56 protein-coding genes and 7 pseudogenes (1 of these 63 cut by a window edge) are annotated in these 55,645 nt (G+C 69.9%); 29 read left to right on the forward strand and 34 right to left on the reverse strand.

From position 1 onward, the window contains the following. Positions 1-618: 618 nt before the first annotated feature. Positions 619-1,320, reverse strand: a pseudogene (locus tag AB0I68_RS32840) (NAD(P)H-binding protein); the annotation flags it as partial. A gap of 137 nt (positions 1,321-1,457) precedes the next feature. On the opposite strand from AB0I68_RS32840, the gene AB0I68_RS32845 reads away from it, so the two are divergent. Beyond that, the gene (locus AB0I68_RS32845; protein ID WP_363181034.1) at positions 1,458-1,775 is read left to right on the forward strand and encodes a hypothetical protein; all 318 of its coding nucleotides are present in this window, start codon (positions 1,458-1,460) and stop codon (positions 1,773-1,775) included. On the opposite strand, the pseudogene AB0I68_RS32850 reads toward AB0I68_RS32845, so the two are convergent. Beyond that, positions 1,699-2,190: pseudogene (locus AB0I68_RS32850) on the reverse strand (nucleotide disphospho-sugar-binding domain-containing protein); the annotation flags it as partial. The gene AB0I68_RS32845 and the pseudogene AB0I68_RS32850 overlap by 77 nt on opposite strands. Before the next feature lie 122 nt (positions 2,191-2,312). On the opposite strand from AB0I68_RS32850, the gene AB0I68_RS32855 reads away from it, so the two are divergent. Together AB0I68_RS32855 and AB0I68_RS32860 are read left to right on the forward strand one after the other, a co-directional pair. Continuing rightward, positions 2,313-2,951: a glyoxalase gene (locus tag AB0I68_RS32855; RefSeq protein ID WP_363181035.1), complete on the forward strand. Its 639-nt coding sequence runs from the start codon at positions 2,313-2,315 to the stop codon at positions 2,949-2,951. Between the two features lie 487 nt (positions 2,952-3,438). Further along, complete coding sequence (locus AB0I68_RS32860; protein WP_363181036.1) at positions 3,439-3,780, forward strand: HopJ type III effector protein; 342 nt, start codon at positions 3,439-3,441, stop codon at positions 3,778-3,780. A 686-nt stretch (positions 3,781-4,466) separates the two neighbouring features. On the opposite strand, the gene AB0I68_RS32865 is transcribed toward AB0I68_RS32860, so the two are convergent. Continuing rightward, positions 4,467-5,303 (reverse strand): LysR substrate-binding domain-containing protein, encoded by an 837-nt coding sequence (locus AB0I68_RS32865; RefSeq protein WP_363181037.1) that lies wholly within the window; start codon positions 5,301-5,303, stop codon positions 4,467-4,469. Positions 5,304-5,399: 96 nt separating this feature from the next. Here AB0I68_RS32865 and AB0I68_RS32870 point away from each other — a divergent pair, with 96 nt between their 5' ends. Both AB0I68_RS32870 and AB0I68_RS32875 read left to right on the forward strand, forming a co-directional pair. After that, a complete protein-coding gene (locus AB0I68_RS32870; RefSeq protein ID WP_363181038.1) occupies positions 5,400-5,894 on the forward strand; it encodes a cupin domain-containing protein in 495 nt (164 codons plus the stop codon). 176 nt (positions 5,895-6,070) lie between these two features. Continuing rightward, complete coding sequence (locus tag AB0I68_RS32875) at positions 6,071-6,412, forward strand: DoxX family protein (RefSeq protein ID WP_363181105.1); 342 nt, start codon at positions 6,071-6,073, stop codon at positions 6,410-6,412. 105 nt (positions 6,413-6,517) lie between these two features. Here AB0I68_RS32875 and AB0I68_RS32880 read toward each other — a convergent pair whose 3' ends face one another. Beyond that, positions 6,518-7,006, reverse strand: coding sequence for an NUDIX hydrolase (locus AB0I68_RS32880; RefSeq protein WP_363181039.1), 489 nt, complete (start codon positions 7,004-7,006; stop codon positions 6,518-6,520). 355 nt (positions 7,007-7,361) lie between these two features. Further along, positions 7,362-8,195 (reverse strand): PIG-L family deacetylase, encoded by an 834-nt coding sequence (locus tag AB0I68_RS32885; RefSeq protein WP_363181040.1) that lies wholly within the window; start codon positions 8,193-8,195, stop codon positions 7,362-7,364. Positions 8,196-8,945: 750 nt separating this feature from the next. Between AB0I68_RS32885 and AB0I68_RS32890 the strand changes: the two genes are divergently transcribed. After that, positions 8,946-9,962 carry a hypothetical protein gene (locus AB0I68_RS32890; protein WP_363181041.1) on the forward strand — a complete coding sequence of 339 codons (1,017 nt, stop codon included), beginning with the start codon at positions 8,946-8,948 and terminating at the stop codon, positions 9,960-9,962. 265 nt (positions 9,963-10,227) lie between these two features. On the opposite strand, the gene AB0I68_RS32895 is transcribed toward AB0I68_RS32890, so the two are convergent. Next, positions 10,228-10,563 carry a hypothetical protein gene (locus AB0I68_RS32895; RefSeq protein WP_363181042.1) on the reverse strand — a complete coding sequence of 112 codons (336 nt, stop codon included), beginning with the start codon at positions 10,561-10,563 and terminating at the stop codon, positions 10,228-10,230. Between the two features lie 372 nt (positions 10,564-10,935). On the opposite strand from AB0I68_RS32895, the gene AB0I68_RS32900 reads away from it, so the two are divergent. Beyond that, entirely contained in the window at positions 10,936-11,499 is a 564-nt protein-coding gene (locus AB0I68_RS32900) for a dihydrofolate reductase family protein (protein ID WP_363181043.1), read from the forward strand. Positions 11,500-12,037: 538 nt separating this feature from the next. On the opposite strand, the gene AB0I68_RS32905 is transcribed toward AB0I68_RS32900, so the two are convergent. The 3 genes from AB0I68_RS32905 to AB0I68_RS32915 form a co-directional block, all read right to left on the reverse strand. Then, complete coding sequence (locus AB0I68_RS32905; RefSeq protein WP_363181044.1) at positions 12,038-12,832, reverse strand: alpha/beta fold hydrolase; 795 nt, start codon at positions 12,830-12,832, stop codon at positions 12,038-12,040. A 517-nt stretch (positions 12,833-13,349) separates the two neighbouring features. Continuing rightward, entirely contained in the window at positions 13,350-14,255 is a 906-nt protein-coding gene (locus AB0I68_RS32910; protein WP_363181045.1) for an NADP-dependent oxidoreductase, read from the reverse strand. A 107-nt stretch (positions 14,256-14,362) separates the two neighbouring features. After that, positions 14,363-15,451: an alkene reductase gene (locus tag AB0I68_RS32915; RefSeq protein WP_363181046.1), complete on the reverse strand. Its 1,089-nt coding sequence runs from the start codon at positions 15,449-15,451 to the stop codon at positions 14,363-14,365. Positions 15,452-15,705: 254 nt separating this feature from the next. Here AB0I68_RS32915 and AB0I68_RS32920 point away from each other — a divergent pair, with 254 nt between their 5' ends. Then, positions 15,706-16,221: a MarR family transcriptional regulator gene (locus AB0I68_RS32920; protein ID WP_363181047.1), complete on the forward strand. Its 516-nt coding sequence runs from the start codon at positions 15,706-15,708 to the stop codon at positions 16,219-16,221. Between the two features lie 26 nt (positions 16,222-16,247). On the opposite strand, the gene AB0I68_RS32925 is transcribed toward AB0I68_RS32920, so the two are convergent. Beyond that, the gene (locus AB0I68_RS32925; protein WP_363181048.1) at positions 16,248-17,054 is read right to left on the reverse strand and encodes a Tn3 family transposase; all 807 of its coding nucleotides are present in this window, start codon (positions 17,052-17,054) and stop codon (positions 16,248-16,250) included. Between AB0I68_RS32925 and AB0I68_RS32930 the strand changes: the two genes are divergently transcribed. The 5 genes from AB0I68_RS32930 to AB0I68_RS32950 all read left to right on the forward strand — a co-directional run bounded on the left by AB0I68_RS32930 (position 16,962) and on the right by AB0I68_RS32950 (position 20,258). Further along, positions 16,962-17,330, forward strand: a complete 369-nt coding sequence (locus AB0I68_RS32930) for a hypothetical protein (RefSeq protein ID WP_363181108.1) — start codon at positions 16,962-16,964, stop codon at positions 17,328-17,330. The genes AB0I68_RS32925 and AB0I68_RS32930 overlap by 93 nt on opposite strands. A 33-nt stretch (positions 17,331-17,363) precedes the next feature. Then, positions 17,364-17,897: a transposase gene (locus AB0I68_RS32935; RefSeq protein ID WP_363181049.1), complete on the forward strand. Its 534-nt coding sequence runs from the start codon at positions 17,364-17,366 to the stop codon at positions 17,895-17,897. Between the two features lie 523 nt (positions 17,898-18,420). Beyond that, complete coding sequence (locus AB0I68_RS32940; protein WP_363181050.1) at positions 18,421-18,924, forward strand: hypothetical protein; 504 nt, start codon at positions 18,421-18,423, stop codon at positions 18,922-18,924. 454 nt (positions 18,925-19,378) lie between these two features. After that, a complete protein-coding gene (locus AB0I68_RS32945) occupies positions 19,379-19,726 on the forward strand; it encodes a hypothetical protein (RefSeq protein ID WP_363181051.1) in 348 nt (115 codons plus the stop codon). Between the two features lie 304 nt (positions 19,727-20,030). After that, positions 20,031-20,258 (forward strand): hypothetical protein, encoded by a 228-nt coding sequence (locus AB0I68_RS32950; RefSeq protein WP_363181052.1) that lies wholly within the window; start codon positions 20,031-20,033, stop codon positions 20,256-20,258. Between the two features lie 272 nt (positions 20,259-20,530). Here the strand turns inward: AB0I68_RS32950 and AB0I68_RS32955 are convergent, their stop codons facing one another. Both AB0I68_RS32955 and AB0I68_RS32960 read right to left on the reverse strand, forming a co-directional pair. Further along, on the reverse strand, positions 20,531-21,124 hold the full coding sequence (locus AB0I68_RS32955; RefSeq protein WP_363181053.1) for an isochorismatase family protein: 594 nt from the start codon (positions 21,122-21,124) through the stop codon (positions 20,531-20,533). Between the two features lie 252 nt (positions 21,125-21,376). Next, complete coding sequence (locus tag AB0I68_RS32960) at positions 21,377-22,036, reverse strand: MSMEG_1061 family FMN-dependent PPOX-type flavoprotein (protein ID WP_363181054.1); 660 nt, start codon at positions 22,034-22,036, stop codon at positions 21,377-21,379. Positions 22,037-22,080: 44 nt separating this feature from the next. Here AB0I68_RS32960 and AB0I68_RS32965 point away from each other — a divergent pair, with 44 nt between their 5' ends. Beyond that, positions 22,081-22,221, forward strand: a complete 141-nt coding sequence (locus tag AB0I68_RS32965; protein WP_363181055.1) for a hypothetical protein — start codon at positions 22,081-22,083, stop codon at positions 22,219-22,221. Positions 22,222-22,615: 394 nt separating this feature from the next. Next, positions 22,616-23,866, forward strand: a complete 1,251-nt coding sequence (locus AB0I68_RS32970; protein ID WP_363181056.1) for a hypothetical protein — start codon at positions 22,616-22,618, stop codon at positions 23,864-23,866. A 341-nt stretch (positions 23,867-24,207) separates the two neighbouring features. Here the strand turns inward: AB0I68_RS32970 and AB0I68_RS32975 are convergent, their stop codons facing one another. The 9 genes and pseudogenes from AB0I68_RS32975 to AB0I68_RS33015 all read right to left on the reverse strand — a co-directional run bounded on the left by AB0I68_RS32975 (position 24,208) and on the right by AB0I68_RS33015 (position 30,784). Next, the gene (locus tag AB0I68_RS32975) at positions 24,208-24,921 is read right to left on the reverse strand and encodes a hypothetical protein (RefSeq protein ID WP_363181057.1); all 714 of its coding nucleotides are present in this window, start codon (positions 24,919-24,921) and stop codon (positions 24,208-24,210) included. Positions 24,922-24,972: 51 nt separating this feature from the next. Continuing rightward, complete coding sequence (locus tag AB0I68_RS32980; RefSeq protein WP_363181058.1) at positions 24,973-26,241, reverse strand: HEAT repeat domain-containing protein; 1,269 nt, start codon at positions 26,239-26,241, stop codon at positions 24,973-24,975. Positions 26,242-26,309: 68 nt separating this feature from the next. Beyond that, positions 26,310-26,468, reverse strand: a pseudogene (locus AB0I68_RS32985) (HNH endonuclease); the annotation flags it as partial. Positions 26,469-26,538: 70 nt separating this feature from the next. Continuing rightward, positions 26,539-26,763 carry a hypothetical protein gene (locus AB0I68_RS32990; RefSeq protein WP_363181059.1) on the reverse strand — a complete coding sequence of 75 codons (225 nt, stop codon included), beginning with the start codon at positions 26,761-26,763 and terminating at the stop codon, positions 26,539-26,541. 78 nt (positions 26,764-26,841) lie between these two features. Continuing rightward, a complete protein-coding gene (locus tag AB0I68_RS32995; RefSeq protein WP_363181106.1) occupies positions 26,842-28,224 on the reverse strand; it encodes a chloride channel protein in 1,383 nt (460 codons plus the stop codon). A gap of 564 nt (positions 28,225-28,788) precedes the next feature. Beyond that, positions 28,789-29,370 carry a potassium channel family protein gene (locus AB0I68_RS33000; RefSeq protein WP_363181060.1) on the reverse strand — a complete coding sequence of 194 codons (582 nt, stop codon included), beginning with the start codon at positions 29,368-29,370 and terminating at the stop codon, positions 28,789-28,791. Next, entirely contained in the window at positions 29,367-29,588 is a 222-nt protein-coding gene (locus tag AB0I68_RS33005; protein ID WP_363181061.1) for a hypothetical protein, read from the reverse strand. The genes AB0I68_RS33000 and AB0I68_RS33005 overlap by 4 nt, the downstream gene beginning before the upstream one ends. Before the next feature lie 321 nt (positions 29,589-29,909). Continuing rightward, a complete protein-coding gene (locus AB0I68_RS33010) occupies positions 29,910-30,266 on the reverse strand; it encodes a hypothetical protein (RefSeq protein WP_363181062.1) in 357 nt (118 codons plus the stop codon). A gap of 299 nt (positions 30,267-30,565) precedes the next feature. Continuing rightward, positions 30,566-30,784, reverse strand: a complete 219-nt coding sequence (locus AB0I68_RS33015; protein ID WP_363181063.1) for a hypothetical protein — start codon at positions 30,782-30,784, stop codon at positions 30,566-30,568. Positions 30,785-31,107: 323 nt separating this feature from the next. Between AB0I68_RS33015 and AB0I68_RS33020 the strand changes: the two genes are divergently transcribed. After that, positions 31,108-32,778: an immunity 49 family protein gene (locus tag AB0I68_RS33020; RefSeq protein WP_363181064.1), complete on the forward strand. Its 1,671-nt coding sequence runs from the start codon at positions 31,108-31,110 to the stop codon at positions 32,776-32,778. A 254-nt stretch (positions 32,779-33,032) separates the two neighbouring features. Here AB0I68_RS33020 and AB0I68_RS33025 read toward each other — a convergent pair whose 3' ends face one another. Continuing rightward, on the reverse strand, positions 33,033-33,764 hold the full coding sequence (locus tag AB0I68_RS33025; protein WP_363181065.1) for an SDR family oxidoreductase: 732 nt from the start codon (positions 33,762-33,764) through the stop codon (positions 33,033-33,035). A 95-nt stretch (positions 33,765-33,859) separates the two neighbouring features. Between AB0I68_RS33025 and AB0I68_RS33030 the strand changes: the two genes are divergently transcribed. Then, positions 33,860-34,711, forward strand: coding sequence for a LysR family transcriptional regulator (locus AB0I68_RS33030; protein WP_363181066.1), 852 nt, complete (start codon positions 33,860-33,862; stop codon positions 34,709-34,711). Between the two features lie 335 nt (positions 34,712-35,046). Beyond that, the gene (locus AB0I68_RS33035) at positions 35,047-35,217 is read left to right on the forward strand and encodes a DUF6233 domain-containing protein (protein WP_363181107.1); all 171 of its coding nucleotides are present in this window, start codon (positions 35,047-35,049) and stop codon (positions 35,215-35,217) included. A gap of 219 nt (positions 35,218-35,436) precedes the next feature. Here the strand turns inward: AB0I68_RS33035 and AB0I68_RS33040 are convergent, their stop codons facing one another. Then, positions 35,437-37,002: a serine/threonine-protein kinase gene (locus AB0I68_RS33040; protein ID WP_363181067.1), complete on the reverse strand. Its 1,566-nt coding sequence runs from the start codon at positions 37,000-37,002 to the stop codon at positions 35,437-35,439. A 767-nt stretch (positions 37,003-37,769) separates the two neighbouring features. Between AB0I68_RS33040 and AB0I68_RS33045 the strand changes: the two are divergent. After that, a pseudogene (locus AB0I68_RS33045) lies at positions 37,770-37,936 on the forward strand (winged helix-turn-helix domain-containing protein); the annotation flags it as partial. Beyond that, a pseudogene (locus tag AB0I68_RS33050) lies at positions 37,933-38,129 on the forward strand (IS630 family transposase); the annotation flags it as partial. The pseudogenes AB0I68_RS33045 and AB0I68_RS33050, both read left to right, overlap by 4 nt. Positions 38,130-38,155: 26 nt before the next feature. Here the strand turns inward: AB0I68_RS33050 and AB0I68_RS33055 are convergent. After that, entirely contained in the window at positions 38,156-38,443 is a 288-nt protein-coding gene (locus tag AB0I68_RS33055) for a hypothetical protein (RefSeq protein ID WP_363181068.1), read from the reverse strand. Between AB0I68_RS33055 and AB0I68_RS33060 the strand changes: the two genes are divergently transcribed. After that, positions 38,433-38,849 (forward strand): hypothetical protein, encoded by a 417-nt coding sequence (locus AB0I68_RS33060; protein WP_363181069.1) that lies wholly within the window; start codon positions 38,433-38,435, stop codon positions 38,847-38,849. The genes AB0I68_RS33055 and AB0I68_RS33060 overlap by 11 nt on opposite strands. A 59-nt stretch (positions 38,850-38,908) precedes the next feature. Here AB0I68_RS33060 and AB0I68_RS33065 read toward each other — a convergent pair. From AB0I68_RS33065 to AB0I68_RS33075, 3 genes and pseudogenes are all read right to left on the reverse strand, one after another. After that, positions 38,909-39,571, reverse strand: a pseudogene (locus tag AB0I68_RS33065) (response regulator transcription factor); the annotation flags it as partial. A gap of 155 nt (positions 39,572-39,726) precedes the next feature. Beyond that, a complete protein-coding gene (locus AB0I68_RS33070) occupies positions 39,727-40,329 on the reverse strand; it encodes a histidine kinase (RefSeq protein ID WP_363181070.1) in 603 nt (200 codons plus the stop codon). Between the two features lie 56 nt (positions 40,330-40,385). After that, the gene (locus AB0I68_RS33075; protein WP_363181071.1) at positions 40,386-40,526 is read right to left on the reverse strand and encodes a hypothetical protein; all 141 of its coding nucleotides are present in this window, start codon (positions 40,524-40,526) and stop codon (positions 40,386-40,388) included. A gap of 378 nt (positions 40,527-40,904) precedes the next feature. Between AB0I68_RS33075 and AB0I68_RS33080 the strand changes: the two genes are divergently transcribed. The 3 genes from AB0I68_RS33080 (at position 40,905) to AB0I68_RS33090 (ending at position 42,314) form a co-directional block, all read left to right on the forward strand. Then, positions 40,905-41,423 carry a hypothetical protein gene (locus tag AB0I68_RS33080; protein WP_363181072.1) on the forward strand — a complete coding sequence of 173 codons (519 nt, stop codon included), beginning with the start codon at positions 40,905-40,907 and terminating at the stop codon, positions 41,421-41,423. A 322-nt stretch (positions 41,424-41,745) separates the two neighbouring features. Next, positions 41,746-41,985 (forward strand): hypothetical protein, encoded by a 240-nt coding sequence (locus AB0I68_RS33085; protein WP_363181073.1) that lies wholly within the window; start codon positions 41,746-41,748, stop codon positions 41,983-41,985. Then, the gene (locus tag AB0I68_RS33090; protein WP_363181074.1) at positions 41,985-42,314 is read left to right on the forward strand and encodes a hypothetical protein; all 330 of its coding nucleotides are present in this window, start codon (positions 41,985-41,987) and stop codon (positions 42,312-42,314) included. Before AB0I68_RS33085 ends, AB0I68_RS33090 begins: the two co-directional genes overlap by 1 nt. Before the next feature lie 376 nt (positions 42,315-42,690). Here the strand turns inward: AB0I68_RS33090 and AB0I68_RS33095 are convergent, their stop codons facing one another. Beyond that, complete coding sequence (locus tag AB0I68_RS33095) at positions 42,691-43,716, reverse strand: YncE family protein (RefSeq protein ID WP_363181075.1); 1,026 nt, start codon at positions 43,714-43,716, stop codon at positions 42,691-42,693. 205 nt (positions 43,717-43,921) lie between these two features. Here AB0I68_RS33095 and AB0I68_RS33100 point away from each other — a divergent pair. Beyond that, positions 43,922-44,134 (forward strand): annotated as a pseudogene (locus AB0I68_RS33100) (hypothetical protein); the annotation flags it as partial. Positions 44,135-44,210: 76 nt separating this feature from the next. Here the strand turns inward: AB0I68_RS33100 and AB0I68_RS33105 are convergent. The 3 genes from AB0I68_RS33105 to AB0I68_RS33115 all read right to left on the reverse strand — a co-directional run bounded on the left by AB0I68_RS33105 (position 44,211) and on the right by AB0I68_RS33115 (position 47,987). Continuing rightward, positions 44,211-44,582: a hypothetical protein gene (locus tag AB0I68_RS33105; protein ID WP_363181076.1), complete on the reverse strand. Its 372-nt coding sequence runs from the start codon at positions 44,580-44,582 to the stop codon at positions 44,211-44,213. Between the two features lie 1,439 nt (positions 44,583-46,021). Continuing rightward, positions 46,022-46,696, reverse strand: coding sequence for a hypothetical protein (locus AB0I68_RS33110; protein ID WP_363181077.1), 675 nt, complete (start codon positions 46,694-46,696; stop codon positions 46,022-46,024). An 886-nt stretch (positions 46,697-47,582) separates the two neighbouring features. Further along, complete coding sequence (locus tag AB0I68_RS33115) at positions 47,583-47,987, reverse strand: hypothetical protein (protein ID WP_363181078.1); 405 nt, start codon at positions 47,985-47,987, stop codon at positions 47,583-47,585. Positions 47,988-48,270: 283 nt separating this feature from the next. Here AB0I68_RS33115 and AB0I68_RS33120 point away from each other — a divergent pair, with 283 nt between their 5' ends. The 3 genes from AB0I68_RS33120 (at position 48,271) to AB0I68_RS33130 (ending at position 50,996) form a co-directional block, all read left to right on the forward strand. Further along, positions 48,271-49,395: a CapA family protein gene (locus AB0I68_RS33120; RefSeq protein ID WP_363181079.1), complete on the forward strand. Its 1,125-nt coding sequence runs from the start codon at positions 48,271-48,273 to the stop codon at positions 49,393-49,395. A gap of 61 nt (positions 49,396-49,456) precedes the next feature. After that, positions 49,457-50,371, forward strand: a complete 915-nt coding sequence (gene htpX / locus AB0I68_RS33125) for a zinc metalloprotease HtpX (protein WP_363181080.1) — start codon at positions 49,457-49,459, stop codon at positions 50,369-50,371. Between the two features lie 31 nt (positions 50,372-50,402). Next, on the forward strand, positions 50,403-50,996 hold the full coding sequence (locus tag AB0I68_RS33130) for a hypothetical protein (RefSeq protein ID WP_363181081.1): 594 nt from the start codon (positions 50,403-50,405) through the stop codon (positions 50,994-50,996). Between the two features lie 153 nt (positions 50,997-51,149). On the opposite strand, the gene AB0I68_RS33135 is transcribed toward AB0I68_RS33130, so the two are convergent. The 3 genes from AB0I68_RS33135 to AB0I68_RS33145 all read right to left on the reverse strand — a co-directional run bounded on the left by AB0I68_RS33135 (position 51,150) and on the right by AB0I68_RS33145 (position 53,618). Further along, positions 51,150-52,547, reverse strand: a complete 1,398-nt coding sequence (locus AB0I68_RS33135; RefSeq protein ID WP_363181082.1) for a VanZ family protein — start codon at positions 52,545-52,547, stop codon at positions 51,150-51,152. Between the two features lie 85 nt (positions 52,548-52,632). Continuing rightward, a complete protein-coding gene (locus tag AB0I68_RS33140; RefSeq protein ID WP_363181083.1) occupies positions 52,633-53,022 on the reverse strand; it encodes a hypothetical protein in 390 nt (129 codons plus the stop codon). Positions 53,023-53,096: 74 nt separating this feature from the next. Beyond that, a complete protein-coding gene (locus AB0I68_RS33145; protein WP_363181084.1) occupies positions 53,097-53,618 on the reverse strand; it encodes a hypothetical protein in 522 nt (173 codons plus the stop codon). 226 nt (positions 53,619-53,844) lie between these two features. Here AB0I68_RS33145 and AB0I68_RS33150 point away from each other — a divergent pair, with 226 nt between their 5' ends. Beyond that, positions 53,845-55,645, forward strand: the 5' portion of a protein-coding gene (locus AB0I68_RS33150) for a BTAD domain-containing putative transcriptional regulator (protein ID WP_363181085.1). The gene runs 1,262 nt beyond the window's last position; only the first 1,801 of its 3,063 coding nucleotides appear in the window; its start codon is at positions 53,845-53,847; the stop codon falls past the right edge of the window.

A 55,645-nucleotide genomic window follows, 5' to 3' on the forward strand; every position in this document is an offset into this window, starting at 1 on the left:
CAACCAGGCAGCGACCGAACCAGTGAACCTGAAACCACGTCAACCCGCCCCGACCAGCTAGTCAACACCTCCCGCGCAACGGGGGAACCTCATCGAAGGACCACAGAGTGGTCAAAGCCGGCAGGCTGATCCGTCCCCGGCACAGGGCAGTGGAAGAGGGTGCTTGTCGGCACCGGGCTCCGCCTGGTTCTGGGCCAGTGCCGTCTGCGCGTCGGCGAGGTGCCACTCGGCGGAACCCACCGTGCGTTCCAGCGCCCGAGGCGGTCTGCGGTGATGGCACAGCAGGACAAGACACACTCCCGTACGGGCGCGCAGCGCCATCAGACCGGCCAGACAGCGAGGATGCAGCAAATGGGCACTGCTCTGTTTGGCGACCAAAAGCTGCGGCTGCCCGGAGGTCCTGCTTACCGTCGCTCCGTTACGGCCAGGGCGGAAAGGAGGCGCAGGTGCAGGGTGAGGCGTTGGTGGCACTTGCCACTGCGGGTGGTCGCGGCCAGGACCGAGAGTGCCCGGGTGGCCACCCCCTCAGCCCCGGGTGCGTGGAGAGAGGGCGGCCTCCTTGGAGGCGCTCGCCGACGCCCCGCAGGGCACCGGAGTCTGTGTGGCGGGCGAGGCGGCTCAGCGGAACGCGGCGACGTTGCGGGAAGCCCAGTCGGCAAAGGGGCGTGCGGGGCGGTTCAGGACCTGCCGGACGGCGGGACTGATGCGTAGTTCCGCGTCGCTCGGGTCGCCGAGGATGTCCAGGGTGTCGTCCGCGAGCTCTGCCGGCATGTTTCGGGCCATGGCGGCCCTGGCCTCGTCGCGGGTCAGGTCGTGGAACCGCAACGGCGAGCCGAGTGCGGTGGCGATGGCCTGCGCCTGTCGGCGCGGCGTGATCACCTCCGGGCCGGTCAGCTCGTACACGCCGCCGAGGTGTCGGTCCTCCAGCAGGCAGGCCGCCGCGACCTCGGCAATGTCCCACGGGTCGACGACCGGGACGCCGACATCCGCGAACGGGGCGGCGACGACCCGCTGCGCGCGGACGGAGTGGGCCCACCACAGGGCGTTGGAGGCGAAGCCGCCCGGCCGCAGGATCGACCACTCCATACCGGACTCCTGAACCGTTTCCTCCAGTGCGCGCATCGCGATCCGTGTCGCACCGTACGGCCTGGTTGCCACGCCCTGCGTGGAGAGCAGGACGACCCGGCGAACCCCCGCGGCTGCGGCCCGGGTGATGATTTCGGCCGGGCCGGTTCCGGTACCGTGCAAGTCTCCGGACAGCAGCAGGAACAGGGCCTTCGCGCCGACGAGCGCAGACTCCAGAGCGGCCGGCTCGGCGAGATGCCGCCCGACCCTTCATCCCGACCGGCCTCCCCGGTGTCGTCCTACTCCGCCGGGCTCCGTGACAGCACCCGCAACGGGTCGGCAGCCTGGAAATCCGGCTGCCGACCGCAGGACCCTGATGGCAGAGTCTGCCCATGGTCTTCTTGTATTGCGAAGTGGTCAGATGGGTCGATGACGAACCCCAGCCCGGCCTGGTCGAGGTCCGCTTCACAGACGCCCACCACCAGCAGTGGGCCTTCATCGACAAGTGGCCCGTCTTCTCCGCAGGCGACGACCTGGCCCCCGAGGCCCGCTACCCCATTGCGGTCGGGATCCTCTGCGACATCCTGACCACCGGCAACACCGCGGTCACTTCGGACACGGTCAAGATCTCCGTCACTCCTTGGGGACTCGAATCACGCGAAGGATGCACCGAGTTCGAAGTGCGGGCTGATCAATTGACCACCAGCTGAGGTTCACCGGGCCCCGCCGACCTGACGGTCGGCGGGGCCTACGCACGCTCTCGGGCTCAGTCTTGAGGGTCTGACGTGCTCCGTTCTCGGTCACCAGATGTTTCACCGCTCTTGCGGCGGCTCGGCTGTGTGCGTGCTGCTTCACTACTTGGTCAAGTGAGTCGGCAAGCCGTTCGACGGTGAGGGACCGGAAGGGGATCGGGTCGGTGGCGGCGCCGAGGGCGGCGAGTCACCCCGCCCAGAACGGCTGGTCTGCGGCCACCGGCACGGTGACCGCGGGCACTCCGCCGCGCAGCGCGGCGGCCGAGGGGCCGGCCCCGCCATGGTGGACCACCGCAGCCGGCCGTGGAAACAGCAGGGCGTGCGGCACGTCCCCGATGGTGAGCACGTCGTCCCCGTCGGCGGCGAGCCCCGCGCCTACAAGCCGGGCTCGGCGATCAAGTTAGAGGGGATGCCGGCGTGCGTCGCGAAGCAGGTCGCGTGACCGGTCAGGAATCGAGGAGCCCCGGCCGCCGCCCACCCCCTAGCGTGTTGGTCATGGCAACCACCGCTTCCACCGCAGCCCGCACGTCCCTCGCGTCCGTCACCCTTGAGGTGGCCGACCCCGAGGCCGCCCACCGCTTCTACACCGCCTTCGGTGTGGACACGTACATACGCCTGCGGGCGTCCGAGGCCCACTCCGCCGGATTCCGCGGCTTCACCCTGGGGCTCACGGTGTCCGGCCCGGCCACCGTCGACGGCTTCGTCGCCGCCGCCGTGGACGCCGGCGCCACGGTCCTGAAGCCCGCCGCGAAGTCGCTGTGGGGCTACGGCGGCGTCGTCCAGGCCCCGGACGGCACGATCTGGAAGATCGCGACCTCGGCGAAGAAGGACACCGGCCCCGACACCCGCGCGATCGACGAACTGGTCCTGCTGCTCGGCGTCGAGGCCGTGAAGGCCACCAGGCAGTTCTACGTCGACCGGGGCCTGACCGTGGCCAAGAGCTTCGGCGGCAAGTACACCGAGTTCGCCCCCGGCACCTCCAGCCCCGTCAAACTGGCCCTGTACAAGCGCCGTGCCCTGGCCAAGGACCTTGGCGTCCCCGCCGACGGCACCGGCTCGCACCGCATCGCCCTCGGCAGCACCGCCGACGCCTTCACCGACCCGGACGGGTTCGTCTGGGAGCCTGCCGCGTAGCCCGCTCCCACGCCGCGCTGACTCCCGGCCCCGCTGATCAGGCTCGATGCGGCTGAGGCTCCCCGCCCGCCGGGCCACGGCTACACCCTTGCCTCGATCATGTTGCGAGCGCTGTACGGGTGTTCGCGCCGGACAGGACCGTGCCGAGGGCTGACGGGCGGCGATCGCTAGCTGGTGGGGAGGAAGCCGGCGCCGAGGACGGCCCCGCCTTGCCACGGCGCGCAACCGACCCGCCCTGCGACACGGGGCGGGAACGGCAACGGCCTGCTGATCAGCACCGCCCTCGCGGCCGATCGCCCGGACCGATACCGGCTCTCGGCGGGTCGCACAGTCGCACAGTCGCACAGTCGCACAGTCGCACATCGTGAACCGCGGAGATGCCGCTCGTTCGGACGCGTGGCGCGATTGTTACCAGCCGGCCATACGAGGGGTATTGTCGCCCGGTCACGGACGGCAATCGCCGTCCGTTCAGCCCAGAGGAGCCGACATGACCGATCTGAACTCGCTGCGGGCAAGCCTTGCGTCAGGTGATCACGAGTTCGCCGACACCCTGGCATTCGTCGCAGCGCATTACGAGTACCAGCCGCAGGCGTTCCGCAACGGGGCACTGGAAAATGCCGCAGGTGAGAACGAGGGTTCCTGCAAGACGCTGGGACTGGCCCTGCTGGAAGGGCTGAGCGACCAGGAGGCGCTGCTGGCATTCGGTGAGCACTATCGCAGTGTGCTGGCGACGCCGAACGAAACTGATCACGGCAACATCCGCAACCTCATGGCCCATGGCCTGGCAGGGGTGAGCTTCGCCGGGCAACCGCTGGCCCGCAAGAGTTGAACGGCGAGCAGTAGTCGAAAGCCTGGCTGAAGAAACCGAACAGATCCGGACCAGGCGAGGGCCTTCACCTCGCCGACCGCACCAGGAAACCGACGAATACCCCACCACTGCCTCGCCGCCCGGGAGCACCTCCGCGGCCGTCCGGCCATCGCCGGCCACTCGCCCGCCGAGCCCGGTTCCGTCAGCGGCAGCCACGCCGCCCTCCCTTCCCACCCTTCTGCCAACGCCCGTCACGCCAGCGCCTACGCCGACTCCGCCCTTCCCGGCCTCCACGCCGACTGAGCCGCCGGCCGCTACATCGCCGCGGCCCACAGCTCTGCCCCGCATACGCCGCAGCTGGTGGCCGTTCGGCCGACGCCGTCGAAGACCTTCACGGGTGCCGTAGGCCCTTGCCCTCCGCCCCGAGCCGGGCGGAGGGCCTGCACCCGGCCGAACCCGGTGTCGCGCCCCGGGGCGGGCGGTTCTCACAGACGGCGGAGCTGCGCACAGTCCGCTGGGAGCTGGGTGATGAGGTCGCTGCCGCTGTCCGGGAGGGCCACAGCACACCAGGCGCGGAGCAGCGTGTCCGAGGCTGGTCATCCACTGTGCAGGTCTTTGCGACGTCGGCGGGTTCCAGGATCCAGCTTCGGGTGCAGCCTGCGGCCTTCGAGTTGTGCACGTGAAGTGGCAGCGCCGGGTGCCGGTGCTCAGTGGCGATACGCGGCTGTCGCGATCTCGACGAAGGACCGGATCAACGGATTGGTGTCACCCTCGTTCCACGCCGCGACCACCCGGCTCGGCGCCATGTCGGCCAGCGGTACCACGGTGAACTCCGAGGGCAGGTCGTGTCCCAGGGGAGCGACGCCCACCGTGCCGCTCCACAGCACGGTTTGCAGGCATTCGTGGACGGCACGGACCACCGGGCCCTCGCGCGGTGTGCCGCCGTTCCAGTACGACTGCCAGATGGGGTCGGTGCCCTGCGGGAACTGGAACCAGCGGCGGTCGCTCAGCTCGTCCAGCCGCAGGCTGACGCGGCGGGCCAGCGGATCGTCGGCGCGCAGGACCACGCCGACCGGATCCGTTCGCAGCGCACGCACCGTCAGGGCGGCCTCGGCGAACGGCGCCCGGGTCAGGGCGATGTCGACCAGCCCGGCGCGCAGCCCGCACGTCGGGTCGGTCAGGTCGGTGTCGCGGATGCGGATGTCGATGCCGGGATGCCTTCGGCGGTAGGCGGCCGCCAGCCTGGACACTCCGGGGTCGGTGCCATCGCCCAGGATGCCGACGGTGATGGTCGCGACGCCGGCAGCCGCGCTCACGCGTACACGGACGCGGTCGGCATGCTCGAGCAGGGCTCGCGCCTCGTCGAGCAGCACCGTGCCCACCGAAGTGAGCGTGACGCCGGTGGGCGAGCGGGCGAAGAGCAGGGCCCCGACCTCGGACTCCAACAGCTTGATCGCCCGGCTCAGCGGCGGCTGGCTCATGTGTAGTCGGGCGGCGGCCCGGCCGAAGTGGAGGTCCTCGGCGACCGCCACGAAGTAGCGCAAGGTGCGAAGCTCCAGGCTGCGATGATACCTACGAGGTATCGGTGCCACAGGATGGGTCTTGGACAGCGGCAGGGCTCTGGCGGTGCACTCGTGAGCATGAGCGAAGAAGCCAAGAGCAGCGAGCAGCAGACATACCCCGGCGTGTCGGTGGTGGGTTCTGGAGAAGGCGAGACGATCGTTCTGGGCACCACGCGCATGCGCGTTCTGGAGGACGGCAGCCACACCGGACACCGCCTCGCGATCACCGAGTCCGTCCTTGCCCCGTACACCCAGGGCCCTCCGCAGCACCTCCATGGTCAACACGACGAGGGCTTCTACATCCTCTCCGGCACTGTGCGGTTCACCGTCGGGGACGAGGACTACGACGCCACCGCGGGCACGCTCGTGATGGTTTCGCCCGGCACCCCTCACACCTTCGCCAACCCGAGCGACCAGCCCGCCGTCATGCTCAGCACCTTCTCCCCCGGCCTGTACGTGCAGTACTTCCGGGACCTCCAGGAGGTGCTCGCCGACGGCCGGCCGCTGACGCGACAGGCCAACATCGATGCGATGAGCCGCTACGCGACCGAGCCCGCCACCGACCTCGCCTGAAGTCGACGGCCGGCACAGGCCGGCCGCCCTCCCCTCGGCCCCGGAACCGTGCCGGTGGCGCCGGTCTTCCTGCGGAGCCCACCCCTCACACAGCGGGGACTGGTCTCTCTACGAGGCTCCACGGGCTTTCGTGAACCGGTGGCCCATGAACGGAAAACATGAACATCGCCTACTAAATCGTCGTAGGACTGCTCGCCCTGTTCTACCTCTACGCCGGCACGCTGAAGGTGATCCGCAACCGCGATCAACGCCGACCGATGATGGCCTGGGTCGACCGCGTGCCCCCGCCCGCAGTGAGGGCCCTGGGGACGGTCGAAATACTCGGCGCGATCGGTCTCGTCCTGCCGCCCCTGACCGGCATCGCGCCCTCCCTGGCACGGGCCGCCGCCATCGGCTTCGTTCTCCTGCAGACCGGTGCGATCACCGTCCACCTGACCGGCGAAGACCGCCGGATCGCACTCAACCTCGGGCTCCTGGCCACCGCGGTCGTGGTCATCTGGCTGTCCACCACGCTGTGATCGAGCGCAGCCCTCGAACGGCGGAGGCGGGTCCGGAGTCCCCTTTGACGAGCAGGACGTGGCCGGCACGTACGACCAGGCCGGTCGCGGCTGTGCGGATGCGGTTCACATGGGCATCCCCTCTTGCAGGTAAGCGGCGCGGCCGGCCAGGGCTGCGGCATGAAGCGCGGTGAGCGTCCGAGGGTGCGCTGCGAGAAGATCCGGAAGGTTGTCGGGGTGGTGGAAGGCGTGCCGGTCGTGTTCGGTGCTGAGCCGGATCTGCTGTCCGGCAGCGAGCCTCGCGGCGAAGAAGTAGTCCACGACAGGGCCGGTGCCGAGGACGTTGGCTCTGTGGTCGATGCCGATGAGGCAAGGTTGCGAGCCCAACGTGATACCGGTCTCCTCGCCCATCTCCCGACGGGCCGCCGGCCACGGGTTTTCGCCCTCGTCGACCATGCCGCCCGGCAGCCACCACGTCCCGCTGGCCTCCTCCTGGCCAGGGCCGTACCGGAGTAGGAGCATTCGCTCCTGGTCGTCCAGCAGCATGACGCACGATGCCACGAGCGCCTGGGGCTGCGTCTTGACCCACTCCTCGCGGGGGATCCAGTCAGCCACTCGCGCCTCCCTTTCAGTGTCCGCGGGTCGCAGGCCCGATTGGGCAAGAACCGTTCGGCGGCTCCTCCAACGATCGCAGAACCATGACCGAAGGCGCCCCCACCGCCCCGCTGAGCGGGTCAGACCAACACAGAATGCCCGGACCGGGTGACGGACGCCAGATCGAGGCGCCCACGTTCGCTGGGTGGACGACCTCGACCAAGCCGGTTTCCCACAGCTTTCGGTCCACTGCCGGGAAACGATCTCCAGTCAGACGGGAAGCGATCTTCGCCCGCCTCGGGGGTGCCTGTCAGGGACGCTCGTGGACGGCCCTCGTGCGGCCGACAAGCTTTCTCAAGCCGGTCGGACAGGCGGTCTAGCGCAGTCCGGCGAAGAGATCGCTCTCGGGTACGGCCGTGCCGGTGGAATCCTTGACACGTACGAACGTCTCCATGCCCATCAACTCGCCGAACCTCTCCTTGCCCATCTTGAGGAAGAAGATGTTCTCGCCCTGACTGGCGTGCGCGGCCAGCGCATCGAACTTCTGGCCGCTGAACGCGGTGGTGTCCACCCACGTGGTGATCTCATCGTCGGGGAGGCCGATCTCGGCCATCGCGGCCGCCTCGGCAGGATCCGGCTCCGGCATGTCCTCATGAAACTCGCGCATGATCTCCCCGAACCGCTGCATCCCCGAGCGGGGCATCGTCGTCCAGTACACCTTCGGTGTCAGCCCGGTCATCTCCAGCGCCGCCATTGTGATGCGGTGGGCCTGGATATGGTCCGGGTGGCCGTAGAAGCCGTTCGCGTCATAGGTGACGACCACATCGGGTCGGTAGTACCGCATGAGCTCCGCGAGTCGGGCGGCGCCTTCCTCCACGGGGGTCTGCCAGAAGGATCCGGGGGCGTCGTTGCTCGGCCAGCCCATCATCCCGGAATCGGCATAGTCCAGCATCTCCAGATCGCTGACCTTCAAGACATCACAGCTCGCCTCGAGTTCCCGCCGGCGCATCAAGGCGACGGCCGCCGGATCGTGCCCGGGATCGCCCGGCTTCACACCCCCCGGTCCATCACCACAACGGCCGTCGGTACACGTCACGAGAACCGTGCGGATGCCTTCAGCCGCGTACCGCGCGAGGACCCCTCCGGTCCCGGTGGCCTCGTCGTCGGGGTGGGCGTGCACAGCCATGAGCGTCAAAGGCCGGTCAGTCATGCAGTCCTCCTGCAGAAATACGTCTTGGTCCGGGTGCACGGTGGGCGTACCGCGATCCGGGAGCCCGGATCCTGGTGGGGCAGACGACCTGGTGGTCTCCATGTTCCCCGCTGGTACGGCGCCGGTCCCTCATTCGGTGCAACCTGCCGGCCGGACCGGCTGTTCCCGGCGCGGCCACTTGGTCTCCGAGGCGTCGGTGTTCCAACGCGAACGAGGCACAGACGCGACCTTCGCATCTCAGGACCCGACTTCCTCCGGCACCAGCCGTGAGATTCCGAACAGGAAATTTGACACCCTCCACGACGGTAGGGACTCGTCGCTCGCGGTGAAGGGCGTGCACGCTGACAGGCCGTTCTTCCGTTGCTCAGACTGCTGCCGCATCTGGTCAGTCTCGATCGGCCGACTGGCCGAGCTCGCCACCGACCCACTGCACGCGACCGCCGACGCCCCCGTACCCCACGACCTGGCGGCGGCGCTGCGCCCAGGCTACTCAAACGCGCCAACCCGTCGTCGGGATGACGTTCCGTCCGGCGCCCGGACGACGCAGGGCAGCATCGTAGGCGCCGTTCACTGACCGGCAGCTTGATCAGCGCCGTGCAACGCTTGCTGCGCTCGTGGCGGCGGGCTCACCCGCACACCCGCTGGACGTGGTCCGCCAGCTCGGCCTCTGGCCGGACACCGGCACGGCCGGCAGCAGCCCCCCGGGGGTTCTTACGATCTTCTTAGGAGCACTTCCTATTCTCGCCGCCCATGACGACTCGACGACTGTCCGCCGTGTTCGGCGTTCTCCTTGCTACGGCTCTCGCACACACTGGTCTCGCGCCGACGGCCGCGGCGGCTCCCGCCGGCTCCGGGCACGCGGCCCGGACCCAGGCCCCGGCCCAGTACCTCTACTCATCGATCGGGGACTTCGACACGGAGGTCAAGCCCTTGATCGACCGGCCCGACATCGCGGGTGTGCAGGTGGTCGTGCCGTGGAAGGCCCTGGAACCGCAGAAGGACCAGTACGACTTCTCCGCGATCGAGGAAGCCCTCACCTGCCTCCAGGCACGCCACAAGAAGCTGTTCGTCCAGGTACAGGACCGTTTCTTCAGCGCTCCCACACGGCTCCCGAACTACCTGCTCACGGACCCGGCGTACGCCGGCGGCGCCGCGCCGACCACGAACGAGAACGGACTGGGCCCCGGCGAACCCGGAGCCGTCGCAGCCCAGTGGAACCCCGAGGTGCGCCAGCGCTTCCAGGGCCTGCTCAAAGCACTCGCCGACCGCTTCGACGGGCGTCTGGCGGGGGTGAACCTTCCGGAGACCGCCACCCAGGTGGATCTGGGCAAGGACCGCAGCGGCTACACCGACGAGGCGTACTTCCGGGCCGAACTCGACAACATGGCCTTCGGCGCCAAGGTCTTCAAGCGGACGCAGTTCATCCAGTACGTGAACTTCTGGCCCGGTGAGTGGAACAACGACCACGGCTACATGGAGAGGACCTTCGAGTTCGCCAAGGCCCACGGTGTGGGTCTCGGCGGACCCGACGTCCTGCCGAACCGCCAGGCACAGATGGAGAACTCCTACCCCTTCTTCGAGCGGTACCGCGGGCTGCTCCCCCTGGTGGCGATGGCGGTGCAGGAACCGGACTTCGAGTACACCAACCCCTCGACCGGCAAGCCGTACACCAAGGAGGAGTTCGTCGAGTTCGGCGGCCGGCGCCTGGGCGCGGACGTGATGTTCTGGGCGACCAGCGCACCCTGGCTCCACCAGCCCGCGACCTGACGCACCGGACGGCTCCCGCCGTGGGCGGGAGCCGCAGCGGCGTCAGGTGTGGGTCCGGCGCCGCTTGGTGCGTCCGGTTCGGACACGCTCCGCACCCGGGGGCAATCCAGCCTGGTGGCGGGGCGAGGCGGGGGATGCGGCCGGCGCTGTCAGCGCGTTCGCGGAACTCCTCCAGGATCAGCTTCGCGCCCACGGTCCGGACCACCCGGAAGCCCTCCTCACTCGACATAACCCCGCCGAATGTAGACGGGCGGCGCCTGGGTGGTCATCGGTGAGTTCCTTTGCGGGCTGCATCGCTTGGTGCGGTGCACTGCGCATGTACCTTGCGGCGGTAGCGTCCCTGGGCGGCTTGTTCGGACTCGACGCCGAGGGCGGCGGCGATCTTCTTGAAGGTCAGCAGCGGCTTGCCGGTGCGACTGCTGGTGGAACGGGCGGCCAGCAGCAGCGTGCCTTCCAGCCCGTCCAGGTCCGCGCGGGCCACCTGCAGCAGGGCGAGGGCGTCGGCTACGTCCTCGGCCCGGCCCTCCGGCTCCTCCTGCAGTTCGGTCATGTCCTTCAGCAGCCGCCGGGCCTGGTGGGCGTGGACGGCGTGCAGCGCCACCGCAACGGAGGTCTCCGGCTTGCGTTCGCGTATGCCCTCCAGCGCGTCGGCTAGCGGTCGGTGAGCCGGGCTAGCAGTGCGGCCTGCTTGGCGTCCATCACGTACGGGTCCGGCCGCGCCGACCGGGTCCGGGTTTCGTCGTGTCCGTCATGACCGTACCGTCCTGCCACAGCGCGGCACTGTCAATACCGTGCTGTCAGCATGACGTTGTGCGCGGGGTTCGGTGGGGGTGTGTGTCCGTTGGGGGATCCTCTCCGTACGGAGCATCTGCTTGGCGTGGTGGTCAACTTGCCCTCGGTGTGGCCTGACCGATGATTCTTCCGCGCCGTGCTGGTCTGTACGCCGAATACCGACTCACGGGAGGCTGACGCCATGCGCAAACTGGCTTTCGGCATGAACCAGAGCCTGGACGGCTACATTGCCGCGCCCGGCGACGACCTCGGCTGGAGCGTGCCGAGCGACGAGCTGTTCCAGTGGTGGTCCGACCGGGTGGGGGCGACGGGCCTGGCGCTGTACGGGCGCAGACTGTGGGAGACGATGAGCTCCCACTGGCCGACCGCCGACCAGCAGCCTGGCGCCACACCGGCGCAGATCGAGTTCGCCCGCCGCTGGCGGGACATGCCGAAGGTGGTGTTCTCCTCGACGACCAGCACGGTCGACTGGAACACCCGCCTGGTCACCGACGACGCGGTCACCGAGATCACCCGGCTCAAGAACCAAGACGGTGGCTCCATGGACGTCGGCGGCGCCACACTCGCCGCAGCGGCCATGCGGGCCGGGCTCATCGACGAGTACGCGATCGTCACCCATCCGGTCCTGGTGGGCGGCGGCACGCCGTTCTTCACGGCCCTGGACAACTGGGTGAAGCTGAGCCTGGTGGAGACCCGGACGTTTCCTGACGGCGTGGTGCTGACCAGGTACGAGACCAGGCGCTGAGTGCCCGACGTCGGATCAGCGCGGGCTTCGGGCCACCCAAGGATCTCGTGGCGCTGTGTTCCAAGGCGATCGTGACGTCCCTGCCGGATCCTGTTCTTCACCGCAGACGATCCGTCCGGATGGGGACCCCCTACGTACACCCGACGCCAGGACGTCCGGACCGCCTGACCTTGACCAGCGGTGTTGCAGACACCCCGTACGGTGAAAATCCCGACCGTCGGGGGCTAGACGCGGGCTAAACGACGGCTGCACCAACGGCTGGAAGCTCTGGGAGGAGATCGTGCCACTCGGCTACAAGGGCAGATACCAGCGCGTCCGCGCCTACCTGCACAAGAGGCGGACCTCACCGCGGCCGGTGACCGCCCGGCGCCCTCGCCCCGGACGGTCACCAGGTGGATTCAGCCGCCGTGATCACCCGGGGCCAGGCCGTCGGGCGCCTGCAACCCCGGGGGCAAGGTCCCCGGTTGCCGGGTGTTGGGTCGGCAACCCCATCCGCGCTTTACGAGTGGGCTGTGGTGTCCGCGGGGAAGCGGGTCATTCAGGCGCCGTGCTTGGCGAGGAAGTCGGTGATGAGCTTCTGCCACTCCTCGGGGCGCTCGACCATGGGCAGGTGGCCGGTGGGGATCTCCGCGAGCTCGGCGCCGGGGATGTTCTCGGCGAGCTCGCGGTGCAGGGCGGGGGGAGCCAGGTGGTCGGCGGTGGTGGAGATGACCAGGGTGGGGACGCGGATGCCGGCGAGGTCGTCGCGGACGTCGATCCGGCTGACGAGGTCGGCGTGCTCGGGAGTGCCGTCGGCGATGTCGGCGGCGGCGTAGGCGATGACCTCCTCGAGCTGTTCGGCGGGCATGGCCTCGATGGCCTGGGAGCTGAGGGCGTGGGGGAAGAGGAACTCGCTCACCAGGCGGCGGTCGCCGGTGGCGGCGAGCTTGCCCCAGACCCTGACGGTGAGGGCTTGCTGGTTGTTGGGACGGGCCATGGTGGCGGTCAGGACGAGGGCGGTGACGCGCTCGGGGTGGCGGGCGGCGGCGCGGATCGCGACGGGGCCGCCGAGGGAGTAGCCGTGCAGGGCGAAGGTCTCCAGGCCCTCGGCGAGGGCGGCGGCGACGAGTTGGTCGGCCACCTCGTCGATGTCGAGGGGAGCGGTGGCGCGGGGGGTGTCGCCGCTGCCGGGGTAGTCGACGCCGACGACGGTGTGCTGGGCGGCCAGGCCGTCCAGGATCGGGCCGTAGGTGTTGTTGACGCTGCTGCCGGCACCGTGGGCCAGGACGAGGCCGGGGCCGGAGCCGAGCACGGTGCGGGCGAAGGTCGCTTCGGGGAGGTTGTGTGCGGACATGAGTGATCGGTCCTTCCGGGTGGTGGTGATCAACGGGGATCGGGCGCGGCGGCCGAGGTGCGCCGCTGCTGCCAGGGGCGATCCGTTCGAGTGCGGGCAACAGGGCGCGGCCGTCGGGGGTGAGGGTGTAGGTGGCGGGGCCGGGCGGGGGCCGGACGTGGGTGACCAGGTCCGCGTCGGCTCGTTCGCGCAGCCGGTCGGCGAGCAGCCTGCTGCTGATCGAGCCGATCGGGCGCGTGGCAGTCCGGCGAACCGGGCGGGCGGGTGGCCAGGGTGTGCCGGATGATCCCGTCCCACTTCTGGCCCAGCACCGAGAGCGCGGCGGCCAGGTCCGCATCCGCCGTCATGGCGGGGAGGTCGGCGGGGCCATCGGTTCGGCCTTCCTTCTCGTGCATGCCAGTGCGGGGCATGCGTGGGTTCGGGCTTGGGGGGGGCCGCAGCCGGCCGGGGGACGCCGGCTGCGGCCCCGGGGGCCGCCTCGCCCGTTCCGGCGACGCGAGGCGGCGGCATCGGGGGGTCAGGGCAGGAGGACGGCCTTGCCCTGGTTGCGGTGGGCTTCCAGGTCGGCTTGAGCCTGCGCCGCCTCCGCCAGGGGGTAGGTGCGCCAGACCGGCACGGTGAGCTTTCCGGCGGCGGCCAGCTGCACCAGCTCGGGCAGGGATTCTCCGACCTGCTCGGAGGTACCGGCGCTGAAGCGGACGCCGTGCTGCGCGGCGGCCATGTCGGCGATGGTGATGACCTTGCCCGCATCGCCGGTCAGGGCGACGGAGTCGGCGAGCACGCCGGCGCCGGAGGCGTCGAAGACGAAGTCGACTCCGCTCGGGGCGGCGGCCTTCACCCGCTCCGTCCAGCCGTCGCCGTAGCGGACCGCGGCGGCTCCGAGGGCGGTGACGCGCTCCAGGTCACGCTCGGCGGCGGTGCCGATCACGGTGATACCGCGGGCAGCGGCCAGCTGCACCGCGATGACGCCCACGCTGCCGGCGGCGCCGTGGATAAGCAGGGTCTGGCCCGCCTGCACGCCCAGCTGGCCCAGCACCCGGGCCGCGGTCTGGCCGACCGTGACCAGCGAGGCTGCGATCTCCCACGACACGGCCTCGGGCTTGGCCACCGGCCGCTCCAGCAGGGCGTACTCGGCGTAACTGCCGCCGACGGTGGCGCCGAGGACCTCGTCCCCCACGGCCGCACCGGCCCCCTCGCCGACGGCGTCGACGACACCGGCCGCGTCCAGGCCGGGGATCACGGGGAAGTCGACCGGGGCCATGCCGGCCATCAGGCCGGATCGGATCTTCATGTCGATCGGGTTCACGGAAGCAGTCTTGACCTTGATCCGGACCTGGCCCGGGCCCGGCTCTGGCGGGGTGACCTCCGACAGCCGCAGCACCTCGGGCGCGCCGTACTCGGAGAAATAGATCGCTTTGGACATCGGAAACTCCAAGGGAGAGGACACGGATGCGAAGTGATCCGCGTCACAAGAGTGGGGTCAAAGTGGCGAAACGCCCCGGCAGCAGGCCGTAAGCCCAGGCCGCGCGGTCAGCCGACGAGAGCGGGGTAGTCGGCGAGAACGGGGTAGTCGGTGTAGCCGCGGTGGTCACCGCCGTAGAAGGTGGCCGCATCCGGGGTGTTGAACGGGCCGCCGACGGCGAGGCGGGCCGGCAGGTCGGGGTTGGCCAGGAACAGCGCCCCGTAGGCGATCATGTCCGCGCTGCCGTCCTCGATCAGCTTCAGCGCCTCGGGCCCGGTGACCTCGGGGTAGGTGAACGGGTTGAGGACGAACGTGCCGGGCCAGGCCTTGCGCAGGCGCGCGGCCAGGTCGCGGTCCGGGCCCTCCATCAGGTGCAGATAGGCCAGGTCCAGGCCGGCGAGCCGCTCGATCAGCGCTTCGTAGACCTCGGCCGGATTGTCCTCGGCCATGTCGTTGTACAGGTTCCCGGGCGAGATCCGCAGACCCACCCGGTGGCCGCCGATCGCCTCGGCCACGGCCGTGGCCACCTCGACGGCGAAGCGGATCCGGCCCTCGGTGTCGCCGCCCCAGGCGTCGGTGCGCCGGTTGGTGTTCGGCGCCAGGAACTGGTGGATCAGGTAGCCGTTGCCACCGTGGAGCTCGACCCCCTCGAAGCCGGCCTCGATCGCGTTGCGGGCCGCGTCGGCGAAGTCGTCGACCGTCTGCCGGATCTCCGCCTCGCTCAACTCCTTCGGCGTCACGAACTCCTTCGGCCCCTCGTGGGTGAACACCTGCCCCTTGGCGGCCACCGCCGACGGCCCCACCGGCACCAGGCCCCCGGGCAGCAGGCTGGGGTGGCCGATCCGGCCGGTGTGCATCAGCTGCGCGAAGATCACCCCACCCTCGCGGTGCACCGCGTCCGTCACCGTCCGCCACGCCCGCACCTGACCGGACGTGTGCAGGCCGGGGGTGTCGGGGTAGCCCTGCCCGACCACCGACGGCTGGACGCCCTCGGTGACGATCAGCCCGGCGCCGACCCGCTGCGCGTAGTACGTCGCCATCAGCTCCGTCGGGCTCGTGCCGGCACCGTAGGCGCGACTGCGGGTCATCGGCGCCATCGCGATGCGGTTGGCCAGGCGCTTGCCGCCCAGATCGATCGGATCGAATGCAGTGGTCATGATCAAGTCCTTCAAGCAATGGTTGTGCAGCAGTCGGCGGTGCCCAGCCGGGTCGTTCACGTTCCCAGCGGTTTACCTGTTCGAACAGTAAAACGTGTCGGAGGCATTCCGCAAACGGCTGTGACGCCCATCGCAGCGACCGGGAAGTTGGCAGGTTTTCGTGGGGCCAGCACGGCCGACAAAGGCACGGTCCGGACGACTCGGGGGAGGTATCCTGCTCGAACAACATCCGATGCGACAGGAGCGTTCAGACCATGGCGGAGTCCGCAGCCAGAAGTGAGGGGCGCTCTCCGGCCCCGGCGAGCGGGGCCATTCCCCTGCCCGCAGCCGCCGGCGGAGGACCCATCAGCCACGCGATCTTCCGGGTGGCCCGCACCCACCGCATGATCGCCGGACACCTCCTGCGCCGCGTCGGCCTGCACCCCGGCCAGGAGCTGGTGATGATGCAGCTGTGGGAACTCGGCCCCCAGCGGCAGGTCGACCTGGTCCGCCTGCTCGACTCCGATGCCGCCACCATGACCCGCACCGTCCGACGCCTCGAACACGCCGGCTTCGTACGCCGCTCCCCCTGCCCCGACGACAAACGCGCCTCCGTCGTCGAGGCCACCACCGCCAGTCACGTACTGCGCAAGGAAGTCGAACAGCTGTGGCGTCAGCTCGAAGACGCCACCGTCGGCGACACCACCGACGAGGAACAGGTCACCGTCCTGCGCGCCCTGGAGGACATCGAGAAGCGGCTCACCCGCACCGCCGCACAGCTCAGCACCTGACGGGGTGCACAGCGACGTGGAACCGGTCAGCCCGCCTGTTTCTCGCTCGCGTCGTCGCCGGCGGACGGTTCGCGCAGCGGTCGGCGTCCGGCCTCCCGCAGGTGGAAGAACGCGTAGCAGCCGAGGAAGTTGCTGTGGTCGAACCGCGGCGGAGACAGCCGGGCCAGCAGGTCGTCGGTGACGGGGAAGCCGTCAGCGGCGAGCCGCTCGGCCGCCCGGTCCAGGTAGAGGCTGTGCCACAGCACCACGGCGTTCAGCGCCACCGCGAGCGCGCCGAGCCGGTACTCCACGCCCTCGCGGTGGCTCTGCCTCGGCTCGCCGCGCCGGCCGAAGGAGATCTGGCGGGCCAGGCGGTGGGCCTCGTGATGTTCGGCTGCTTGCCGATCATGCGGCGGTATCCGTCGGTGCCGGTGGATCCGCGCCCCAGCAGCTCTTCTCACTGGGGGAGGCGCACGGGGTGAGGGCCGGCCGGCACGCCGCGCCAGGGTGTCCGGTACTCCCGCAACGGCAATCGCTCCAAGACCGTCGTCACGGCCGGACGGTCGTGATCGACTGATCGGTGCGACGCTTGTACTGCGAGAATCCTGCTTGCGACAAGGCCACCTTCGTCGAGCAGGTCGCGGGGCCGAATAGGCGATACCAGCGCCGCACTCCGGCTCTGCAGGCGGTGGTCGACGCGGTCGCCGTGGCCCTGGCCGGTTCAGCAGGAGCGCGGCTGCGGGGCTCCCGGGATCCGGCTGGTGTGTCGGGACGGGGCCGCTGGCTTCGCCCAGGCCGTCACCGACGCCGACCCGACGATCGTGCAGGTCACAGCCCGCTGGCACCTCTGGCACGGCCTGGTCGAGACGGTCTGGAAAGAAGCCGGCGCCCACAGCTCTTGCTGGGCCGAACACGGACCACCCCTGCGTGACGGCAAGCGAGCCGAGAGCACTCATGAGCGTCGGCAGCAGGTCCACGGGCTGCTCGGCACCGGCGTCAGCCTGCTGGAATGCGCACGCCGACTGGGCCTGTCCCTGAACACCGTCAAGCGCTACGCCCGCCACGACGAGCCCGAACGCATGATCCGAGCCCCGAACTACCGGCCCACCCTGGTCGACCCCTACCTCTAACACCTACGTCAGCGCCGGGCCGAGGAACCGGCCGTGCCCGTCACCCGTCTCCTGCACGAGATCAAGGAGACGGGATACATCGGCAGTGCCAACCTCCTGGTCCGCTACATCACCCAGGGCCGGGTCGAAGCCGACCGTGCCACCCTCTCCTCGCGCCGCGTCACCCGTCTCCTGGTCACCCGCCCTGACCGGCTTCGCGAGGACCAGCTCGTCCTGAGCGACCAGCTCGCCGGCGCCTGCCCGCAGATGACCGTCCCGGCCGCAAAGGTCAGGGCCTTCGCCGCCCTGCTGACTCCAAGCAAGGACAACACCAAAGCCCTGACCAGCTGGATCACCCAGACCAGGGACGCCGACCCAACGTTCCTGCAGTCCTTCGCGAACGGCCTCGGACGCGAACGCGCAGCCGTCGACGCCGCCCTGGCCCTTCCCCATCACAACGGCCGCATTGAAGGAGTCAACAACAAGATCAAACTGATCAGGCGGCAGACTTACGGCCGCGCCGGCCACGCCGGCCACGCCGGCCACGCCGGCCACGCCCTCCTACGCCAGCGCATCCTGCTCAGCTGACCCCGAACCCACCGATCAACGCCTACGAAAATCTTGTAGGAGCCGTTCTCTTTGCAGTCCCTACGTCTCCGGCCGGTGCGGTGATGTCGTCGGGGATTGAGAGTGTGCGGCGTGCGGGTGTTTTGTCGAGTGTGGCGAGGGCGGCGCATTGAGTCATGGACGCTGTTGGCGTATTGGGCCTTTGCTCCAGGGCGCATGCCGGTCGCCCAAGTCTCCTTGGCCTACGCATGCTTGCGCTGGCCCCGAGGCTGCTCGTCTCCTCAAGTCCGCGGTCCCGGTCGCTTTTGCCGCCGAATGGTAAGCAGGCGTCAGATGATCAGCCTAAAGGGCTAACCGTCATCAACTCCACATGATTTGCGGTCACTTGACGCTCCATTTGGCGACGCGGGGACGCTCGAGGTACCCCATTCGGCCCCCTGTGCGCGATTTCCGGCATGTCACGATACGAAAGTCATATCGGCGGTTAGTACTTTTACTCACGTGCCGGCCGCACAGCCGGTTCCTCTGAGACAGGAGAAGTCGCATGATGATCACCCGCTCCACCGCTGTCACCGCGAGCATCGCGGCCGCCGCAGCCCTGGCCGCGATGGGCATCACCTACGCCTCGGCCGCCTCCCAGCCGGAGCACTCGGCCCCGGTTGTCCAGCAGGCGGCTGCGGCTCAGGCGCCCTTCGGTGGCGACTCGGGCAAGGGCAACGGGAACAAGGGCGACGAGGGCCGAGAGCGCCACGAGGGCCGGATCAAGATCAACGAGCGGTCGTTCTCGTCCCACCCGGGCGACTGCATCACCGTCATCAGCGGCCTGGGCGCCAAGACCCTCAACGTCCGCAACGACACCCGAAGCACCGTCGAGGTCTTCGCCGGGGCGGTCTGCGACAACGGCTCTCCCATCGCCACGGTCGGTCCCCACAGCCAGAGCGACGGCGTGAACCCGGGTCACCACGAGAAGGACGGCATCGAGGTCGAAAACGGCGTCGTGGGCAGCTTCCGGGTGATCGAGCGCCACGAGGGCAAGGACTGGTCCTGATTCCGACGGCATAACAGGGAGTCCCGGCCCGCCGGAATCGGGCCGGGCTCCCAGTCCGGGCACCCGCCCGGAGCGTTCTCCGGGCGGGGGCCCGGACTGGGACCATTGTCCGACAGCCCCCGCCCGTGCGCACGCCACGCCGGAGCCGGAGAGCAGGTGCGGCAACCGCGCCCCAGCGGCCGCCCTCCCCCTCACCGGCCGGCCCGCCGGGTGATTCCCGCCAGAACACCTCGCGTTGGCGCCCGCCCAAGGGCAACGGCCGTCGGCTCCTTCCCGGCGTTCGGGCACACCCGGCCGGGTGACGAGACGCGAGCCGCGCCCCATGCACCACTGCCTCGACCCCGCCCGCAACCGAACTGGCGATCAGCCGCCGGATTAGCACGCCCAGGGGCCTTGACCCCGGATCTTGGACACTCGAGACACTCGATCTTGAGGATCCGAGAGCGGATGTCTCGTGGTCATGAAGCACTGTCCCGCTGAGTTCAAGGCGAACGCGGTCGCACCGTACACCACTCGGCCCAAAGCGACGATCAGGCAGGCCGCGGCCGAACTGGGAGCCAATCCGGAGACGCTGCAGAACTCGATACGCAACCCGGGGACCGGCCGTGGTCGGGACCGGGCCGAGCAGTCCTTACAGCCGCAGTCACCACTGGAGGCCGAACTCACGGCCACGCGCAACAAGATCCGCAAGCTGAAGGAAAAGCACGACGTCCAACGCAACGTCACCCGGTATTCCGCCAGGAAGACACGCCGGCGAACCGCTGCCGGTTCGTCACCGACCATCAGCGCCGCCGCGGCGTGAAAAAGCGGCTGTGCACCATCTTGGGGATCGCCCGCTCGAGCTTCCCCTACTGGCGCCGCACCGTGACCGCCAGGACAGCCTGACGGGCAGCCGACGCGGCCCGACGTTTGCCTGGCGGCAGGCGTCGTCGAACGCCCGGCCGCCTCGTTGGCTGCAGCGCGTCGGGACCGGGCCGAGCGGGCCCGTGCCCACCGCGGTGCGCCGCGGCTGGTGCTGACCGCGTGAGTCCCAGGGCACAGATCAGCTTTCGGAGGCGTCGCTGCTGGTTCGCCGGTTCAGTGAGCGGATCAGCAACTCAGCGCGGATGAGCACGGCGATGAAGGCGACGGCAGCCGCCGGGGTGGCTATGCATGCCAGAACGGAACTCGCGTACACGGCCAAGCTGCGTCCGCTGCTGGAGGCCGGGCGCGATGACCTCGCCGAATACGACCTCCTCACCCCGGCGGAGCGCGAGGCGATGCAGGACGTCCGGACACCGAGCATTGCGGCAGGCTCCGTTCTGGCGGCTGCAGTGACCGGCAACATCAGTTGACCAGTCAGGGGGGCATGGTGGGAGACGTGCCGCAGCCTCACGCGGTCAGTCCCGGCATGAGTAAGGCTGTGTAGGTTTGCTGGGGTGGCCGGTGCCAACAGGTCTACGGCCGGGCTACCGGCCGGACCTGTCGGGCTTCATTCCTGGTCGAGCATCCACTCCCGGGCGCCCGGCGCGGGGCCGGGAGCGCGTGCCCCCGAGGCAGCGATGGCAAGCACGAGCGCCGGCAGTGACACCCGTCCGCATCCCGTGCGTCCCGCCCGTGAGGACCATCAGGACAGGACCACCGGATCGCCGGTCAGATGCACTCCCGCGTGCCTCATCTCCTCGACGGCCGCGCGCGTGGTCTTGGGGGCGACTCCGGCGGTGTAATCGAGCAGGACACGGACGGCGAAACCGGCACGGACGCCATCCAGCGCGGTGGCCTTCACGCAGTGGTCGGTGGCGATACCCACCACGTCCACCGCTACGACCTCGCGGTCACGCAGCCAGTCGGCGAGCGGGGTTCCACCCTCGGTCGAACCTTCGAAGCCGCTCTTCGAGGCCGAGTGGGCGCCCTTGTAGAACACCTCGTCGACGCTGCCGTCCGCGGTGACGGGCGCGAAGTTGGGGTGGAAGTCGCCGCCCTCGCTTCCGACCACGCAGTGGACCGGGAACGAGGTCGAGAAGTCCGGACGGTCGGAGAAGTGCCCGCCCGGGTCGATGTGGTGGTCCCGGGTGGCGACCACATGCGTGTAGGCGCCACCCGCCGAACGCCGCACCAGGTCCGCGATGGCCGCCGCGCGGTCCGCACCACCCTTCACCGGAACGCTGCCGCCCTCGCAGAAGTCCTTCTGCACATCCACCACGATCAGCCCACGCCGCACGGCTCGTCCCTCTCTGTCGCGTCATACCGGCCAGCAGAAATCATGTCGCGACGCTGCCACCCGCCCGCTTGGTCCCGTCCATGACGCCGCCGGACGGCGACGGCAGGAACGATCCCCCGCCACCCGGACAGCCCACCACCGGGTCGAGACGGCCCACTCTGCCAAGGCCAACGGGCTGCCCGCGATTGATCTCGGGGCGGGCCGGCCTGGGGGTTCGGCGGGCTGGTGGTTCAGCCATCGCAGGACGGCTCGCTACTCGTACCGGTACTTCAGCGAGTCCGCCTCCGCCTGCTCGATGTCAGCGATCGTCAGCTCCGGCATCCGCAGCTGGGCCAGCGTCACCTCGGCCGAGGTCGGCTGTGCGTCCGCCGACAGCCACTGCTCCGGCTTCCAGGACGCGCTGCGCAGGAGCGACTTGGGGCAGTGCGGGTAGACCTCCTCGATCCCCAGCACCAGCGCACTGGCCGGCGGCTTGCCCACGGCGGTCAGCTGCGACAGCAGCTCCGGGCGGGTGGAGACGCAGGCCCGGCCGTTCACCCTGAGCGTCGTGGTACGCCCCGGGATGACGAACAGCAGCCCGGCCCGTCCGGTGGCGACGACGTTCCGCAGGGTGTCCAGACGCTTGTTGCCGGTCGCGTCCGGTATCGCCACCGTCCGTGCGTCCAGGACGGCGACGAACCCGGCGGGGCCACCGCGCGGGGAAACGTCACAGTTGCCCTCGGCGTCCGCGCTGGCGACCAGGACCAGCGATGAGCAGCCGATCAACCGCCGGGTCTGCTCGGTGAGTTCGGTCATCTGCTTGCGCACCGCCGCGTCGCTGGGGAGTTCGTAGGCCCGGCGCAGCGCCTCCTGGTCGCGCACGGCGTCGAGGCGGAGCGAGTCGAATGCACTACCGGCAAGGGATGGCGTCATGCCTGCGACCCTATATTGGGCCGACCTGCGATCGATCTTGGTCGGTGAGTGCGGGGTCATACAGACGGCTGCGCGAGTTGCCTCACCTCGCCATCGCCGCCTTGGTCTCCGACCGCGCCGCCAAGCGGCCCACCCGGCACAAACCCAGCACCGAGCTGGTGCACGTCCGCACCACGGCCTGCTAAACCACCAGCCGGCCGGACCCGCAGGCCAACACGCTTCAAGATCAGTCGCGGGTCAGCCCGACCGCTCTGCGCATCGCGGTCACCTTCTGGTCGACACACACGGCTGACCAAAATCACGGTATGCCCGTAATACCGAGGGGGGCGCTCGAAGCCGTCCCTCAGCCGTACTTCACGCCCGGCCGAATGCTCCCGCGCCTCGGGCCCGCATCATCGTTTCTTCCCTGTCAGCCCTGTGACCTGCGCGGAAAGGGCGTCGGGTTGAAAGAGTGACGTGGTGTGGATTCGCTGGCAGCGGGATCTGCGCCTCGCAATCATAGGTCCGCTTTCGCCCTGAAAGCGGCGGCCTCACGGGTGGCGCAGCCCGGCCGCACCACGAGACAGAGGAGCGGGATTCATGTCCATGCCTGTTGTGAGCATCTGGGACAACGCCATGCCGGGCGCTCAGCCCGCGTACCCGAGGACTTCCGCGTGGGACGCCACATGGCCCCTCGAAGGGGGAACCGCCTGGGTGTTCTACAGCACGCCGGGCCAGATCCGGGTCAGGAAGCCGGTGATCCTCTCCGACGGCTTCTCCGCCGGGAAGAGCGATCCCGACGCCCTGTGGAACGCCCTGGAGAACGGCGCGTACCCCTTCGTCTCCAAGCTGCGGGAGGCCGGCTTCGACCTGGTTCTCCTCGGCTTCGACGAGCGGTCCGCTTCCATCATCGACAACGCCGGCGTGGCGATCCAGTGCATCAAGAAAGCGATCGACGACCGCGAAGGGACCGCCAAGCTGACAGTCGGCGGTTTCAGCATGGGCGGGCTGGTCACGCGTTACGCCCTCGCGAAGATGCAGCACGACGGTGACGACCCCCAGACCTCGACCTACCTCTCCTACGACACCCCTCACCACGGCGCCTGGCTGCCCATCGCGGTACAGGCGTTCGCGCACTGGGTGAAGGACAACTGGGGTTCGATCCCTGGGTTCGGCGAACTCCTCAGCAGCTTCTCCGTGCTGGTCAACAGCCCGGCCGCCCGACAACTGCTGCGCTGGCACATTGGTACCGTCGGCGCCGAGGCCCGCCAGGCCCAGGCCCGCATCGACTTCCTCGCCGAACTCGAACGGGTCGGCGGCTGGCCCGAGGGCGTACGCCTGCTCGGTGTCGGAAACGGCACGGGCACCGGCGCCGGAAACAACATCCCGGCCGACGTGACGGCGATGCAAACCACCGGTCAGGAGCTGACGGGCACCCATCTGAACACGCAGAACACGGGAGAACAGATCGTCGCCGTCCTGAAGAAGGCCGGAGCCACCGAGATCCCGATCACCACCAGCGGCCTGCCCGACATCGACGGCGCTCCCGGCGGCCTGTTCCCCGAAGCGCACAACCTCCCGGGCCACCCCGGAAACTTCGGAACCGCCGCCTTCCTGGCCGGGCTCCTCGAAGGCCAGCCCGCTGAACTCACCTACAACACGAGCACGTTCGTCCCGAGCGTCAGCGCAGTGGCGGCCGGCGACATCGACGACCACGACACGCTTTACAGCAAGATCGACCCCGACGACAGCGAACTCGACGCCTTCATGTGCGCCAGTGACAACGAGGGACACACGCTGATGACCGAAGAACTCGGCGAGTGGATCCTGACCAGACTCCAGGGCGCATAACCACTGCCGTGACGTTGACCGGCTCCCGGTCCTGGCACGACCGAGGAGACCCGGGATCCGGTCACCGAGCCGTCCGGCCGCCGTCACAGCACGCGGCCGTGCGCACAAGTCCCGCGAGGGCAAGGGAGCGACTGTGCCCTGTCTGCACCCTTCACTGCAACCAGCACCGATCCGGTCAAGCGGTCAGTTCCACACCCTACGTCCAAGATGCCTGGTGCACAGACGGTCACTGACCACATACCTGCGACCACGATCGCCATGCCTGGCGGGTCCGGCCCACGATGGACGAGGTTGAGCTCCCGCGGGACGGCGCGCCCACCCGTGGTTGCCGGGTAGGCCGTTCAGGTGGGCCAAGTGCCGAGTGCGTGGGCCAGGCGGTTGCTCTGCTCTCGGGTGATGCCCTGGGCGAGGCGAGTCCCACACCGCGGACTCATGTGCCCGTCGCAGTGCAGGATTCCGAGGAAGGGCTCCTGGTTGCCTGAAAGCGGAGAGGCGGCAGGAAGCGTCCATTCAGCCGGCTCCCACGAGGCGTGGTCGGCAAGCAGCGCTTCCGCGAGATGTGGGGCCAGCGCTGTGGGTACGCCTGCCCGCACCAGCGCGTCGCCGAGGACGGCTGCGGCGTCCTCGGGCACGTCCTGGTCTCCGAGCGCGGGCAGCAGGAGGAGCAGGCGGGCGTATTCGGCCTGGACTCCCGGAGCATTGAGATCGGGGGTGCGGGCGATGTGGTGGAGCTCTCGCCATGACAAGCCCGGGCCGGGCCTGATGCCCGCTGACGGTGGCCAGGTGGCCATGCCCTCCCCACTCGGGGTGTGGGTGATGAAGTACTCCGTTTCCGGATCATCGGGGAAGTTGCGTCCGAGAATCAGCGCGGTATGGCCGTCATCAAACGGGATCCGGAAGACAGGCCAGTGACCCTCGTCGCCGAGCGCATCGCAGGCCGCGTCGGCGTCAGCCCCGTCGGCCCATTCCGGAACCGGGTCGTACTCCTCTGTCTGACTCAGCCACATCAGGTAGGCCGCCCAGAACCCCGGCAGCGCCAGCAGCTCCTCCCCCAACCCGTGTGATATTCCCGGCTGCTGAGAGCCTGACGAGCCCAGGCGGGGGCATCAGCGGCCGTCGCGGCGCCACTCGTAGCGCCATGCGGCGTCGAGGTAGTACTCCTCGGCGAGGAAGCCGGGCTGCGGCGGACCAAGCCGGCGTGCCGCTTCCACGCACCGTTCGTCGTCGTGCAGGGCGAGCCCTTGCACTGCGGCGACCTGAACCTGGCGGTCCACGTCGTCCAGCAGAGCAGCCATCGCATTGGCGAGGACGGGACCACGGTCCCCGCCCTGGCCGACCGTGAGGCAGGCGTCCCGCCGTACTGCCGTGTCCACGTCCGTCATCAACACCAGCAGCGCCTCACGAACATCATCGGAGAAGGCAGGCGACTCGGACCACGTGCCCACCCCGCGCGCCACCGCGCCCCGCACCCGAGGATCGGGGTGGCCGGCGTAAGCCAGGAGCGCCGCGTCAGCACGCGGATCGGCGTGCTCTCCGAGTGCGACCAGCACCTCGGTGAGCACCGCGAGATCCGCCTCCTTGACCGACCAGTCCGTGAAGATGTCCAGGGCGGGGCCGGCGAACGCGTCCTCGTCACTGTCATCGAACAGATGCGTCAGCCGCAGTACCTCGGCACCGAACAACCGGTAGGACGGGTCCGCATGCGTGCGCAGCGCCGCGGCCGCCGACCAGATCGCCTGGTCCCGCCGCCCGGCGAGCCGGACGGTGGCACTTCCCCATGCGGAGTGGTGCTGGTCGTGGCCCAAGGCGCGTGCCATCAGCTCCTCAAACGAAGTGTGGACGCCAAGCAGCTCCTCCAGGTGTGTGAGGATCGCCCCGTGCCCGTCCCGGACGGTCATCCGGCCGAGGGTGAACTCATCGACGCTGTAGTACTCGTCGTCCTCGACCCGGGTACGGACGAGGGCATCCTGAGAACCCGTGCGGCGCCGCAGTTCGGCTTCGACCCCCGCCTCGTGCCAGCGGCGCGCGAGATCCCGCATCTCCGAAAGCTCGGACACGGGGTACCGGTACCTGCCCTGGATCCTGTCGTCCAGGAGCGCCTCTACCAACGCGGGCGAGCCCGAATCGACCGCCTCGCGCAGCGACAGCAACTCGACCGGTCCACATCGGCCGACATCTGCACCGTACTGGAGCATCAGTTGGGCGAGGCCGCCGGCGCGCATCCGGACCGCCAGGCAAAAAGCGGCGTCCCACATATCGGGATCGCTGTCCTCACGGAGAAGGCTCTTCACCAGGGCGGTGTCTCCGGCCCGGACCGCGGAAATCAGGGCGGACTCGCCGTCCACTGCATCGCTCGTACCCATACCCGCGCCCATGACCCCGCTCCCCCTCGCGTTCCCGCAGCTCGGGAAGTCTATGGCTATCGGATCGGTGCGACCCCCTGCGGCGCCTCCACCGCCTCCGCAATCAGCACCTCGGCGCGGGTATTGCAGCCGTCGCCGGGATTCTGGCCGGCGTGCCAGTGCTTGAAGCTGGTGCGCTGGTAGCCGGTACGGTCCTCGATCGCAACCGGCAGCGCGGACACCGCAACGCCCATCGGAAGAAACTGCGGCACCGTGCGCTCTGCCAAAGCGAACTGCCGCGCGCAAACCACCGCGCACAGCCGGTTCGGATCAACCAGTGGGGCGCCGGCAATGCTTCGTCTCGGACAGGAAAGCCGAGATCCGCTTCGGCAAGGGCGGTGCGGACGATACCGAGGACGCCGAGGTGATCGTCCACGAGTACGGCCACAGGTGCACCACTCGTAGGTCCCCGGCCTCGTTATCTCCCCGGACGCGGGTGCGGTCGGCAAGGCGTTCGGCGATCACCTCGCGGTCGAGGTTGGCGCGCACGCGCACGACGTCTACGGTTGGCCGCGCAAGACTGATCCGGCGTGCGTTGGCGAGTGGGCACGCCGCCGCCGAGCGTGAGGCCGGTTACCCGGCGGGCGTTGCCGGGTGCGGTCCTTCGCCGTGCGGACCGGCAGGGCGCCGGGCGAGCCGGAGCGTGGCTACGTAGGCGACCACCACGGCGACGATCACGAGCGGCATCACGTCCAGTCCCTCACTGCCGAGGAGCAGGCTGGCCAGCAGCACGGAGGTCATCGGCAGCTTCAGCATGGCCACCGCCATGGCGCCGATGCCGATGGCGAATCCGGCGGTGGTTCCCAGGCCGGGCAGGTGGGAGAGGGCGAGGCCGCCGGCAGCGCCCGTGAACAGGGCGGGGAAGATCGGGCCGCCGCGGAAGGCGCTCATCGAGGCGCAGTAGGCCAGTACCTTGCACACCAGCAGGACGATCAGAGTGGCCGCGGTGTAGGTCGCGCTGTCGGCCAGCAGCGGGCCGAGTGCGTCCTGGCCGGAGAACAGCACGCCGGTGGCGGGCCGATCGGTGATCACTGCGTAGAGCAGAGCGATGACGCCGATGGCGGCGCCCATCAGGACGGTGAGGGGCAGCCGGTGGCGGTCGACCAGGTCTTGCAGGGCGAGCGAGGTACGGCGGATCGCCTCTCCGAGGAGGGCTGCGAGGGCGCCCGCCAGGATCGCCCAGGCGAACTCGCCGAGGGTGGGCCGGCCGGCGGGCGGTACGTGGGTCAGCGCCAGCGAGTAGGTGCCCAGGCCGGTCCAGGTGCCCAGACCGGTGAAGGTCAGCGACCCGACGCCGGCGGAGAGCAGACCGGGTACCAGTACTACGCCCATCATCGGGCCGCCCAGCCCCGTGGCTTCCATCAGCAGGAAGGCGCCGACCAGCGGGGATCCCAGCAGTTCGCTGATGGCGGCGAAGCTGCCGGCCGCGCCGATCACGGCGGCGGCGCTGGGCGGGGCATCGCGTTTGAGGAGTCTGACGGCGCAGACGGCGAGCCCGCCGCCGAGCGCGATCAGCGGGGCCTCCGGGCCGAGGACGACACCCAGGCTGAGCGATGCGATCGCGGCGATCACCACACCCGGCAGCGCGGCGACCGAGGGTGTGCCGCCGGTCTTGAACCCTTCGGCCGGCTTGTGGCCGCCGCCACCGGGCAGGTACCGGATCGTCAGGGCCACCAGCACTCCCGCGACCACGAGCAGCGGAATCGCCCACCAGTCGGGAGTGACGCGGAAACCGAGGGCTTTCGGCAGGTCGTCGTAGACCAGCGACTTGAGCTCGGAGACCAGGGCGAGGTAGCCGAACGCGGCGGCGGAGATCGGGAAACCGAGCAGGGCAGAGATCACCAGCACCGCCAGGTATCCGCGGGTGCGGACGATCGCCTGCGGGTCCTGGGGCGCGGCAGTGGTGCCGGCAGACTCGGCAGACTCGGCAGACTCGGCGGGCGGTCCGGCAGCCATGTGCATCGTCTCCTCGAAGATCCGGCCCGACCACAACATCGGTGGCACGGGGCTGAGTCTGCTGCTGGCACGGGCATCGGCGGGATCAGCCGTCCGGCGGTGACCGGGGCTGAGCCGGGAGCTGACCTGCCCGGACGGCGCCGACCAGGGCCTGGTGGTCCCGCCCCGCTACACCTGGAGGCTGCGCGGGCGGGGCCTGCACCGGACAGGGCCGAATCCTGCAGGGTGGCATGCGGTGCAGGTATACCCCTGCTCCGGTCCCGGCCACCGGCTGTCCCTCCTGCCTGGCTGGGCGGCGCCCCCGCCCGTCCGCCGGTGCGCCTGCGTCCTGCGCATCATCGCGGGCGCAGCCGATCGTGTACCGCTGCGGCGCGCTCAGACTCCGCAATCCGTGGCAGTCGCATTCGCATTCGCGGAACCCTCTGCGACACAGGTGCCCGTCGTATGCTCGCCCATGGCACCGGGCGCCGGCCACTGCGCGGTTGGCCGGACCATGGCGGGGTGCCGGCGCCCGCTCCGGGCGAGCAGGTTCTGCCCGTGGCCGGCAGTCTTCGTCCGCCCGGCTCACCGCGCCTCGCCCCCGGGCGGGGCGGCTGCCGTGGCGTGCATGCGCTCCCGGCCGCGGCGGGCCGCATCCACAATGACCTTGATGACCAGGCCGAAGACGATCAGGTCCGTGAGCATCTGCACGGTGACCGCCAGCTGGGCCGCCCCGGACTTGGCCGTGATATCGCCGAACCCGACGGTGGTGAACACGGTGACGGCGAAGTAGAGCCCACTGGTGTGGGAAAGGTTCCTGCCGAAGCTGCCGGGAGACTGCGCGGCCATGGCGACGTAGGCGGCCGCGAACAGCAACAGGAAGAACGGAATGCTGACGGCCAGCGCCTCGACGGCCCGCAGCGCCGGGTACTGGGAGCGGAGGATGGAACGGACCTGGACGGCGACCAGGACGACGAACCCCACGAGACCTGTGAGCAGGATCGCGACGGCGGTACTCATCGAGGAGTGGTCCAGGGGCCCGAGGTAATACAAGGTCACCAGCGTGGCGACCGAGGCCAGTACACGCAGCGCAGTCCAGACGAGCCGGCCGAACAGACGCCGTGCTCCGTGGTGACCTTGGAGAGCCCCGCCGGTGCCGGCGGTCATGATGCCCACCCCGGCCCGATGACTGCGGCCCGCAAGGACACGCCGCAGTCGTGCCACATCATGCCGCTTGCCACGCTCAGGATGATCACCAGCCCGATCACAATGACGAACGACGAGAGAGACGACACCGCGCGAACCGGCCCGTACTCCTGGCCGGAGCCGATAGCCCTTCCGGAGAAGACGGTGTGGAAGACCGTCACCGTGTCGATCCGGAGCACGCCGGTGGCGACGGCTCACGGGAGCTCTTGCCAGCCGAACCAGCCGACCAGCAGGAACCACATTGTGAACCAGAAGAAGCCGATGGACGCGCAAGCGGGACCGCGTTGACCCGGATGCCGCGGCTGCTGAACTCACCCGGGCGAGCTGATCGTGTCGGCGAACGGCCTCGTCACCTCCTGGCGGATGGCGCTCCGAGACGCGTGGGAGCCGTGCGGGCAGTGTGTGCCGGTGGTCCGCCCGTGCCCGGTGAAAAACTCCACGCTGCCTCCCCGCCAGCCGAGATCAAGCTGGGCGCGCGTGACGCCTGTTGGTGCTGCCAGTCAGCACTCGCGCAGCCCGGGAGCCGGGTCCTGTCCGGTGCTGACGTCGACGGCGGGCACGTTGCCCCAGGCGCCGTTGTCGAGCTGGGTCCAGTACCAGATGTCGTTGCCGCCCGGGTGCGGGTCGCCGTGGCCCCAGCACTGGAACCAGCTGAACGTGCCGACGAGCGTGCCGCGGGTCGCCGAGCGGTAGGAGCGGTCCGCGTAGCCCTTGGCTCCGGCCTTGTTGCCGCAGTACAGCCGGCCGTCGGAACGGACACCGCATTCGGCGGCGGACGCCGGGAAGCCGATCGCAGTCAGGCCGGCCGTCAGCGCGGTGGTCATGACCAGGACGGTGATCTTCCTGCGCAGGTTCACGTGTACTCCTTGAAAGTGGGGCGCCTTCGCGCCGAGGGGTCATGCGAGCATGGCGGGTGATCTCGGATTCGCCACCGAGGGCGATCACGCGTCCAGAGATAGCGCCCATTCGCCCACAAGGCATTGATCGTCACCCACGCGAGGGCGCGCCGAGAACACGGCTGACCGGCTCGCCCTCCGGTGAGCGCCGGGCCCCGCCTGGCGCGCATGCTTCCCCCGGCACCCCGATGACTGGCCCAGAGCGGCAGGTCAGGACGCGCTCGCCCATCGCTGACAGCCGGTTGGTGACTTTGCAGTGGTCACGCGGCGCGGCTGGTGGCTAAGCCGAAGACGTCATCGAAAGGGTGAGCCCGGTCGGTGCGGACGAGCCGGTAGGCGCCGCTCCCGTGGCGCAGGGCGTGGTCGGTGTAGTGGAGGACTTCCACGGGTGTGAGGACCTTCATGTCGCCGAGGACGTAGTAGAGCGGGGTCGGGGCGTGGACGGCGGTGAAGTGCAGTGGGCTTGGGCGCGAGCGCATTCGCGGGTGCGACAACTGCGCTCCGCCACCCTGAGCCTGCGGCTGGCCATGCTGCGGTCCAACGCGAACACCGCCGACGCCGCAAGACGGCCGCCGCCAGCCAGCCCGCCGCCGATGCGACCGACCGCGCCCGGTCCGTGCCGGCCGGCCGCTCGGGCCGTTTCCAGCAGCGTCGGCTCTGTCAGATGCTGCGTCTAGGCTGACCCCACGGACCGGCATCGAGGAGCAGCACCGTGCGGATAGAGCGTCATCAGGTAGGCGAGGCAGTTGTTTCGGCGGCGCGCGAGGACTTCGCGAATCGGATCGGAGGGCAGGTCCGGTCCATGTCGAAGGCCGGCCCGATGGCCACCTACGAATGGCAGTCGATCGCTGACGAGTTCCTCGATTACCTGGGCGCGCTCTCCGTCGGGACACCCACGCTCGACACTCCGGAGGCCAGGGCCGCTCTCAAGGACGCCGCCGAGGCCTCGGCCGGCGCCGTCTCCTTCGCGGCGTACCACCCGCACTGCACCTTCCAGGTCTTCCTCGACTACGTGAACTTCGGCATCACGTACGACCCGAGCGATGAGGACGACACCGAAGAGAGCATCACCCCTCACGAGTGGATCGACGCGTTCTGCCTCACGATCCTCAGGGACAAAGCCCAGTGGCACGGGGAGGCCTTCCACTTCGCTCGCGAGAAGTTCGCCGAGCAGGCGCAGGGCAGCCCTGCCGGCGAGCTCGCGACGGGCTTCATGGCCCAGGTCCTGGACGACACCGGGAACGACGAGGACTACCCGCCGAGCGCTCAGGCGAAGCTCGCCGCCATCGACGCCGCGCTGGCCCGCGTCGGGAGCCGGGCGAGGGAGACCGGCGAGAGCCTCCTCGACTGGCCGGACAGCGTGGCGCTGAGGACCCTGCGCGCCCTGGCCGCGGAGGACCGGGAGGGCTTCGACTCCGGACTGGCCGCCCTTCTGCTCGCGCACCGCACCGTGAACGGCCCTGCTTCCTCGCCGAGTAGCCTCCTCCCGATCCTGCCGCTCGGCCTGGCCGCGCTCGCGTACCGGACCCTGGGATGGATGCCGGCCCTCCACACCGATTACCTCCCGCATGCCCTGGTCACCGGCTTCGAGGCCAGCGGCCCGAGGGTGGGGGGATTCGGTGGTGGCCGCCGACCGGACGCGGTCGCCGCGCTGGCGGCAGGCCCGCTGCTGGTCGAACAGCCGGCCGGTGGGGAGCCCTTGGACCCGGAGATCGAGGCTTTGTGGGACAGGTCCACCCAGGAGGCCCTCAACCCGGAGGAGGGAAAACCCCTCGCCGTGTCGCGGCTCGAGAGCGCCATGCGCTACCAGGAGCTTCTCTTCAAGTGGCGCGCGGGAACCTCGGCCGATGTCACTGACGCCCAGCTCACGAATCTGCGGCTGGCCTCCCAGCTGGGGGCGGCCCTGTTCCGCATCGCCCTGGCAGAGCCCGGCACCGAGACCGAGGTGATTGTCGACGGCCGGAGCCTGCGCTGCCCGGCGTCGCGGGGCGCGACGGCAGCCGCCGGCAATTGGGCGAACGCCGCTGCCTTCGCGCTGATCACGGGCGTACGCGAGGACCTCGCCCCCCTGGTCCTTTCCGGCCCTGCGATCGCCGGTAAGGACGGCTCGGCCTTCGCCTCATACCGGGAGGCCCTCCACACCTACCTGACGGGAGACGATCCCGAGTCGGCAGCGAAGCGGGCGCTGCGCGGGGCTGAGCAGGCCAAGGAGTGGGGCTTCCTCCCGCCGCCCGCCGTGCTGCTGTCGCAGCTGGTGGAGGGCGACGAGGAGAGCTTCAACCTCGCTCTGGCCGATGCCCTCGAAGCCCACCGCGACTACTACCAAGTCGCCGACCGCACCGACGACCTCGACGCCGCGATCGACCTCAACGTCCTGGCCTTGGCCTGCCACGCCCGACGCCGGGGGTGGGACATCCGTGTCGACTCTCCCTACCTGCCCCGGCAGCTCGTCATGGCCGCCCGACCCGTCTAGGGCCTTCGCCGTACATCCGGCCGGACCACGGACGGCCTCAAACCCTGTCCATAACTTCTGCTCACACGCAGGATCGGCCAGCAGGCCGGGGCCCGGCACCGACTCCGCGGCCTGCGCCAGCACGGCTCGACCGGCGGCCGCAACACCACCCGGTAGGTAGCGCACCTGGGCAGCTTAGAGGCCAGGGGCGGTCGCGCTTCTGCTGGCCCCGTGGGTGGACGTCGGATACCGTGCTGACCCGACAGCCGTGCACATCACCAGGGCACTACGCCGGCGTCCTCGAAGAACTGACCGGTCGGGCCGCCGTCGGGCAGTGTTGCGAGTTTGATGGCGATCGCCGCGCCCTGTTCGGGGGTGCGCACCCCGCGGAAGCCGTTGAGGTCGGTCGCGACGTAGCCGGGACAGCCGACGTTGATCAGGATGTTCGTACCGCCCAGCTCCCGGGCGTACTGGAGTGTGACGGCGTTCAGGAACGTCTTCGACGGCGCGTACGCCGCGGCCACCGGACCGATTGCCTGCTCGCCACCGGCTCCGGACTGCCGGGTGAGGGAGCCGACGCTGCTGGACATGTTCACGATCCGCGGTGAGGCGGAACGGCGCAGCAGCGGCAGCATCGCGTTGGTGACGCGGATGACGCCGATCACGTTGGTCTCCACGACTGTTCGGATGGTGGCGGGATCGACCCGGGTGGGCTCCTGCGGCATGCCGCCGGTGATGGCGGCGTTGTTGACGAGCACGTCGAGGTGTCCGGCACGGTCCTCAATCAGCCGTGCGGCAGCGGTCACGCTCGCGTCGTCAATCACGTCCAGGGGTACGCCGAACGCGTCGACGCCGGCCGCGCGCAGTCGCTCCACCGCGGCCTGGCGGCGCTGAGTGTCGCGGGCGCCGACGCCGACGCTCCAGCCGAGGGCGCCCAGGCCTGCGGCGATCTCGTAGCCGATTCCCTTGTTCGCGCCTGTCACCAGCGCGATCGTTCGTTCGCTCATGGGAGCCATGCTGCTCCCGGCCCTGGTCCGTAGTCCAAGACCGATCGGGTGGACACCGATACCGTCCGGGTATTGATCCGGGGTAGCGTGGCCGCATGGAGACACGGGAACTGCGGTACTTCGTCGCTGTCGCCGAGGAGCTGCACTTCGGGCGTGCCGCGCAGCGCCTCGGGATCGCACAGCCGCCCCTGTCACGGGCGATCCAGCAGCTCGAACGGCGGCTCGGGGTACTACTTCTGGATCGGACCAGCCGCACCGCCACGCTGACCGAGGCCGGCGCGGTGCTGCTGGTCGAGGGCCGGGCGGCCCTGGAAGCGGTCGAGGCCGCCGAACGCCGGACCCGCCGCGCGGCCCTTTCCTCGACCGACGGCCCCGGCCTGATCCTGGTCACGAAGGCCAGCGCGTCCCGTGAACTGCTGGCGAACCTGCTCGACGCGTACGCCGCCGAACCCGGCGCGGTGCCCGTGGAGGTCATCCTGTGCGGCCCGGCCGAGCAGGAGCGGTTCCTGCGCCAGGGCCAGGCCGACGTGGCGCTGCTGCACCGGCCGTTCGACTCGACGGCCGGGCTCGACATGGAGGAGCTCAGCACGGAGGGCCAGGTGGTGGTCCTGCCAGTCGGGCATCCGCTCACCGCCCGGGCCCATGTGCACATGGCCGACATCACCGGGCTCCCGGGTCTGCCCCTGCCCCGTTGGCCCAACCCCGACGGCACCTACCCGCCCGGCCCCGGTCCCCAGGTCCGCGACCACGCGCAGTTGTTGCAGCTCGTCGCGCTCGGCCGGGCTTGCTCGGTCTCACCGGAGTCGTGCCGGTCCCAACTGCACGATGACCTCGCTGCCGTGCCTGTGCTGGACGCGCCGAAGGTCACTACCGTGATCGCCTGGCCGCCGCACAGCCAGTCCAGAGCCGTCGCCAACCTTGTCCGGACCGCGACACGCCTCCAGTAGTTCCACCCTGCCTGGCCAGGTTCCACCCACCGTGGCCGGCTCAGCTCGGGGCCCGTGGCCGAGTGGGTCGAAGTGACGGTTTGCGCGCCCAGGTGACAGGTATCTCGCTCGATCACACCTGGTGAGGGCCGCACTCCGGCTGCACTCCGGATATAAAATAGAACATGCGTCCGAGTTTCCTCCTGATCTGCCACGTCTGCGCACCGTGGTCACCTACCTGCGGGCCGAGCCGGGCCGGGCCGAGCGGGCGCTGAGCACCCGCGGAGGAACGCGAAGCCCTCACCGCGCGTCGGCGGCTTCTGCTCGAGCCGCCCGCGTGGCTGCTCGAGCGGGGCATCGGTGCGGGCCGGCTCCCGGTCCGCGTCCATGCAGGGGACTGCTGGGACGCACGAAAGCGCTGTACGGCCCTGAGCCGCGAGGAGGCGCGCCGGGCCCTGGCCGAGGGAGTGCCCGCCTGCCCCCACTGCCGGCCCGCTCGTCGAACGCCCAAAGACCTCGCCGCATGACAGGATTTCTCCGCCGTAGGCTGACGTCGCCTGCAGTACAGGCCCGGAACTCATGAGGTTCCGGGCCCGTTGTGCCGGCGGCGTATCACCAGCACCGCAGGACGGCAGCCCGGCTGAGGCGGCAGCCGGGCGGGCTTCCCGATCATGTGGGTCCCACTCGAGGATCGGGTTCCCCAGTGTCCAGCCCGGAACAGGGTCGGCTTCTTCGGGGCCTCGATCCTACGCGGAGCCGGTAGTTCCCCATCCGGTGACTTCAGAGCCCGGGCTGCGGACGACGGAGAGGAGTCCACCGTCGTACAGGTAGCGCTCACCGGCACAGTGCAGCAACGCCTCGTGCAATCGGCTGATCTCGGCCCGCGCCAGCGCTGCGCTGCGGAAACGGATGGTGGTGACTGCCGCCCGGGGACCGGGACCGACAGGCTGGAAGCGTCCCCAGACGACGTTCTTTGTCGCCCTTGGCGACAGTTCGCCCACTATGACGAACTCCTGCAGCAGGCCCCAGCGCGTCGCCCTCAAGGTGACCCGGCTCAACTCTTTCCAGGTCGCGCTCCATTCATGGCCTTCACGCAAGAAGTAGAGCCCGTCACCCGCCACCCGTACACAAGCCGCGTCCCCACGCGCCATGGCCAGTCCTCCCAGGCTGAACAGCGCGAGCGCGACGAAGCTCGCCAATACGGCGGGGAGGGGATGGTCCACGAAGTAGTACACGGCCACACCGAGCGGAACGGTCGCGGCGAGCATGGCCGCAACGGCGACGCGCATGTGCCCCATCGAGTACCGCACCTCGACGGGAGGCCCCGATTCCCGCTCGACAACTGCCTGGACAGGAACCGCACCCACGACCGCGTCCTCAACCGGCAAGGCAGGCGGCCTGGGCCCGCCAAGCGGCGGAGGCGGAGACTCAATCGATAGGTCCGGCGGAGCCACGGGCGGACGCACCCCCGTATCCGCGACCGTCACCGAAGGCGCCACAGTCTCCGCACCACCCCTGCTCAGCGCGGACAACACCTCCTCCGCGGACGGCCGCCGCTCCGCTCGCTTTTCCAGGCACTCGCCCAGCACCGCCCGCAGTCCCTCCGGCACACCTTCCAGGTTCGGCATCCCGTGCACGACCCGGTAGAGCAGCTCCGCCGCACTGCCCTCCCCGAACGGCATGCGCCCAGTAGCCGCGAAGCACAGAACCGTACCGAGCGAGAAGATGTCGCTGGCCGTGCCGACGCTGCCGCCCTGGGCCTGCTCGGGTGACATGAATCCGGCGGTGCCGATCGCCACGCCCGTCCGGGTGAGCATGGTCGCACCGTTCAGTGCCTTGGCGATCCCGAAGTCGATGAGCCGCGGCCCGTTCTCCGTGAGCAGGACGTTCGCGGGCTTGAGATCCCGATGCACGAGCCCCGCCCGGTGTACGGAGTGCAGCGCCTCCGCCATGCCCGCGCCGAGCCGCCACACCGCGTCCTCCGTCAACGGCCCCCTCTCCCGGACCCATTCGGAAAGATCGGGTGCCGGAATGTAGTCGCTCGCCACCCAGGGCGTCTCCGCCTCCGGATCCGCGTCGACCACGGCCGCCGTCCAAAACCCTCCGACCGCCTTCGCCGCCTCCACCTCGCGCCGGAACCGCGCCCGGAAGCCGGGGTCCGAGGCGATCTCCGGCCGGACGACCTTCACCGCCACCTTCCGACCGCTGCGCGACTCCCCGAGGTAGACCTGCCCCATGCCGCCTGCGCCAAGCCGCGCCGTAATCCGGTACGGGCCGACGACCGCCGGGTCACCGGTCTTCAACTGCTCCACATTTCCCCCGAGTGCAATCGCCTTACAGGAGAACCTAGAGCCGGCCCGCACTCGGTGTCAGCCCAACAACCGGCGTTCAGTCCATCCCGCGGATCTCCGGTGCCCTCTCCCGTATCGCCGCGGACACCATCGTGGCCGGTGTCGTCAACCCCCGCCTTATCGAGGCAGGCAGATCGCCGCCCTGCGGCAGGCCGCCCTAGACAAGCGCCAGCAAGCGGTTTGACGAGCGGACGCAGGCATCCGAAAAGGCTGGTCAGGGAAGGCGAGGAGATCAATTCCGCGCCGTCGCTCGCAGAGTGGGCGTCAGCTTGGATTTCCCCATGGCCCACGCCGACTTGAGTCAACGCATTGAGATCTTGCGCGGCCGACAACGAGCAGCGGACCGGCCTCCCCCGCGGGCGCCCTCGACCGATGACGCCGCGGTGACCCATCCCCTTACCGAAGGCCTCCGCCGTGCGCGCCGGGACCATTGCCTACTTCGAGCGCTGACCGGGCACACAGCAACGTCCCTGCTCCAGCTCGGAGATGCTGTTGGTCGATTCCGGCCCTGCCGCGACGTCGGTCCCCATGACCTGCCGCCTGTGGTCTTGGGAGCCGACGTTGTCCGTATGCGCTGGGTGTCTATGCCCGAACGAGCTGCTGACGGAATGTCGAGGCAAGATGTGAGGCTGGTCAGCCGATGGGATGCTGGGAGGGGAGTCGAGCGCACCACCAACGACGGGCGGCGGGCGGGCGCGCAGGCGCCACACGGAAAAGTCCAGGTAGTACTCCTGGTACGGAACGGCTGGTCCTGCCAGGTCGCAGCCCGCCGGGCCATGGAGCGGGACGACCACGCCGTGGCAGGGTGGGTCAAGGAGGTGTGGCCCTGCGCGGAAGGCTCGCGGCGGCCCGTGGGCCTGGCTCGTCTTCGAGGACGAAGCCGGCTTCTCCATGACGCCGCCGCAGGCAAGAACCTGGTCACAGCGAGGCCGCACCCCGGTGGCGCGGGTGCGGGGCCGTTCTCGCAGACGGATGTCGATCGCCGCGCTGATCTGCTACAAGCCCGGCCATCGGTCAACCGGCCGCGCGGCGGCGACGGTCGGCGCGACGGGCGCAAGAGCTTCTCCTGGCGCGACTACCGGGACCTGCACAACACGACACCACGAGGTCAACCTCAGTAGCATGATTGGTGCAATCGAGAGACCCGGGGGGGCGTCGTGCGAGGGTGGAGCAGGAGTCGCCGGGCGGCCCTGGCTGCGGTCGGGTTGCTGGCCGTATGCGTCGCGGGGTGCGGTCCGGGCCAGGCCTCGCCGAAGGCGGGTGCGAGCAGCCCGGCGCCGACGTCGTCAGCGTCGAAGAGTGAAACGGCCGCACCGAGCGCCACGGCGGCGACCTCATCGCCCTCGGCCTCGCCGCCCTCCTCCTCTTCGCCCTCGGCGTCCGCATCGGTTGTGACCGACACAAAGGTGCGCTCGGCGCTCGACTACTGCTCTCCGGTACCGCTCCCGTATCAATCCCAGGACGTCCTGACCATCGCCGGGATCGAACCGAGCGACGATCGTCTGGGCGCCACCCAGAACGACCTCGTCTGCCACAATCCGGACGGCGACCAGCCGTACTTCAACACGAACGGGACGATCGGGCCGTACTACGTCTCCCCGCAGGCCGTCGTTGCCCTCATCGGGACCACGGACACCAACCAGTCGCGGATGATCCCCGCCGACGTCGACGAGCTGCGGGTGGTGCTGGACAAGTGCAAGCAGCACTACCCGGTCGCCCCGCCCTTCAGCTGTGGCCCGAACTTCTACCACGTCGACTACGACTCGGCGGGCGTGATCGCCGGCATCACCCAGCTCTGGCAGTCCTGACCCCTCCGTACGGCGGCACGGCAGGCAGCACACGATGCAGCGTCAGATGCTCCGCGCTGTGGGCGGGCGAGGCCGATGTCGTAGGCGAGGATCACGGCCTGGATCCGGTCGCGGGCGCCGATCTTCGCCAGTACGCGGCCGACGTGGGTCTTGACGGTGCTTTCGGACAGGACCAGGCGTTCGGCGATCTCACCGTTGCTCCAGCCCTGGCCGATCGCCACAAGGACCTCGTGTTCCCGCTCGGTCAGAGTCCGGATGCTGGGGTGCGCCACCCGTGGAGTCCCGGCGGGTTGGCCGGGGAGCCGGTGGGCGTAGGAGTCGAGGGAGACGGCGCGTCAGTCCCGGCGCGATGACGGCGTCACCCGGGGCCACGGCTCGGATCCCGGCCAGCGGTTCTCGGGTTCGGCGTCCTTGAGCAGAAATTCGCTGGCCCCCGCGCGCAGGGCGGCATGCGCGTACTCGTCCAGGTCGAAGTTGGTCAAGATCAGGATCCGGGAGTGACCGCCCGCGGCAACGATCCGGCGAGTGGCCTCGATGCCGTCCATACCGGGCATGCGTACGTCCATCAGCACCACGTCGGGACGCAGCTCCGCTGCCTGGCGCACGGCATCGGCGCCAGGCCCGGCCTCACCGACGACCTCGGTGGCCGGAACGCTGTCCAGCAGCATGCGAAAACCGAACCGCTGCAGTGACTGGTCGTCGACGATGAGCACCGTGGTCACGGAGCGGCTCCCGCCGGGGTGGGGACGGGGGCCGGATCGAGGGCGGCTTCCACCACCAGCCCCCGTCGGGGCGTCGGCGGCTGTCGACCTGTCCGTGGTAGAGCGCGGCCCGCTCCTTCATACCGGCGGTACCCTCCCCCGGCCCGTGCCCCGGATCAGGCGCTGGGCGTTCGTGGCCGTCCTGTGGTCCGTCGTCTTCGATGGTGAGGTGGACCCGCCTGTTCTCGACGCTCAGCGTCAGCTGAGCGGTGGTGTGTGGTGGTGTGTGGTCCTGCATGGTTGAGGGTGTGGGTGAGAGCCTCTTGAGCGATGCGGCAGACGGCCAGCTGCAGCCCGTGATCCAGCGCCTCGACCTCGCCGACGGTGCGGTAGACGGCGTGCGGGCCGGCCGCGCGGACTCGCGCACACAGGGCGTCGACGTCGGCGACGCCGGGCTGTGGGCTGAGCCGCGGCTCGTCCGGGCCCTCGTCGCGCAGGACTCCCAGCATCCGGCGTAGCTCGCCGAGAGCCTGGCGGCCGGTGCCGCCGATCAGTTGGAGGGCTTCCTTGCTTCCCTGCGGCGCGAGATCCGCCGCGTACCGGGCTCCATCGGCCAGGCCGATGATGACGGACAGGTTGTGGCCGATGATGTCATGCATCTCCCGGGCGATCCGGGCCCGCTCGGCGGCCGCCGCCAGTCGGCTGCGCTGGTCGCGCTCGACCTCCAGGCGCGCCGCGCGTTCGCGCAGCGCGCCCAGGTAGGCCATGCCGATCCGCACGGCGACGCCCAGGACAGCCGCGGCGGTGGCGGCGCAGCACAGAAAGAAGATTGCGATCAGGAAGGAGACGGCAGCGCCAGACCGAGCTGCAGGGCTGCCATCACCAGCAGGAAAAGGCCGTCGTGGCGCCCCGGGCCGGGCCGCTCCTCGCGGTGCAACGGGTCGGGCCGACCAAACACCAGCAGCACGATCAGCACCAGGCCGGCGCCTCCGCACCAGGGCCCCTGTGCCTCACCCGAGCCGTCTCGGGCCTGCACGTCCTGCACGCCGCCCTGCCGGCCGGCCCTCGGGCCGGCCCTTCCGTAGCTCCGGTGGACACGGGCCGGGGGCGGCCTGACGATGGAAGAACCTCGTGGAAAGTGCCCCCGGCCCGCCCCTACGGGCGGGGCCCCACGAGGGCGCGGGGCCCATGACTGGCCACCGCTCGGGTGCTTGCGGGCCCCGCTTCCGCAGAGCCCGGCGCGCACCGGGCATCTCCGGCCGGATACGGACGCGTTGCGTCCGCCCGCTTCGATCCTTGTGTGCCTCTCCGTGGTCCCCGCTCGGCCGTGATCTCTTCGAGGGAAGGACGAACAGTGAACCGACGCATACGACTGGCCGTACTGACGCCTCTTGTCGTGTCGTCGCTGGCCTTCGGGTCGGCGTCGCTCCTCGCGGGCTCCGCGCAGGCGGCGGCGCCTTCCATGTCGTGCAGCGTGAAGCAGAGCGCCACGGCGGGCAAGTACGACGTCACCCTCACCGATGGGCAGCCAGGAGTGGATGTGATCTTCACGGGCGGCAGCACCAGACACCAGTTCACCTCCACCACCACGGCCAACGCCGACGGTGTGGCCTCCACCAGTGGCTTCATCCCGGTCGGCGCCGTCACCGCCGAGCAGGGCGACAGCAAGATCACGTGCGGCACGGTCAAGCAGGCCGAGCAGCAGGACGCCCAGTCCCAGTACTCCGCGGGTTTCAAGAAGGGCCTCGCCGACACCAAGGCCACCTGCAAGAAGGCCCAGTCGCAGAACAACTTGACGCAGCTCGACCCGAACTACGAGAAGGGCTACAACGCGGGCGCGCAGGCGGCACTGAACAAGTACTGCACCGACTGAGCGGCTAGCGTCTCCCAGGCCGGCGCCGCCCGCGACCTCGCAGCGCGCGAGGGCATCTCCTACACCGCCGCCGCCCGCCGACGCCTGGACGAACAACAGCCGGACCACGACTGGCGGGTGGCCCCGTGGTCGTCTGCGCCACCGGGTGCAACGGCTCCCCGCACGCGGTACATGTGCCGCCCCTGGCGCCGTAGGACGCCAGGGGCGGCACCTTCTACCTCCGCCGGGCCGCCGAACTACCTTCGGTCCGCGCCCGCCACCTCGCCGATACGGCTGGGTCGGCCACCAGCCACCGGCCACCGGCCACCGCTCCGAAGATGGTGTGTTTCTGCTGTCCCTGGTCTACGCATGGCTCGCCGCAGCCGAGGCAGGCGACCAGGCCGCCGTCGACACGGCGATGGAACCGCTGGACCGGGCCGCCGCCCGATGGCCGTCCGAGCAGCCCCGGGCACCGCTGGAAGCACCTCAAGCCCGGATCGGTGCCTACCTCTCGTCCCTGGACGACCGAGGGTTCCCCCGCGACACGATCGAGTCCGACTGGCTGGGTCGAAGTTGTTCGTGATGATCGCGCTCGGCGCCCGCGCCGGGTTCGAGGAGCAGTTCATGCGCCGCTACGGCCAGGGGGTCCCGCCGGCCACCTTCCACCTCGACGCGAAGGCCCGGGTCGTGATCGGGCTGCACGCCGACCGGCGGTGGGTGGCCAAGCGGGCCCCGCGAGGCGCTCTCAGGGTGTTCATCGTCGACCCGGAGGGATTCCCCCGTCCGGACGGATCCTGGTTCGACTACCCGCTGGAGGCTCCACAGACCGGTGACGTGTTCGTACGGCAGACGTCCGCCGACGCGATCAGCGAGCTGGAACGGCTGCTGACCCTCGGCGCAGACAACGCCTGAACTGCGGGGCCGGGGAACGGCGCTAGCCTCTGAGCCTGCTACCCGGCCCCGCAAGCGAGCCCCCTCCCAGTGTGAGAGTCAAGGGGGTGCCGCTTGCGCAAACCCCACGCCGACTTCGCACATGACGTACTGGGCGCCTCTGCTCCACGACGCTCCCCTTCCCGACCAAAGCGGCCCCAACCCGTCGGCCTGCGGCAGCCCTATGTCCTTGGAGGAGTCAGTCAGGATGCTCTCCGGTGCCGACGTGCCGCAAACCCCGCAGGAGTTCGTCGAGCGCACGCTGCGCGAGGCGCGCAGGATGCCGGGGCCAGGACGTAGGGGCCGGGCCCGGGACCGCACCTCGACCGTGTCCCCGTAGGCTGGTCATCCCGGCGGCTCAGATGTCGATCATCGCCACGACGCCGCAACAGTGGAGGGTGATGTAGGCGTGGTGGCCGTCCGGAGCCACCGCGATCCGGGTGGCACTACCACCGACATCGATGGGGGTGCCGATCACCTTGTCGGTGCTCGTGTCGATCACGGACACGGAGTCCGATGCGAAGTTCGTGACGTAGGCGCGGCGGCCGTCGGGGGTTACCGCGACATCGTTCGGTTTCCAGCCGACAGGGATGGGGCCGCCGGTCACCTTGTCGGTCCTCGCGTCGATCACGGACACGGTGCCCAACTGGTCGGTGACGTAGACGTGGTGCCCGTCGGGCGTCACCGCCACTCCGGCCGGGAAGTCCCCGATGGAGACATGCAGGCCGACGACATGGTCAGTGCTCGTGTCGATCACCGAAACAGGAACGGGCCATCCGGCGGAGTTGGTGACATAGGCACGGTGACCGTCAGGAGTGACCGCCACGCCGAACGGGCTACCGCCTACATGGAGCGGGCTGCCGACCACCGTGTTGGTCGTAGTGTCGATCACCGACACGTCGTCCGACCCGGCGTTGGCGACATACGCGCGGCGGCCGTCAGGAGCAACCGCCACCCCGGCGGGCGTGCTGCCGACATGGATACGGCCGACCACCTCGTTGGTCGTAGTGTCGATCACCGACACCGCGTCCCATCGGGAGTCGGTGACGTAGGCACGATGGCCGTCAGGCGTGACCGCCACCCCGACCGGGGTGCCGCCGACACGGACGCGGCCGACCACCTTGTTGGTCGTTGTGTCGATCACCGATACCCGGAACGAGTTGGATTCGGCGACATAGACGTGGTGGCCGTCCGGCGTCACCGCGACGCCTACCGGTTGGCTGCCGACGCGGATGAAGACGGGGTCGGTGGCTGCCGTGGCCGCGTGCGGCGACACCAGCACGCCGGCCAAGGCGAGCAGAACGGCCAGCGTGCACCGCATCGCACAGCGCCCGAGCCGACCCGCGAGGACCGGGTGCCGGCGGTGGGAAGCGAGGGTACTCATAGTGGCCTCCTGTCCGTGGTGCGCCAGGCGGGCCACGAGCCACGGGTGCCCGGGCAGGGACACCGATCGTGATGCGCTCTCCCTCCCCAGCATGACGCCTTCATCCGCGCCTGCAACCGGGACTCACCCGGCGCGCCGCCCCCGCTGTGGCCGGGGAGGAAAAGTGACGCGCACAGCCGGGTTGATCCCGCAGCGGCTGGGGCACACCAGGACCGCCTACGACAAGCTGACGGTGCAGGCCAACTCCACGACGCTGGCCTCCTACTCCAATTTCAACAAGAACACCGGCTACGCGCAGAAGTCCTTCGACCTGTCCTCGTTCGCGGGGCAGTCGGTGACCCTCAAGTTCACCGGAACCGAGGACTCCAGCCTGCAGACCTCGTTCGTGATCGACGACACCGCGCTCACCATCAGCTGACCGCTCCGTGAACGACGGGCCCGGACCGCAGGCATCGGTTCGGGCCCGTCCGCCCGTGCGGCGCCGCCCGCGCCTCTCAGCCGACGATTATGGTCACCTGCCAGCGGGACATCGCCGTACAGCTCATCGCGCCGGGCGCAGCCGACGCGGGACAGTTCCGAATCGTGGCCGTGAGGATCGCCTGGCCGGCCGACACGCCACGGAAAACGTGATCCGAGACGGCGGCAAGCGCCGTCCCCGACACGGTCACCGGCACGTCGGCGGACCCCGCCAGCAACACGCGCACCGTGCCGTGCATGTCCACGCAGACCCGATGGCCATTGTCGGCCGTCGTGACGAGCACCTGTTCGCCGTTCACACAACCGGCCTCGGACGACGAACCCGCCTTCGCCGCCCCGGACGCTTGATCCACCGCGCCCGCGCCGCATCCGGCCGTGACCAGCAGCACAGCGAGAACCGCACCTACACGCCCACGCATCCGACGACCTCCCCGTACGGAGCAACCCGGTCGGCGCTTGGACGCAGCCCGCACGCTCCGGGTTCCACTGACCACAGTGCTTTCGCACGTCCTATTCCTACTCTTCCCCCATCACACCGGGGGTGAACAGCTCCAGCCCCCAACCCCGTCACAGGGTGTGACAACCGGAGGAGCTCACCCCACGCCCAGCAGGCCGCACACCCCCGCCTTTCGTAGCCAAGAAGGCCACCTCTCGAACCGGACTGAACACCGGGTTCGAGAGGCGGCTTCCGAGAGGACGGCCGCCACCCTCCGGGGCGGCCCCCGGCGGCCCCGCTGGGAAGTGCCTGGGGAGTTCCGGGGCCGTACGGGGCCCTCTGGGAAGTTGTCGCCGCGTAAGCCAGAAAGCCCGTGACAGATCGCGACAGACCGCGAAAGAAGCAACACCGCAGGTCAGCGCCATGTAATGGTCTGATAGCCCAGCTCAGAGCCCGGACTCGGGGCCTACCTGACGTACATGCCGAGGCCGTGGCCTCAACCAGGGAGCCGGCGTTCGGCGGTGACGCCCGCCCCGGCCCGCCTCCCAGGCGTCTGGCCTGGAAGCGCCGCAGAACTCGGCCGGGGTGGGGGCCGAGCCGGCCGCAGGGCCTCGCGAACCCGTTCCGCGATCTCCGCCCGACTCCCTCGCTGCCGCCCCGCAGCCGAGATACGACCGCCCCACAGAAAGCCCGGCCCCGGCCGCGCACACGTAACTCGAGGCCTCTTGACGGATTAACCACTGTTTATGCTGATACATCCGTCGCCTTGGGAGGGATTCCCGGACCAGTCACGGACCAAATCCACACCTTGGCGACGTCGACGGCCAGAGCATTCACCGGGATCAGTGTCCGGCTCACAAGCCGGCGCCGGGTCGAGTCGGTAGCCGTGGCCGCGGAGTGTGGTGATCTGCGGCAGGCTGACGGTACGCGGCGCAGCGGCCTCCGCCGTGTGCAGGCGGCGGCGGAGGGAGGCCATCGTGACGTCGAGGGTCTTGGTCGGACCGAACCAGTCGCGCTCCGACAGTCCCAGCAGATGGTCAAGATCTTCCCGCAGCTTCCCCTCCACACCCCCGGTCTCCCCTGAGCGCGCCAACCGCGCCCCGCTTTCCCCAACATCCGTCGGCGGACCGGCTGTCGAGCGATCAGCTCTCGTCCCGGGCGCTGACATGCCGTCAAGGGACATGACGTCCAGGGCGGCGCCGTTCAGGGGAGTGTCCATCTTGATGGTTCTTCAGGCGACTGATGTCGCTGTGGAGTTCACAGGCTGGGCTGGAGCCGAGGCAGGCACGGCCTCCGGGTGATCACGAGGTGTCGAGTCCCTCATCGCCACGACGGAAGACCGTGCGCCCCGCGGGCCCGCCACAGGAAACCGGGTCGCGCGCGAGTGCCGACTCAGCGCTCCTGGACGAACGCGTGGTCCTTGCGTGACCCGTCGGAACAGGAACGATTCTCCGCGGCAGTCATCTTGCGGGTTTTCACCACCACCGCATTAGACGTGCCGTCGGTGCCGTTCTTGGCGGGCCCGGTGATCGAGTCCTGGAAGAACCAGTAGTAGTGGCCCCACTTGGGGCTGTCGTAGTGGGTCTGCCACGTACCGGAGACCTTCTGCATCACCTGGGCGCGGGAGATCCAGCCCACCTCGCCGGGCTTCACCGTCATGCTGAGCGAGCTGCTCTCCGAATGAGTGCTCGACCAACTGTGGCCGTAACTGGCCGTTACGCTGAGGTCCACGATCCCCGCGACCTTACCGCCCGCCGTGACGGACACACCCAGCGTGTCGGTGGAGCCCACCGTGTCGTCCCAGGTCATCGTCTGGGTGGAGTCGGATGTGCTGCAGTTGAACAGTGAGTTCGACACCTGACGGAACTCGCCCAGATAGGCCTTCTCGAGCTTGGGCTCGTTGAACGTGCACTTGCCTCCACCCGAACCGCAGTCCTCCATGAGCTGCTGCCGTGTCGGCTGGTCGGCAGCGGAGGCCGGAAGGGCGGCCGCCACCGCCACGGCCCAGGCCGCCACCGTCACTGCCAGCGCACGGCCTGCATAGAGCCGGACGGAACTTGTCGTCATCGTGATACCTCTCACCATGCTGTGGGGGGCAGTGAACCACCGCACGCCCGGGTCGAGTCCAAACACCCCAACACGTGCGATCACCGCCTGCTGCATCTGAGATTCTCGCGACCAGCTAGAAGCACACCGCACAAACAAGCCACCTCGCAGCACACCACAGCCCCCGAACCCCCCAACCCAACGCAAGCAACACCTCACCCACGGTGCGCCCTTCGCCCTCCCACCACGCCCGGCACATCTGCGCACCGCTTCCCCGAGCCAGGCGCCCATGCGGCGTTCCTCCGGACCCCGGTCTACCGGACCGGAACCGCTGATGTGGCTGGAGGGCTACCAGGCCCTCCGCCGCTGGCGGGCCGAGAACGGCATCAGCGGCCTGTACGCCGGGGATGGCCAGCGACGCACCCCAGGCGCACGCGCGGATGTACGCCTCGGCGCGGTTGACGAACAAGTATGACCACGCCGCCAGCCGTTTCGGCTGGTCGCAGCCCCCATCGGCTCGCTCCGCGGTCAGCCGGCCGGTCGGCCCGGACGGAGCCGCTCCGTGGTCGTCGAATTCGTCGTCGTCGGCCCGGGCGTACGGTTCGTCGTGCGCGAGCGAACCCTGGAGGAAGGGAGCACGCATTCCCGGCGCTGGACCTGCTGCCCCTCAGGGCCCGGATGCGCCAGAACCCGGCGTGCACGAAGTTCGTTTTCCTTGAGGGGCAGTTCCCGACCCTGCTGAGCTCACCGCCCCGTGAGCCAAGCTGATCGCCGACCGTACGGCGGGGCGTGGGGCAGCGAGCGTCTACCAGGCGGGATGCCTCGCCGCATCGGCTACGACGGTACGGGAGTTACGGTCAGGGCCGGACCGGCCGTTCACCCGTACGACCTTCCACCGCTCGCGAGGCTATGCGGACCTGCGGCGGAGGAAACGGATGACACCGTAGACGACCACGAGCAGCAGGATGACGACGACCGCGACGATCACGAGCTTCTTGATGAACCCGCCGCTCTTCTTCTTGCTCTTCTTCTTGCTCTTCTTGTCTCCGGTGGTGACCTGTACCGGGGAGGACACCGATGCGCCGGAGAGAGCCGTCGAGTTGGTACCTGCTGCGGCGAGCCCGCCCGGCGTGAGCACGATCGCGGCTGCCGGTGCCTGCCGAACGACCGGTGCGGCCGCCGAGGCGGTCGCCGCAGGGCCCAGCAACAGCCCGGCCAGTACGAGGACCGGCAAAAGCGCCGACGCTGCCGCCCGCCCCGCCGACGCTGCCGCTGGTATCGGGAACGTCTTCACACCATGGTGTCTCTTCATGCTTACCCTATTCTGTGATGTCTCGACCGGGTCCGGTGGTGCCCGGGCCGTGGGAGCCTCAGAGCATCGTCGGTGACTTCGACTGCCCCGGCAAGGACATCGAGCATGACGGACAGGGATTCGACGGTCGGGGTCGGGGTCGGTCCGTCGGGTGCCACCGGCCTGGGCGGCCCCCGGTGGACAACGTCCGCGACAGCGTCTCCGCCTGGGTGGCCATCGAAGCCGGTGGGTGCCGGCCCACCTCGTGGGGGACATCCCGGTGGCGGGGTCCTAGCCTGGACGAATGAAGGGTGGTCCGATCACGCTGTGCCTCGCCGGGGACGTGATGCTCGGGCGGGGCGTCGACCAGATACTTCCGCACCCCGGTGATCCGGTGCTGGCGGAGGCGTACCTCCGGGACGCCCGCTCCTACGTCGCCCTGGCGGAGGCCGCGAACGGCCCGGTTCCCTATCCGGTCGGCTTCTCCTGGCCGTGGGGCGACACGCTCGGCATCCTCGACCGGACCGCACCCGACGCCCTGGTGCTCAATCTGGAGACCAGCGTCACCCAGAGTGACGACTTCGCCCCCGGCAAGGCGGTCCACTACCGGATGCACCCCGCCAACCTGCCCGCGCTGGCCGCGGCCCGGCCCGACGTCTGCGTCCTGGCGAACAACCACGTCCTCGACTTCGGCCGCCGCGGGCTGGCGGACACGCTCGACGCGCTGGCGGGCGCAGAGCTTCGTACGGCGGGAGCAGGGCGCGACGCGGACGGGGCCCGCCTGCCGGCAGCCGTCCCCGTCGACGGCGGCCGGCGGATCCTGGTCCACTCCTTCGGCATGCCGTCCAGCGGAGTCCCGCCTGACTGGGCCGCCACCGCCGACCGGAGCGGGGTCGACTTCGTATCCGCGGCGTCCGATGCCGCGGCGGCCGCGGTGGTCGCCCGGATCCGGCAGGCGAAACGACCGGGTGACCTCTCCGTCGCTTCGGTTCACTGGGGATCCAACTGGAGCTACCTCGTCCCCCGCGACCAGGTCCGCTTCGCGCACGCACTCGTCGACGGCGGCGCGGACCTCGTGCACGGGCATTCCTCGCACCACCCCAGGCCGCTGGAGCTGTACCGCGGGAAGCTCATCGCCTACGGCTGCGGCGACCTGGTCAACGACTACGAGGGCATCACCGGCTACGAGAACTACCGGGACGACCTGCGGCTGCTCTACTTCCCCGTCCTTGAGCCCGACACCGGCAGACTCATCGAAGTGCGCATCGCGCCCCTGCAGGCCCGGCGGATGCGGCTCCAGGGGGCGCAGGCCGAAGACCGCCGGTGGCTCCAGGACCTCCTGGACCGGATCAGCCGCGGCTTCGGCCCGTGCACCGCCTCCGGGCAGGACGGCACACTCACCCTCGGCGCGCGGCACAATCGAGGGTGAGGAGCATCGAGGGTGAGGAGCGCGGTGTCCGCACCCCGGTGCCGGACTGGAGGGTGATCAGATGCCTGGGACCCGGTCTCGTTCGCGCTATGTCCCGGACAAGGGCCTCACCACGCGCATGGTGACGACGATGTTCCTGATCGGACTGCTGTACGTCGTCTTCGTCGGCGCCCTGATGGTCCTGCTCCGGGGTTCGTGGCCCGTCATCCTGGTGATCGCGGGCGGTCTGTTCATCGCGCAGTTCTGGTTCAGCGACCGGATCGCCGCCTTCAGCATGGGTGCCCGTGAGGTCACCCCGGAAGAGGCGCCCGAGCTGCACGGCACCGTGGACCGCGTGTGCGCCCTCGCCGGCATGCCCAAGCCGCGCGTGGCGATCGCCGACAGCGACGTGCCGAACGCGTTCGCCACCGGCCGGGGCGAGCACACCGCGCTCGTCTGCGTCACCACCGGCCTGCTCCGCCGTCTGGAGCCGGAGGAGCTCGAGGGCGTCCTCGCGCACGAGCTGTCGCACGTAGCCCACCGCGATGTGGCCGTGATGACCATCGCGTCGTTCCTCGGCGTCCTCGCAGGAGTGATGACCCGCGTCGCGCTCTACAGCGGGCTCGGCCGCAACAGCCGCGACAGCACCACCGCCGTCGTGGCGCTCCTGGTGCCCCTGGTCAGCGCCGTCGTGTACGTGATCAGCTTCCTGCTGACCCGGCTGCTGTCCCGCTACCGGGAGCTGTCCGCCGACCGCGCCGCAGCACTGCTGACCGGCCACCCGTCGGCGCTCGCCTCCGCGCTGACCAAGGTGACCGGGGAGATGGCCAGGATCCCGAGCCAGGACCTGCGCAAGGCGGAGCCGTTCAACGCGTTCTGGTTCGCGCCCGCGTTCTCGTCCCGGGAGAGCCTGGGCCGGCTGCTCTCCACCCACCCGACGCTGGAGGAGCGGCTGGACCGGCTGGGCCGGATCGCGGCGCAGCTCGGCCGTCCCTGAACACGCCCCCCTTGGACGAGAGGTACTCCCCGTGGGACTGCTCGATGCGATCCTCGGCCGCAGCAAGCCGGTACGCCCCGACCTCGACCGGCTCTTCGGCCTGCCCGGCGCGGCGATCACCCTCCAGGCCGCTGCCGGTTTCACACCGACCGGTACCGGCTCGGTGTGCTTCGCGAGCGTCGAGGGCGGCGCGTTCGCCGGGCTCCAGGAGGAGGTACGAGAGCTGCTCGACGCCGACACCGGCCGCGGCGGCACACCGGTCGAGTTCAGCGAGGACGCGTACGGCTACACCTGGATCCTCGCCCGCCACCCCGCCGAGGACACGCCCGCCCTGGTCAACGACCTGCACGCGGTCAACACCCTTCTTCAGGACGCGGGCTTCGGGCCCCAGCTGCTCTGCTCCCTGATCGGCTTCCGCGAGGCCGCCGGGGAACGCACGCTGTCGCTCGTCTACCTCTACAAGCGCGGCACCTTCTATCCCTTCGCTCCGCTGCCCGCGCCGGCGACCGGGAAGCGCGACAACGCGTTGGAGCTCCAGATCAGGGCGGTGCTCGCGGACGACCTCCGGATCGAGCCGGACCTGGGCCGCTGGTTCCCCGTGTGGGGCGCGCCGGGCCTCGGCTGAGGCCTTCGGGCACGGGCGGCGGCGAGGCGTTCCTTCGTGCGTACGAGCCTCGTGATCCATTGTGACCGAGGGACCCCCCGCTCCTCGGGTTGCCCCATAGGTCACCCGCTGACGACCGACCGCTGCCACCACACCACCCCGTCACACGAGAGGTCACCGTGCCGGTCCGTACGAGGCGCTCGCCTCGGGAGTGACCTCCGCGCCTGCACGAACGGCCTGCGGCGCAATGAGTTCCGCGTTCTCGGCATCGACCATGATGCGGGGCGCCGTGCCGCCGGGCCGGCTCGGGCCGACGGATGCGACGTGGTCTCCGGGCTCCGGAGAGGTGTCCGCCGGGAAGAGCCAGACGGGGCGCCACCGATCCGCAATGCTCATGGCAAGCAGGACCGGTGTACCGAGGTGTTGTCCGGGGGCGGCTTCTGCTGCGATGGCCCGCGCTTGTACGTCGTCCACCTGCACCGGCGGCAGCGAGGGATTCGGCTCGTCGAGCGCGACGAACGACGCGACGAGACCGCTGCCGTCCACCACGACGTCGAGCCGCATCGGCATGAGTACGCCCCGGTCCGTACGCCGCCAGGAGACGAGGCGGCGGCCGGTGTCCCCGAGCGGGGATGACGTCACGGTGGCTCCGTCCGCCCATGCGAAGTGCGCCTTCACGTACGTCTGCGCACTGTGCACCTGAGCGTCGGCGGGCAGTTCGGCGTCGGCGGCAGTGCGGTGCGTCTCCAGGCTCCGTGTGCCGCGCACCGGCTTGAGTGACGGCCAGGCCACCTCGGTGAATCCGACGTCCGATGTCACCACCAGGACCCGTTCCGCTTTCGGGTCCGGATCGGCGGCCGCCTGCACGCGTGCGATGCGGGTGTCCGGTCCCCACAGCGAGCGCGCGACGCGCACGGCCCCCGCCCGCTGTTCCTCGGGGACTTCGGGTGGCGAGGTGTTGGTGGTCGTTGTCGTGCGAACTGCCGTGGTGAATACCAGGAGGACCACACCCGCCAGCGCCGCCATGGTCAGCGCGGTTACCCGAGCGGCCTTCTCGGCGCGCGGCTGCGGAGGTTCGGCGCTGAGGCCGCTGCCGCCACTGCGGCGGTGCCAGAGCGCGCCGAGGAGGACTCCGGCAACCGAGCCGACTGCGTTGGCCACGAAGTCGCCGGAATCACAACTCCGCCCGATCTCGCCGACCAGTGCCTGCACCAACTCGGTGGTCAGGCCGAGCAGGAGAACACCGGCCAGCACGAGCCGCTTCCGCCGGAAGAGCATGACGGCGAGGAACGACACCGGCACCGTCATGCACGCGTTCAGGCCCCATTGGGGATCGAGCGCCCGGCCGAGCCCGTAGTGGTCGACGGCGCAGGTACCGCCGCCACTTCCCCGGCCTACAGGGGCCAGCGTCGCCGCGAGTTGCAGTGAGAGGGCGCAGCCGAACAGGGCCGACGCCGGCTTCGGCATCCCCGTACGACCTGCCGTCAGCAGCGCGGCGGTGACGAGGACGACGGTCGTGGCCCCGAAGGTCCACCAGACGGCCGGGGCACCGATGACGAAGAGTTGGTCCATGCCAGTCCCTTTGCCGACTCTTTCGGATGGGGTGCGGAAGGCGCGGGGCGGACCGGGCAGGTAGCCCGGTCCGCCCCGCGCCGGGTCAGCAGACCGTGACCGGGGGCACTTCGTAGCGGTTCCCACCGGCGTCCATGAAGCCGACCACCGGTAGGCAGTCTCCGTAGTTCGCGGCGGGCCAGGAGAAGTAGCGCGTGGTACCGGCGGACTGGGTGAAGGCACCCTGGTCCCACCACGTCCCGCCTCGGTTGTAGTGGCCGAACCGGGCCGTGATGGTGCCGCCCCCGGTCTTCTCGTACGAGTCCTGCACCTGGGCCCAGTCACCGTTGCGGTTGGCCAGTACGGTGCAGAGGACACCGTTGGTCAGGGAGGTGCAAGCCGCCGTGCGGGCCTGGGCGGGCACGGCGAGCGCCAGTGAAACTCCAGTCAGGGCCATGACAATTCCGGCGCGGATGGTGCGGGTGGTTCGGGACACGGTTCTCCTTCCAGCGGGAACGGAACGAACGAGTGACGGGTGGCGGGTGCCGGGACGCACCGCCTGGGCGAGGGTCAGCCGTGCCACTTGGTGAGCCCGGAGTCGCTCCAGTCCTCCCAGCGGTGTTTGAAACCGGCCCTGACCTTCGCGTTGTCCGGCCAATAGACCATGTTTCCGTAGTTGGAGTCCTCGGTCTCGAAGAAGCCCCACCGCTCCCACGACTGTCCGTCGTCGAACGAGCGGTCTATCCAGCCCTGGTAGTAGCCGCAGCCACTGGCGACCGTCAGGCGGGGCCACGCGTACCAGGCGCCGTCCTTCCGGCCGGAACGGATCTCCAGGGTCGCGCAGCCGGGATCACTCACCCGGTCGTCCGTATCCTTGACTTCCCAGGAGTAATTGCCCGGATCGGTTTCGTTGCACTGGTCGCCCCAGCCACAGGACAGGCCGGCCGCCAACGTGGAGCCGACCGCCCCGTCCGGGCGTGGCGTGGCGACGCCCGGACCTCCCGGCTGCGACGGACTCGCCGTCGCGGTTCCGGCCAGCGACACCAGGAGCATCCCCAGGGAAATTCCCGTCCATACCGACTTCCTGATCATCCATCCGTCCTTTCGTTTCGGTCCCGCCCGCCCCGTGCCGGGCGGAACTCCTCCGCACAGCGCCTGGACCCGGCTGCACTCCGATGCGGAGGGTGGAGGTGGGTTGTCCGGTGCAGCCCTTGCCCCGACAGTGCCGGGCGGCGCCATGGATCCGCCCCGGATCCGCCATGGCCTGAACATGCCTGCGCCACCGGCTGTGCGACGCGCCTTCTGGCACCGTGTGGCGGTGGAGTTGAAGGTGCTCGGGCCGATCGAGGCGACGGACCAGGGCGAGGCGGTCCCCCTGCCCGGTGGAAGGGCACGGACCGTGCTTGCCGCTCTCGCCCTGCACCACGGGCACGCCGTGTCCGTGGAGCGGCTGGTGGCTGCCGCCTGGGGAGGCGATGCGCCGGCGACGGCCCGGGCCCAGATCCAGGCGATGGTCTCGGCGCTGCGCCGAGCCCTCGGCGGCACCCTGCGGCCGCAGGCGATACGAACCCGGCAGCCCGGCTACGCGCTGTCCGCCGACGCGGTGCGTACCGACCTGGACACGTTCGTACGGTGCGTCGCCGAGGGCCGCCGGGAGGCCGTCGAAGGACATCCGGCCGAAGCGGCACGCCTGCTGCGGACGGCGCTGGGCCAATGGCGGGGCCCCGCGTTCGACGGAACGCCGTCCGAGTACCTGGAGGCCGAGGCCGCACGCCTTGAGGAGACCAGGCTGGGGGTGCTCGAGGAGTGCATCGGCCTCGAACTCTCCGTGGGGGCGCGCCCGGATCTCATCGCGGAGATCCGGGCTCTGGCCGCCTCCCAGCCCCTGCGGGAGACCGTGCACCGGCTGTTCATGACGGCGTTGCACCATGCGGGCCGTCATGCCGAGGCGTTGACCGCGTACCAGGATGCCCGGCGCATCCTGGTGGACGAGCTCGGAGTGGAGCCCGGCCCGGCCCTGCGGACCCTGTACCAGGAGATCCTGGCCGAAGGGTCCACCGCTCTCTGGCCGGGACCGTCCGCGGCCGGTGTACGACCGGGTCCACCTGGTCGGAATCCGGCGGCGCGGGCGCCGCTGTTCGGCCGGGATCGGGATGTGGAGGAGCTCACGGCTCTCGTTGCCGCCCGGCGGCTCGTGACCCTGGTCGGTCCGCCCGGCATCGGCAAGACGAGCGTGTCGCTGGTGGTCGCCCAACGGGCGGGTGCCGACATGCCGGACGGCACATGGGTCGTCGAACTGGAGGGCGTGAGCAGGCCCGATCTCGTCCCGGCGGCCGTGGCGGCCGCTCTCGGCGTGCCCGCCGGCCCGGGCAAGACCCTCACTGAGGCGCTGACCGCCGGCCTGGGCCCGCGAACCGCTCTGCTCGTCCTGGACAACTGCGAGCACGTTCTCGACGCGTGCGCCGATCTGGCCGACACCCTGCTGGCCCGGTGCGACGGTCTGCATCTCCTGGCGACCAGCCGGGAGCCCTTGGCCGTGGCCGGCGAGACCGTCCGCACCGTGGGGCCCCTGGACCTGCCGTCGGGGGACTCCGCCGAGGCGTTGCTCGGCTCGGCGTCGGGCCGCATGCTGATGGACCGCGCCGCGGCCCAGCTGCCCGCCTTCACGATGACCGACGAGACGGCACCGCTGGCGGCCGCCGTATGCCGGGCCACCGAGGGGGTGCCGCTCGCCCTGGAACTGGTCGCCGCACAACTGCGCGCGCTGCCCCTCGCCGAGGTCGCGGACCGGATCGACCGACAGCTGGACGTACTGGCGCGGCGGCGCGCCAGGCCCGCGCGCCACAGTTCGCTGAGAGCGGCGATCGACTGGAGTCACCACCTGCTGACCGGACGCGAACAACGGGTCCTCGCCGAGCTGTCCGTGTTCACCGGGGGATTCACGCTGTCTGCCGCAGAGGCCGTCGTGGCCGGCGCGGCGGACACGGCGGACACGGCGGACACGGCGGACACGGCGGACCTGCCCTCTGACGAACCGTCCGGTGATCGCCCCGGCAGACCCGCCGACCGCGGCCCGGGCCCGTCGGCCGACTGGGTGCGGGAGACCGTGCGCGACCTCG

It is taken from the genome of Streptomyces sp. NPDC050448 (genome assembly GCF_040655295.1).
Classification (GTDB): domain Bacteria; phylum Actinomycetota; class Actinomycetes; order Streptomycetales; family Streptomycetaceae; genus Streptomyces.

What these genes read in the sequence shown, in the direction of transcription:
- AB0I68_RS33115 (WP_363181078.1), bottom strand. Translation starts at nt 47,987, where the DNA reads ATGAAGAGACACCATGGTGTGAAGACGTTCCCGATACCAGCGGCAGCG.
- AB0I68_RS32855 (WP_363181035.1), top strand. Translation starts at nt 2,313, where the DNA reads ATGGCAACCACCGCTTCCACCGCAGCCCGCACGTCCCTCGCGTCCGTC.
- AB0I68_RS32915 (WP_363181046.1), bottom strand. Translation starts at nt 15,451, where the DNA reads ATGACCACTGCATTCGATCCGATCGATCTGGGCGGCAAGCGCCTGGCC.
- AB0I68_RS33030 (WP_363181066.1), top strand. Translation starts at nt 33,860, where the DNA reads ATGGAGACACGGGAACTGCGGTACTTCGTCGCTGTCGCCGAGGAGCTG.
- AB0I68_RS33025 (WP_363181065.1), bottom strand. Translation starts at nt 33,764, where the DNA reads ATGAGCGAACGAACGATCGCGCTGGTGACAGGCGCGAACAAGGGAATC.
- AB0I68_RS33000 (WP_363181060.1), bottom strand. Translation starts at nt 29,370, where the DNA reads ATGACCGCCGGCACCGGCGGGGCTCTCCAAGGTCACCACGGAGCACGG.
- AB0I68_RS32905 (WP_363181044.1), bottom strand. Translation starts at nt 12,832, where the DNA reads ATGTCCGCACACAACCTCCCCGAAGCGACCTTCGCCCGCACCGTGCTC.
- AB0I68_RS32980 (WP_363181058.1), bottom strand. Translation starts at nt 26,241, where the DNA reads ATGGGCGCGGGTATGGGTACGAGCGATGCAGTGGACGGCGAGTCCGCC.
- AB0I68_RS32890 (WP_363181041.1), top strand. Translation starts at nt 8,946, where the DNA reads ATGACGACTCGACGACTGTCCGCCGTGTTCGGCGTTCTCCTTGCTACG.
- AB0I68_RS32900 (WP_363181043.1), top strand. Translation starts at nt 10,936, where the DNA reads ATGCGCAAACTGGCTTTCGGCATGAACCAGAGCCTGGACGGCTACATT.
- AB0I68_RS32870 (WP_363181038.1), top strand. Translation starts at nt 5,400, where the DNA reads ATGAGCGAAGAAGCCAAGAGCAGCGAGCAGCAGACATACCCCGGCGTG.
- AB0I68_RS32950 (WP_363181052.1), top strand. Translation starts at nt 20,031, where the DNA reads ATGAGCACGGCGATGAAGGCGACGGCAGCCGCCGGGGTGGCTATGCAT.
- AB0I68_RS32845 (WP_363181034.1), top strand. Translation starts at nt 1,458, where the DNA reads ATGGTCTTCTTGTATTGCGAAGTGGTCAGATGGGTCGATGACGAACCC.
- AB0I68_RS32885 (WP_363181040.1), bottom strand. Translation starts at nt 8,195, where the DNA reads ATGACTGACCGGCCTTTGACGCTCATGGCTGTGCACGCCCACCCCGAC.
- AB0I68_RS32940 (WP_363181050.1), top strand. Translation starts at nt 18,421, where the DNA reads ATGATGATCACCCGCTCCACCGCTGTCACCGCGAGCATCGCGGCCGCC.
- AB0I68_RS33095 (WP_363181075.1), bottom strand. Translation starts at nt 43,716, where the DNA reads ATGAGTACCCTCGCTTCCCACCGCCGGCACCCGGTCCTCGCGGGTCGG.
- AB0I68_RS33015 (WP_363181063.1), bottom strand. Translation starts at nt 30,784, where the DNA reads ATGCGCTCGCGCCCAAGCCCACTGCACTTCACCGCCGTCCACGCCCCG.
- htpX (WP_363181080.1), top strand. Translation starts at nt 49,457, where the DNA reads ATGCCTGGGACCCGGTCTCGTTCGCGCTATGTCCCGGACAAGGGCCTC.
- AB0I68_RS32995 (WP_363181106.1), bottom strand. Translation starts at nt 28,224, where the DNA reads ATGGCTGCCGGACCGCCCGCCGAGTCTGCCGAGTCTGCCGAGTCTGCC.
- AB0I68_RS32910 (WP_363181045.1), bottom strand. Translation starts at nt 14,255, where the DNA reads ATGTCCAAAGCGATCTATTTCTCCGAGTACGGCGCGCCCGAGGTGCTG.
- AB0I68_RS33135 (WP_363181082.1), bottom strand. Translation starts at nt 52,547, where the DNA reads ATGGACCAACTCTTCGTCATCGGTGCCCCGGCCGTCTGGTGGACCTTC.
- AB0I68_RS33120 (WP_363181079.1), top strand. Translation starts at nt 48,271, where the DNA reads ATGAAGGGTGGTCCGATCACGCTGTGCCTCGCCGGGGACGTGATGCTC.
- AB0I68_RS32960 (WP_363181054.1), bottom strand. Translation starts at nt 22,036, where the DNA reads ATGACGCCATCCCTTGCCGGTAGTGCATTCGACTCGCTCCGCCTCGAC.
- AB0I68_RS32920 (WP_363181047.1), top strand. Translation starts at nt 15,706, where the DNA reads ATGGCGGAGTCCGCAGCCAGAAGTGAGGGGCGCTCTCCGGCCCCGGCG.
- AB0I68_RS32970 (WP_363181056.1), top strand. Translation starts at nt 22,616, where the DNA reads ATGTCCATGCCTGTTGTGAGCATCTGGGACAACGCCATGCCGGGCGCT.
- AB0I68_RS33090 (WP_363181074.1), top strand. Translation starts at nt 41,985, where the DNA reads ATGATCGCGCTCGGCGCCCGCGCCGGGTTCGAGGAGCAGTTCATGCGC.
- AB0I68_RS32860 (WP_363181036.1), top strand. Translation starts at nt 3,439, where the DNA reads ATGACCGATCTGAACTCGCTGCGGGCAAGCCTTGCGTCAGGTGATCAC.
- AB0I68_RS33020 (WP_363181064.1), top strand. Translation starts at nt 31,108, where the DNA reads ATGTCGAAGGCCGGCCCGATGGCCACCTACGAATGGCAGTCGATCGCT.
- AB0I68_RS33110 (WP_363181077.1), bottom strand. Translation starts at nt 46,696, where the DNA reads ATGACGACAAGTTCCGTCCGGCTCTATGCAGGCCGTGCGCTGGCAGTG.
- AB0I68_RS33145 (WP_363181084.1), bottom strand. Translation starts at nt 53,618, where the DNA reads ATGATCAGGAAGTCGGTATGGACGGGAATTTCCCTGGGGATGCTCCTG.